The sequence below is a fragment of the Bradyrhizobium sp. 76 genome, from assembly GCF_023073025.1.
GTDB lineage: Bacteria > Pseudomonadota > Alphaproteobacteria > Rhizobiales > Xanthobacteraceae > Bradyrhizobium.
This window is the reverse complement of sequence record NZ_JADPIS010000131.1, coordinates 221,637-263,657: the sequence shown is the minus strand read 5'-3', so window position 1 is coordinate 263,657 and position 42,021 is coordinate 221,637. Positions and strand designations below refer to the sequence as shown.

General features: G+C 65.0%; 40 protein-coding genes and 1 other RNA gene (1 of these 41 cut by a window edge). 17 read left to right on the top strand and 24 right to left on the bottom strand.

Annotation, left to right across the window (positions count from 1 at the left end):
* Positions 1–655: phosphoenolpyruvate carboxykinase (ATP) (locus IVB48_RS34555; RefSeq protein WP_247407289.1), on the top strand; the 655-nt coding region annotated here is incomplete at its 5' end.
* Between the two features lie 165 nt (positions 656–820).
* Here IVB48_RS34555 and IVB48_RS34550 read toward each other — a convergent pair.
* Both IVB48_RS34550 and IVB48_RS34545 read right to left on the bottom strand, forming a co-directional pair.
* Positions 821–1,636, bottom strand: a complete 816-nt coding sequence (locus IVB48_RS34550) for a thioesterase family protein (protein ID WP_247407286.1) — start codon at positions 1,634–1,636, stop codon at positions 821–823.
* Positions 1,637–1,730: 94 nt separating this feature from the next.
* A complete protein-coding gene (locus IVB48_RS34545) occupies positions 1,731–4,247 on the bottom strand; it encodes a glycogen/starch/alpha-glucan phosphorylase (RefSeq protein WP_247407320.1) in 2,517 nt (838 codons plus the stop codon).
* 230 nt (positions 4,248–4,477) lie between these two features.
* Here IVB48_RS34545 and IVB48_RS34540 point away from each other — a divergent pair, with 230 nt between their 5' ends.
* The 3 genes from IVB48_RS34540 to IVB48_RS34530 all read left to right on the top strand — a co-directional run bounded on the left by IVB48_RS34540 (position 4,478) and on the right by IVB48_RS34530 (position 5,534).
* Positions 4,478–4,708 (top strand): hypothetical protein, encoded by a 231-nt coding sequence (locus IVB48_RS34540; RefSeq protein ID WP_245287726.1) that lies wholly within the window; start codon positions 4,478–4,480, stop codon positions 4,706–4,708.
* Between the two features lie 7 nt (positions 4,709–4,715).
* Positions 4,716–5,024 carry a hypothetical protein gene (locus IVB48_RS34535; RefSeq protein WP_247407282.1) on the top strand — a complete coding sequence of 103 codons (309 nt, stop codon included), beginning with the start codon at positions 4,716–4,718 and terminating at the stop codon, positions 5,022–5,024.
* 78 nt (positions 5,025–5,102) lie between these two features.
* Entirely contained in the window at positions 5,103–5,534 is a 432-nt protein-coding gene (locus IVB48_RS34530) for a hypothetical protein (protein ID WP_027514353.1), read from the top strand.
* Positions 5,535–5,689: 155 nt separating this feature from the next.
* On the opposite strand, the gene IVB48_RS34525 is transcribed toward IVB48_RS34530, so the two are convergent.
* Positions 5,690–6,496: a DUF2865 domain-containing protein gene (locus IVB48_RS34525; RefSeq protein ID WP_247407318.1), complete on the bottom strand. Its 807-nt coding sequence runs from the start codon at positions 6,494–6,496 to the stop codon at positions 5,690–5,692.
* Positions 6,497–6,735: 239 nt separating this feature from the next.
* The gene (pyrE, locus tag IVB48_RS34520; protein WP_018460046.1) at positions 6,736–7,299 is read right to left on the bottom strand and encodes an orotate phosphoribosyltransferase; all 564 of its coding nucleotides are present in this window, start codon (positions 7,297–7,299) and stop codon (positions 6,736–6,738) included.
* Positions 7,300–7,498: 199 nt separating this feature from the next.
* Here pyrE and IVB48_RS34515 point away from each other — a divergent pair, with 199 nt between their 5' ends.
* Positions 7,499–8,125: a glutathione S-transferase family protein gene (locus IVB48_RS34515; RefSeq protein WP_247407278.1), complete on the top strand. Its 627-nt coding sequence runs from the start codon at positions 7,499–7,501 to the stop codon at positions 8,123–8,125.
* 46 nt (positions 8,126–8,171) lie between these two features.
* On the opposite strand, the gene IVB48_RS34510 is transcribed toward IVB48_RS34515, so the two are convergent.
* From IVB48_RS34510 to IVB48_RS34500, 3 genes are all read right to left on the bottom strand, one after another.
* Positions 8,172–8,807: a LysE family translocator gene (locus IVB48_RS34510; RefSeq protein ID WP_027565817.1), complete on the bottom strand. Its 636-nt coding sequence runs from the start codon at positions 8,805–8,807 to the stop codon at positions 8,172–8,174.
* A gap of 184 nt (positions 8,808–8,991) precedes the next feature.
* On the bottom strand, positions 8,992–12,072 hold the full coding sequence (polA, locus tag IVB48_RS34505) for a DNA polymerase I (RefSeq protein WP_247407274.1): 3,081 nt from the start codon (positions 12,070–12,072) through the stop codon (positions 8,992–8,994).
* 209 nt (positions 12,073–12,281) lie between these two features.
* Positions 12,282–13,349 (bottom strand): acyltransferase family protein, encoded by a 1,068-nt coding sequence (locus IVB48_RS34500; RefSeq protein WP_247407262.1) that lies wholly within the window; start codon positions 13,347–13,349, stop codon positions 12,282–12,284.
* Positions 13,350–13,542: 193 nt separating this feature from the next.
* Here IVB48_RS34500 and IVB48_RS34495 point away from each other — a divergent pair, with 193 nt between their 5' ends.
* From IVB48_RS34495 to IVB48_RS34480, 4 genes are all read left to right on the top strand, one after another.
* Positions 13,543–14,859 (top strand): UDP-glucose/GDP-mannose dehydrogenase family protein, encoded by a 1,317-nt coding sequence (locus IVB48_RS34495; protein WP_247407261.1) that lies wholly within the window; start codon positions 13,543–13,545, stop codon positions 14,857–14,859.
* A 123-nt stretch (positions 14,860–14,982) separates the two neighbouring features.
* Complete coding sequence (hrpB, locus tag IVB48_RS34490) at positions 14,983–17,460, top strand: ATP-dependent helicase HrpB (protein ID WP_247407259.1); 2,478 nt, start codon at positions 14,983–14,985, stop codon at positions 17,458–17,460.
* A 125-nt stretch (positions 17,461–17,585) separates the two neighbouring features.
* Positions 17,586–18,095, top strand: coding sequence for a TIGR02281 family clan AA aspartic protease (locus IVB48_RS34485; RefSeq protein ID WP_247357668.1), 510 nt, complete (start codon positions 17,586–17,588; stop codon positions 18,093–18,095).
* 190 nt (positions 18,096–18,285) lie between these two features.
* Positions 18,286–19,785, top strand: a complete 1,500-nt coding sequence (locus IVB48_RS34480; RefSeq protein WP_247407256.1) for a phosphomannomutase/phosphoglucomutase — start codon at positions 18,286–18,288, stop codon at positions 19,783–19,785.
* Between the two features lie 144 nt (positions 19,786–19,929).
* On the opposite strand, the gene IVB48_RS34475 is transcribed toward IVB48_RS34480, so the two are convergent.
* The 9 genes from IVB48_RS34475 to IVB48_RS34435 form a co-directional block, all read right to left on the bottom strand.
* Positions 19,930–20,439, bottom strand: coding sequence for an Lrp/AsnC family transcriptional regulator (locus tag IVB48_RS34475; RefSeq protein ID WP_007604670.1), 510 nt, complete (start codon positions 20,437–20,439; stop codon positions 19,930–19,932).
* Between the two features lie 67 nt (positions 20,440–20,506).
* On the bottom strand, positions 20,507–21,460 hold the full coding sequence (locus tag IVB48_RS34470) for a sugar kinase (protein ID WP_247407254.1): 954 nt from the start codon (positions 21,458–21,460) through the stop codon (positions 20,507–20,509).
* A gap of 6 nt (positions 21,461–21,466) precedes the next feature.
* On the bottom strand, positions 21,467–22,405 hold the full coding sequence (gene nudC / locus IVB48_RS34465) for an NAD(+) diphosphatase (protein WP_247357670.1): 939 nt from the start codon (positions 22,403–22,405) through the stop codon (positions 21,467–21,469).
* 11 nt (positions 22,406–22,416) lie between these two features.
* Positions 22,417–22,836 carry an HIT family protein gene (locus tag IVB48_RS34460; RefSeq protein WP_247285423.1) on the bottom strand — a complete coding sequence of 140 codons (420 nt, stop codon included), beginning with the start codon at positions 22,834–22,836 and terminating at the stop codon, positions 22,417–22,419.
* A gap of 275 nt (positions 22,837–23,111) precedes the next feature.
* Positions 23,112–24,239, bottom strand: coding sequence for a muconate cycloisomerase family protein (locus tag IVB48_RS34455; RefSeq protein ID WP_247407252.1), 1,128 nt, complete (start codon positions 24,237–24,239; stop codon positions 23,112–23,114).
* The gene (locus tag IVB48_RS34450; RefSeq protein WP_247407248.1) at positions 24,236–24,991 is read right to left on the bottom strand and encodes an SDR family oxidoreductase; all 756 of its coding nucleotides are present in this window, start codon (positions 24,989–24,991) and stop codon (positions 24,236–24,238) included. Before IVB48_RS34450 ends, IVB48_RS34455 begins: the two co-directional genes overlap by 4 nt.
* On the bottom strand, positions 24,991–25,809 hold the full coding sequence (locus tag IVB48_RS34445) for an amino acid ABC transporter ATP-binding protein (protein WP_247407238.1): 819 nt from the start codon (positions 25,807–25,809) through the stop codon (positions 24,991–24,993). The genes IVB48_RS34450 and IVB48_RS34445 overlap by 1 nt, the downstream gene beginning before the upstream one ends.
* Positions 25,806–26,468 (bottom strand): amino acid ABC transporter permease, encoded by a 663-nt coding sequence (locus IVB48_RS34440; protein WP_247285426.1) that lies wholly within the window; start codon positions 26,466–26,468, stop codon positions 25,806–25,808. The genes IVB48_RS34445 and IVB48_RS34440 overlap by 4 nt, the downstream gene beginning before the upstream one ends.
* A 140-nt stretch (positions 26,469–26,608) precedes the next feature.
* Positions 26,609–27,454 (bottom strand): transporter substrate-binding domain-containing protein, encoded by an 846-nt coding sequence (locus IVB48_RS34435; protein ID WP_247407236.1) that lies wholly within the window; start codon positions 27,452–27,454, stop codon positions 26,609–26,611.
* Between the two features lie 193 nt (positions 27,455–27,647).
* On the opposite strand from IVB48_RS34435, the gene ffs reads away from it, so the two are divergent.
* From ffs to IVB48_RS34410, 5 genes are all read left to right on the top strand, one after another.
* An RNA gene (gene ffs, locus IVB48_RS34430) (signal recognition particle sRNA small type) lies at positions 27,648–27,744 on the top strand.
* A 94-nt stretch (positions 27,745–27,838) separates the two neighbouring features.
* A complete protein-coding gene (locus IVB48_RS34425; RefSeq protein ID WP_247407233.1) occupies positions 27,839–29,656 on the top strand; it encodes a DNA polymerase III subunit gamma/tau in 1,818 nt (605 codons plus the stop codon).
* A gap of 25 nt (positions 29,657–29,681) precedes the next feature.
* Positions 29,682–30,011 (top strand): YbaB/EbfC family nucleoid-associated protein, encoded by a 330-nt coding sequence (locus tag IVB48_RS34420; protein ID WP_007597704.1) that lies wholly within the window; start codon positions 29,682–29,684, stop codon positions 30,009–30,011.
* A gap of 1 nt (position 30,012) precedes the next feature.
* A complete protein-coding gene (gene recR, locus IVB48_RS34415) occupies positions 30,013–30,615 on the top strand; it encodes a recombination mediator RecR (RefSeq protein ID WP_007604678.1) in 603 nt (200 codons plus the stop codon).
* 26 nt (positions 30,616–30,641) lie between these two features.
* Positions 30,642–31,079, top strand: coding sequence for a hypothetical protein (locus IVB48_RS34410; RefSeq protein ID WP_247407230.1), 438 nt, complete (start codon positions 30,642–30,644; stop codon positions 31,077–31,079).
* A gap of 127 nt (positions 31,080–31,206) precedes the next feature.
* On the opposite strand, the gene IVB48_RS34405 is transcribed toward IVB48_RS34410, so the two are convergent.
* Positions 31,207–32,571: an MFS transporter gene (locus IVB48_RS34405; RefSeq protein ID WP_247407228.1), complete on the bottom strand. Its 1,365-nt coding sequence runs from the start codon at positions 32,569–32,571 to the stop codon at positions 31,207–31,209.
* A 141-nt stretch (positions 32,572–32,712) separates the two neighbouring features.
* Positions 32,713–33,912 carry a DNA recombination protein RmuC gene (gene rmuC, locus IVB48_RS34400; RefSeq protein WP_247407225.1) on the bottom strand — a complete coding sequence of 400 codons (1,200 nt, stop codon included), beginning with the start codon at positions 33,910–33,912 and terminating at the stop codon, positions 32,713–32,715.
* 171 nt (positions 33,913–34,083) lie between these two features.
* Between rmuC and def the strand changes: the two genes are divergently transcribed.
* The 3 genes from def (at position 34,084) to truA (ending at position 36,403) form a co-directional block, all read left to right on the top strand.
* The gene (gene def / locus IVB48_RS34395) at positions 34,084–34,608 is read left to right on the top strand and encodes a peptide deformylase (RefSeq protein WP_027565796.1); all 525 of its coding nucleotides are present in this window, start codon (positions 34,084–34,086) and stop codon (positions 34,606–34,608) included.
* Positions 34,609–34,742: 134 nt separating this feature from the next.
* The gene (gene fmt / locus IVB48_RS34390; protein ID WP_247407222.1) at positions 34,743–35,666 is read left to right on the top strand and encodes a methionyl-tRNA formyltransferase; all 924 of its coding nucleotides are present in this window, start codon (positions 34,743–34,745) and stop codon (positions 35,664–35,666) included.
* A complete protein-coding gene (gene truA / locus IVB48_RS34385) occupies positions 35,666–36,403 on the top strand; it encodes a tRNA pseudouridine(38-40) synthase TruA (protein ID WP_247407219.1) in 738 nt (245 codons plus the stop codon). Before fmt ends, truA begins: the two co-directional genes overlap by 1 nt.
* 165 nt (positions 36,404–36,568) lie before the next feature.
* Here truA and dapE read toward each other — a convergent pair whose 3' ends face one another.
* The 6 genes from dapE to argB all read right to left on the bottom strand — a co-directional run.
* The gene (dapE, locus tag IVB48_RS34380; RefSeq protein WP_247407216.1) at positions 36,569–37,747 is read right to left on the bottom strand and encodes a succinyl-diaminopimelate desuccinylase; all 1,179 of its coding nucleotides are present in this window, start codon (positions 37,745–37,747) and stop codon (positions 36,569–36,571) included.
* The gene (locus tag IVB48_RS34375; protein WP_247407205.1) at positions 37,744–38,397 is read right to left on the bottom strand and encodes a DUF805 domain-containing protein; all 654 of its coding nucleotides are present in this window, start codon (positions 38,395–38,397) and stop codon (positions 37,744–37,746) included. The genes dapE and IVB48_RS34375 overlap by 4 nt, the downstream gene beginning before the upstream one ends.
* A 233-nt stretch (positions 38,398–38,630) precedes the next feature.
* Complete coding sequence (gene dapD / locus IVB48_RS34370) at positions 38,631–39,476, bottom strand: 2,3,4,5-tetrahydropyridine-2,6-dicarboxylate N-succinyltransferase (RefSeq protein WP_247407202.1); 846 nt, start codon at positions 39,474–39,476, stop codon at positions 38,631–38,633.
* Positions 39,477–39,658: 182 nt separating this feature from the next.
* The gene (locus IVB48_RS34365; protein ID WP_247407200.1) at positions 39,659–40,384 is read right to left on the bottom strand and encodes a pyrimidine 5'-nucleotidase; all 726 of its coding nucleotides are present in this window, start codon (positions 40,382–40,384) and stop codon (positions 39,659–39,661) included.
* A gap of 192 nt (positions 40,385–40,576) precedes the next feature.
* Positions 40,577–41,563 carry a DUF1036 domain-containing protein gene (locus tag IVB48_RS34360; RefSeq protein WP_247407305.1) on the bottom strand — a complete coding sequence of 329 codons (987 nt, stop codon included), beginning with the start codon at positions 41,561–41,563 and terminating at the stop codon, positions 40,577–40,579.
* A gap of 185 nt (positions 41,564–41,748) precedes the next feature.
* Positions 41,749–42,021 carry the 3' end of an acetylglutamate kinase gene (gene argB / locus IVB48_RS34355; RefSeq protein WP_007597683.1) on the bottom strand. 615 nt of this gene lie beyond the right edge of the window, so the window shows 273 of its 888 coding nt (coding positions 616–888); the start codon falls outside the window, past its right edge — the gene reads right to left on this strand; the stop codon is at positions 41,749–41,751.

Sequence of the window (42,021 nt, the reverse complement as noted above, 5' to 3'; positions counted from 1 at the left end):
CACGCGCTCGGCGTATCCGCTCGAATTCATCCCGAACGCCTCCCGCACCGGCCGCGCCCCGCAGCCGAAGAACGTGGTGATGCTCGCCGCCGACGCCTTTGGCGTGCTGCCGCCGATCGCCAAGCTCTCGCCGGCGCAGGCGATGTATCACTTCCTGTCGGGCTACACCGCCAAGGTCGCGGGCACCGAGCGTGGTCTCGGCAATGAGCCGCAGCCGGAATTCTCGACCTGCTTCGGTTCGCCCTTCCTGCCGCTCGATCCCTCGGTCTACGGCAACATGCTGCGCGACCTGATCGCCCAGCACAATGTCGACTGCTGGTTGGTCAACACCGGCTGGACCGGCGGCAAGTACGGCACCGGCTCGCGCATGCCGATCAAGGTGACGCGCGCGCTGCTGACCGCTGCGCTCGACGGCTCGCTTCGCAACGTCGAATTCCGCACCGACAAATATTTCGGCTTCGCGGTCCCGACCGCGCTGCCGGGCGTGCCGAGCGAGATCCTCAACCCGGTCAACACCTGGAAGGACAAGGACGAGTTCGACAAGACCGCCCGCGCGCTCGTCGGCATGTTCCAGAAGAACTTTGCCAAGTTCGAAGCCCAGGTCGACGCCGAGGTCCGCGCCGCTGCACCGGACGTGAAGCTCGCGGCGGAGTAAGCTTGCGTCGTTTGAAATTCGAAAGGGCGGCCGCGAGGCCGCCCTATTGCTTTTCGAGATGTCTCTCCACCGTCATTGCGAGCGCAGCGAAGCAATCCAGAATCCCTCCGCGGAAACAGTCTGGATTGCTTCGCTGCGCTCGCAATGACGAACTTGCGGAAGCAGCTACACCTTGAAATAGGCGATCTGCGTGCTCGTCGCGAGCAGTCTTCCGTTCGGCGACCACAGCTCGGCGTTCTGGTCGGCGTAGCTCTTGTGCATGATCTTCGAATCGGCGGTCGCCAGCACGCGCGTGATGTCGTCGGCGGCGAGCTCTTCGCTGTCAGTGTGGAAATACGTCGTCAGCGACACCGTGCCGAACGGCACAAGTTCGCGCCGCGCGTGGAAGATGCGGCCGAAGAAGGCGTCCGACATCGACATCAGCGAAGGCATGTCGAGCTTGCGCGGCTCGCGATCGCTGATCCAGAGCTTTGAGTAAGTGCTGGCAAGCTCGGGCTTGGGCGGCCCGATCCGCATCTCGCCCTCGACGAAGCGGAATTCGTACTGGTTAGCCCAGGACGCCGCGATCTTCGGGAACGGCATCGTCTCTTCGAACGGCTTAGCATCGGGATATTGCGCCACTCTGTGCTCCCAGGACGACCGGCGTTCGGCGAATACGGCGGTGGCGAGCGTTGCGACCTCGCCGCCGCCTTGGGACAGTTCGACGCTCCAGTGCTGGCTGGAGCGATTGGCCTTCACCAGCCGCACGTCCAGATCGAACGGTCCCTTCGCGATCGGCGCACAGTAATTGACGGTGAGCGCCAGCGGGTCGCCGGCACGTTCCGGATGCTCGATCAGCGCACGCAGGATAGTCGCGGCCGTAACGCCGCCGAACGGGCCGACAAAGGCCCAATAGTCGTCGCTGGTGTGCCCCTGCCAGCTGGAGTCACCGGCGGTGACGCGGGTGGCGTCGTCGAAAGGGTGCGGGAGCTTGGCGTGCATTGTTCGATCCGGCGTTCAATGACGGACGTCATATCACGTCCGCCGCCGGCTTGTGCAATTACCTCGTGAGTAACCGATTTCACGTCGCGGAAATTCAGCCCGCAACGTCGCGCAAGGTCGGCAGCAACGGCGTGGTCGGATTCACCGGCACGTTCCAGATCTCCTCGGCATATTCGCGAATGGTGCGGTCGGAGGAGAACCACGCCATGCGCGCGACGTTGAGGATCGAGGCGCGGGTCCAGGCCGGCGCCACCTGCCAGCGCGCATCGACGCTGCGCTGCGCCTCGTAATAGGAATCGAAATCGGCGCTGACCATGTAGTGGTCGAGATAGCGCAGCGCGTGCGCGATCGATTCGAAGCGGCCGGGATCGCCGGGCGAGAATTCGCCGGCGCCGATCGCATTGATGGCGCGCTGGAGCTTGGGCGAATTGCGGATCACGTCGGAGGCGTCCAACCCCTGCTTGCGCCGGATCATCACATCGCCGGCTTCCATGCCGAAGATCGCGATGTTCTCCGCGCCGACATGGTCGCGGATCTCGATGTTGGCGCCGTCGAGCGTGCCGATCGTGAGGGCGCCGTTCAGCGACAGTTTCATGTTGCCGGTGCCGGAGGCTTCCATGCCGGCCGTCGAGATCTGCTCGGACAGGTCGGCGGCGGGAATGATCACCTCGGCGAGGCTGACATTGTAGTCGGGCAGGAAGACGACCTTGAGCTTGCCGCCGATCGCGGGATCGTTGTTGACGACTTCCGCGACGTCGTTGATCAGCTTGATGATCAACTTGGCGTAGCGGTAGCTCGCCGCCGCCTTGCCCGCGAAGATCTTCACCCGCGGCACCCAGTTGCCGTTGGGGTCGTCCTTGATCGCCTGGTACAGCGCCACGGTCTCGATGACGTTGAGAAGCTGGCGCTTGTATTCGTGGATGCGCTTGATCTGCACGTCGAACAGCGCGCTCGGATCGACCTTGATGCCGAGCCGCTCGCCGATCAGGCGCGCCAGCGCCGTCTTGTTGTGAAGCTTGACTGCGCGGAACCTCTTCTGGAATTCGACGTCGCTGGCGCGGGCCTCGATCAGGCTGAGCTGCGTCGGATCATCGAGCACGGCATCGCCGCAGGTCTCGTGCAACAGATCTGTCAGTTTGGGGTTCGCCAGCATCAGCCAGCGGCGGAAGGTGATGCCGTTGGTCTTGTTGGTGATGCGGCCGGGGTAGAGATGGTTGAGGTCATGGAACACGGTCTCGCGCATCAGGTCCGAATGCATCGCCGAGACGCCGTTGATGCGGTGCGAGCCGACGAAGGCGAGCTGGCCCATGCGCACGCGCCGGCCACTCCGCTCGTCGATCAGCGAGACCGAGGCGCGGAAGTCAATGTCGCCGGGGGCGCGCGCCTCTGCGAGCGCGAGGTGCTGCACGTTGATGCGGTAGATGATCTCGAGATGCCGCGGCAACAACCGTTCGAACAGCTCGACCGGCCAGGTCTCCAACGCCTCGGGCAGCAGCGTGTGATTGGTGTAGGACAGCGTGGCGACCGTGATCTTCCAGGCCTCATCCCAGCGGAAATTGTGATCGTCGATCAGGATCCGCATCAGCTCGGTGACGGCCAGGCTCGGATGGGTGTCGTTGAGCTGCACCGCGACCTTGCTCGACAGGCTGCGGAGCTGGCCGTCGGACGCAAGGTGCCGCTTGATCAGGTCCTGCAGCGAAGCCGAGACGAAGAAATATTCCTGGCGCAGGCGCAACTCGCGGCCCGCCGGGCTCTCGTCGTTCGGGTAGAGGAATTTACAAATGGCTTCTGCGCGCGACTGCTCGGCGCTGGCGCTGACATAGTCGCCGGTGTTGAAGGCATCGAGCTTCAACGGATCGGGCGAGCGTGCCGACCACAGCCGCAGCGCGTTGACGTGCTGGCCGCGCCAGCCGACGATCGGCGTGTCATAGGCCATTGCCTGCACGGTCTCGGCCGGATGCCAGATCGCGCGATCGCGACCCTTGTCTTCGACATGCTCGACACCGCCGCCGAAGCGAATGTCGTAGATCACTTCGGGCCGCTGCAATTCCCAGGGGTTGCCGAAGCCGAGCCATTCGTCCGGATATTCCTGCTGCCAGCCCTGATTGATGATCTGACGGAACAGGCCATAATCATAACGGATGCCGTAGCCGATCGCGGGGATCGACAGCGTCGCCATGCTTTCCATGAAGCAGGCGGCAAGACGGCCCAGGCCACCATTGCCGAGCGCCGCGTCCGGCTCGCATTTGCGCAGCTCCGGCAAGGAGACGCCGAGATCGCCGAGCGCGACTTCGAAGATCTTCAATAGCCCCATATTGTTCAGCGCGTCGCTGAAGAGGCGGCCGATCAGGAATTCGAGCGAGAGATAATAGACGCGCTTGCGCCCCGCATCGTAGCTGTGTTTCTCGGCCGTGAGCCAGCGATGCACGATGCGGTCGCGCAGCGCCAGCGCGGCGGCCTGGTACCAGTCGTGCTTGGTCGCCATGCCCGCATCCTTGCCGATGGCAAGGCGCAGCTTCGCCAGTATCGCACCCTTGATCTCAGCCAGCGCGAGTTCGTCGATGGGCTGGTTGGGGGCGGGGAAATTGGGCTGGAACGATGAATCTTGCAAAGTCGTCACTTCCTGGTCGCGAGAACACTACTGACCCTACGCATCTTGCCTCTGTACCGGAACCATTGCTGGTGCGACCGTGCACTGCGTTGGCGTAAAATTATGCAAGGAACGGGCCGATTTGGGAACCCGGACGCATACGGGGAAACGTGGATTTGGTGCTAGAATGGCGGCCAATTCAGCCATCAGTGTGGAGGAGGCGCCCCATGAACTCTCCGATGAAAGCTCTGATGAGACGGCTGATCGAAATCGCCGCCGCCACCTTCCTCGTCGTCTGCATCACCGCGTCCAGCGCCGCCTTCGCCGCCGGCAAGACGGGCCGCAGCGCCGACGGCCTGAGCTGCGCGGTCTCGCTCCCGCAAAACGCCACACCCGCCGCCCGCTGCGCCGCCATCAAGCGCCAATGCGGCGGCAAGTTTTATGCGAGCGCGTGCGGGGATAGGTTGATGTCGGCGATGTGAGGCTGGGTTGGCATCGCCGTTCCACGAAATCTGGGAAGTAATCCACGAAAGCGGTCAGGTGCTGCCCTCGCTTGTACTTGCCGGTCCTGACGGCGACGATATTCGGAAGCATCTGTACGATAAAGCGGCGAAGGTCGATCAAGCAGCTCCGCGATGCGTCCTTCGCTTCGAAGCACAAAGCCACGATGAGGCGATGCAGCTCTATTACCGCCACTATGGCTGGGGACAGTACACTTCTGAATTTGTCGGTGATCGGAAGCCCTATCCTGATGAATGGGCACAACGGCAGCGCCAGAACAAATTAAGAACACTTTAGCAAGTCTTTGATATATCATTGTGATTCGTCGCGTTGCCGACACAATATCTAGCGTCTGACAGACTTCGCGAGGACTACATGTCCACCATTGCCTTCGATCAATTTGCCCTCACCAGGATCGCCGATTTCGCGCGCTCGCTGTCGCGGCTGCATCAGGCGGCGCGGCGCTACGCGGTCGACGACGACCAGTTCGACCGCGAGTTCAACGCGGTGTGCCAGTCGATCTGGGGCTACACCATCGACGATGTCAGCGACGATCTGTTCTCGGCCGAGGACCATCTGTTCTTGGACACGCTGGACGAAGCGCATGCGCGCATCTTCGCCGCCGAGCAGGGGTATGACCTCGTCGACGATCAGGGCATGCTCACTGATTGGTGGGGTTTTTGCTGGATGATCCTGGCCGAGAAGCGCGGCCTGCTCACGGCAGACAACCGCGCCGCCGCGCGCGCGGCGATCGAGGAGAAATATCTGGCGGCGCCGAATGTGATCGGCGTGATCATCGGACGGTAACTCACCATCCTCCGTCATTGCGAGGAGCTCTTGCGACGAAGCAATCCAGAGTGCCTCCACGGAGGCAGACTGGATTGCTTCGCTTCCGCCTTCGCTCTTCGAGCTTCGGCGGACAAGTCGCTCGCAATGACGGCTTGGCTACAGACCAGCCTGAGCTACTCCAGCCCCGCCCGCTTCGCCGGCTTCTGCGTTTTCGGCACCGTCACGTCGGGGAGCGTCTCGCGCACGATCTCCGCGGCCGGGCTATCCGCCGCCACGGTCTCGGCGCGCACCGGCGCCACCTTCATCTCGCCGAGCCGCGCGCGGACCTGCGCGGTGAGACCGGGATAGGAGGCGACCGGGGTGAAGTCCGCGGCCTGGTCGTTGCCGACGCGGATGCCGGTATAGGCGACGAGGCCGTCGCTGGTGGCGATCACGTCGCCGGGTTTCAGCGACGAGTCCAGCGCCAGATCGACCGGAGCGAGGCCGACCGGCTCGCGGCCGTTGCAGGTGCAGTCGGCGCGCAGCGCCTTGCGATAGGCGAACGCGTTCTCGCTATCGGCGTAGCGCTCGCCGGTCTGCGACGCGGCGCCGTCGATCGAGGAGCCGAAATAGATCTTGGTCGCGCTTGCAGGACAGAAGGCCTGACACATCTGCGCGGGCGAGGTGAGGCCGCGCATCAGGGGAAAATATTTGCCGTCGCAGCTGCGCACGCAGAACGCCGGTCCCGAGCCGCCGGCCGCGGCCGCACGTGTCGGCGGCACGTATTGCGGGCTTGCGGCATTCTGCTGGCCGGTGAAGGGGTCGGCGTAGGAGTTCGCCTGCTGCGGCACCTCACGCTGCGGCCGCTGCTGCTGCTGCATTCCGCCGAAGAAGAAGTCGAACAGGCCTTCGGCCGAAACCGGGGCCGGAGCCGCAAGCAGCGGTGCTGCCAATGTGGCGGCTGCGAGTATCGCGCGACGCCACCGGCGCGCATGGGACATGACTGTACGCAAACGCTTACTCCACCCAACGCTACCCAACCGGCCGGGACCCTCAGGTCTCAGCACATGATTCACCATAAGGCGGGATGGTAAATGAGCGGTTGAGGGGGAGCGGTGTCGCCGGACGAGGTGGACCTCGTCATGGGCGGGCTTGTCCCGGCCATCCACGATCTCTGGTGCGGCAAAGACGTGGATGCCCGAGTCAAGCCCGGGCACGACGGCGGAGAAAGTCTAGCCGCTTACGCTTTCAAGAACTCCGACGCCTTGTACAGCGAGCGGAATGGCAGGCCGGCCGCGCCAAAGGTGTCGTCGGCGCCTTCCTCGCGGTCGACCATCGTCAGCACCAGCACCACTTCAGCGCCGGTCTCGCGCACCGCCTCCACCGCCTTCATCGCCGATCCGCCGGTGGTGGTGACGTCCTCGACGATCACGACGCGCTTGCCCTCCAGCGTCTCGCCCCTGGGCAACCCCTCGATCGCGAGCTTCGCGCCATGCTCCTTCGGCTTCTTGCGCACGAAGAAGGCCGCGATGGGATGGCCCTTGATCCAGGAGATCTGCGCCAGCGCGCCGGCCAGCGGCACCGCGCCCATCTCGAGCCCGCCGATGAAATCGAGCTGGTCGTCCTTCAGCGCCTCATAGGTCAGCTCGGCGAGCAGCGTCGCACCCTCCGGGTCGAGCATGGTCGGCTTGAGGTTGAAGTAGAAGTCGCTCTTGCGGCCCGACGCGAGCGTCACCTCGCCGCGGCCGAAGGAGCGCCGGCGGATGATCTCGAACAGGCGGGCGCGGGAGGCTGATTTAGACACGGCGGGCCCTCGGGAGCATTTTTGGAGGTGGCGGAAGTTATCCGCGACGGCCCCGACATTCCAGAGGGGGCTTCCCCCGTCAACAGGGATCGGCCATCCCGGGCCGCCGGTTGTGGGGGTGCAACGTTCTGGGGTAGGTGGATGCCGGATATCTCGGGCAAGAAAACCCGCGAGAAGGCTGGGCAAGGACACGCGACAAATGACCATCGAGCTGCACACCTGGAACACGCCGAACGGCCGCAAGATCTCGGTTGCGCTGGAGGAAATGGGGCTGCCCTACAAGGTGATCCCGGTGAATATCAGCAAGGGCGAACAGATGGCGCCGGAGTTCCTGAAGCTCTCGCCCAACAACAAGATTCCCGCGATCCTCGACCCCGAGGGGCCGGACGGCAAGCCCGTCAGCATCTTCGAGTCGGGTGCGATCCTGCTGTATCTCGGCGAAAAGACCGGCAAATTCCTGCCGAAATCGCTTTCGGGCCGCATCCCCGTCTACGAATGGCTGATGTGGCAGATGGGCGGCTTCGGGCCGATGCCGGGCCAGGTGCACCATTTCATCGTGCTCGAGAACGAGCAGGAGCGCGCCTACGGCCTCAAGCGCTACATGGCGGAGACGCGACGGCTCTACGGCGTCCTCGACCGCCGGCTGGAGGCCCGCGATTTCGTCGCCGGCGAGCTATCAGTTGCCGATTTTGCCATCCTGGGCTGGGCCTGGCGTCACCCTCGCCACAAGGTTGACCTGGCCGACTTCCCCCACGTCAAGCGCTGGTACGAGGCCCTGATGGCCCGTCCGGCGGTGAAGCGGGGCATGGAGGCGAAGCTGGATTGAGGGTGGCTCTTCTCCCTCTCCCCGTTCTTACGGGGAGAGGTGAAAATCACACCTTCCGCGCCTCGACCGCCATCCGCACCGCAAGCCCGGCCAGCACCGTGCCCATCAGCCAGCGCTGGACCAGCATCCAGCTTGGCCGGCTTGCGAGAAACAGCGCGATCGATCCTGCCGCGAGCGCGATCATGGCATTCACGCTGACACTGATCGCGATCTGGATCGCGCCGAGCACCACCGACTGCGCCAGCACGCTGCCGGCGGCGGGGTCGATGAACTGCGGCAGCAGCGCGAGGTAAAGCATCGCGATCTTCGGGTTGAGCAGATTGGTGACGAACCCCATTGCGAACAGTTTGCGCGGGCTGTCGATCGCAAGCTGCTTGACCTGGAATGGCGAGCGACCGCCCGGCTTTACCGCCTGCCAGGCCAGCCACAGCAAATAACCGGCGCCGGCGAAGCGCAACGCGTCATAGGCAAAGGGAACGGCGAGCAGCAGCGCCGTGATGCCGAACGCCGCGCACAGCATGTAGAACACGAAGCCGAGCGCCACGCCGCCGAGCGAGACGATGCCCGCCGCCGGCCCTTGCGTGATCGAACGCGAGATCAGGTAGATCATGTTCGGCCCGGGCGTGAGCACGAGGCCGAGGCAGACGAGAGCGAAGCCGAGCAGGGCGGATGTGTGGGGCATGGCTGAACCGGTGCGGGAGACGGCACGATTCTAATGTGCGGGCGATCGCGCCGCCATCGCGCAATTGCTCGGAGGACAATTCAGCTTGTGCGTGTCCCTCCAGCGTCGTCCCGGCCTAGTGCGCAATTGCGCACTAGGCCGGGACGACACTGTAAGTTCGGAAGAGCGAAGCGAAGACGTAGCTTCAATGCGCCTCGTCCCAATTGTTGGCGGCGCGTGCATCGACATGCAGCGGCACCGAGAGCAGCACGGCCGGGAACGGCGCGTCCTGCATGACGTGCTGCACGACGGGCAGCGTCGCCTCGACCTCCGCGTCCGGCACCTCGAAGATCAGTTCGTCATGTACCTGGAGCAGCATCTGCGCCGAGAGCTTCTTCTCGGCCAGTGCAGCCTCCATCCGCGTCATGGCGCGGCGGATGATGTCGGCGGCGGTGCCCTGGAGCCGGGCGTTGATCGCGGCGCGCTCGTTGAAGGCGCGCACCGAGGCGTTCGAAGCCTTGATGTCGGGATAGTACATCTTCCGTCCGAACAGCGTCGTGACATAGCCGCGGCTCCGACAAAAGTCGCGCGTCTCGTCCATGTAGGCGCGGATGCCGGGGAAGCGCTCGAAGTATTTCTTGATGTAGGCGGAGGCCTCTTCGCGCGCGATGCCGAGCTGGTTGGCGAGGCCGAATGCCGAAATGCCGTAGATGATGCCGAAATTGATCGCCTTGGCACGGCGCCTGATTTCGCTCGGCATACCCTTGATCGGCACGCCGAACATTTCCGATGCCGTCATGGCGTGAATGTCGAGACTGTCGCGGAACGCCTGCTGCAGCACGGGAATGTCGGCGATCTCGGCGAGCAGCCGCAGCTCGATCTGCGAGTAGTCGGCGGAGACCAGCTTGTGCCCCGGCGTCGCGATGAAGGCGCGGCGGATTTTTCTGCCGTCCTCGGTGCGCACCGGAATGTTCTGCAGATTTGGCTCGTTCGACGACAGCCGGCCCGTCGTGGTCGCGGCGAGCGCGTAGGTCGTGTGGACGCGGTGAGTCTGGGGATTCACATAGGTCGGCAGCGCGTCGGTGTAGGTCGATTTCAGCTTGGAGACCTGGCGCCACTCCAGAATTTTCTTCGGGAGGTCGTGGCCCTGCTCGGCGAGCTCGTCGAGCACCTGAGCGGTGGTGGACCACGCGCCGGTCTTGGTCTTGGTGCCGCCGGACAGTCCCATCTTGCCGAACAGGATGTCGCCGATCTGCTTCGGGCTGCCGACATTGACGGGCTCGCCCGCGATCTGCTGGATCTCGGCCTCGACGCGCGCCGCGGTCTGGGCGAAGTCGCCGGAGAGACGCGACAGCACCTGGCGGTCGATCGAGATGCCGCGCCGCTCCATGCGCGCGAGCACCGAGACCAGAGGCCGTTCCAGCGTCTCGTAAACCGTGGTCATGTGCTCGGCGACGAGGCGCGGCTTCAGCACGCGCCAGACGCGCAAGGTGATGTCGGCGCCTTCCGCCGACAGCGCCGCGGCCTTGTCGATCGGCACCTGGTCGAACGTGATCTTGCCCTTGCCGCTGCCGAGCAGCTCGTTCTCCTTGAGCATGGCGTGACCGAACCAGCGCTCGGACAGCTGCTCCAGCGCATGCGAGCCGCGGCCGGCGTCGAGCACGTAGGAGATCAGCTGGGCATCATCGGTGTTGCGCAATGTGATGCCGTGCTGCGCCAGCATCACCGCGGTGAATTTGACGTCGAAGCCGATCTTGAGAATGCCTGGTGATTCCAGTACCGGCCGCAGCGCCTCGATCGCCTCGGCATGCTTGACCTGGTCGGGCGCGAGGCCCGCGTCGAACAGCCCGGCGCCGCCGCCGGACTGCTTGTGCGCCAGCGGCACGTAGCAGGCCTCGTTCGGCGCCAGCGCCATCGCGATACCGCAGAGATCGGCCTGCATCGGATCGATCGAGTTTGCCCGGATCTCGACCGCGACATGGCCGGCATCATGGATGCGCGCGATGAACGCGTTCAGTTCCGCGAGCGTCTTGACGGCCTGGTACTTGCTGCGGTCGACCGGGAGCTTCCGCAAAGCCTCTTCGCGCGCGGCGGCGAGAGAGATCGGCGCGCCCTTCGGGCTCGCGGCCTTGTCCTCCTTGGTCGCCGATGCATTGCGCTGGCCCACTGGCACTTGCGCCGGCGCGCCGGTTCCCGGGGCCGGCACGACGTCCGAAGGCGGCAGCGGCGAGAAGACGCTGGCGCCGCTGGAATAGCCCGGATCGGCATCGACGTTGGCCGGATCAATCTGCGAGAACTCGGCGACGCGGCGCGTCAGCGTGGAAAATTCCATCGCCTTCAGGAACGCGATCAGCTTGCGCGCATCGGGCTCGTGGACGGCGAGATCGTCCAACGGGACGTCGAGGTCGACCTTGTCGTCGAGCAATACGAGCTGCCGCGAGATGCGCGCCTTCTCGGCGTTCTCGATCAGCGCCTCGCGCCGCTTCGGCTGTTTGATTTCGGTGGCGCGGAATAGCAGTTGCTCGAGATCGCCATATTCGACGATCAGCTGCGCCGCAGTCTTGATGCCGATGCCGGGCACGCCAGGAACGTTGTCGGTGGAATCGCCGGCCAGGGCCTGCACTTCCACCACCTTCTCCGGCGGCACGCCAAACTTCTCGATCACCTCGGGGATGCCGATGCGGCGGTCCTTCATGGTGTCGTACATGGTGACGCAATCGGTGACGAGCTGCATCAGGTCCTTGTCGGAGGACACGATCGTCGCGCTCGCGCCGCGCTCGCAGGCTTGCCGCACATAGGTCGCAATCAGATCGTCGGCCTCGAAGCCGACTTGTTCCAGGCAAGGCAGGTCGAAGGCGCGTACCGCTTCGCGGATCAGCGCGAATTGCGGGATCAAATCGTCCGGGGCCGGCTGCCGGTGTGCCTTGTACTCAGGATAGATCTTGTTGCGGAAGGTGATTTCCGACTTGTCGAAGATGATCGCCAGATGCGTCGGCCGGTTGTCCTCCGGCATCTCCCGCAAAAGCTTCCACAGCATGTTGCAGAAGCCGAGCACGGCATTGACCTGCAAGCCGTCGGACTTGCGGTTCATCGGCGGCAGCGCATGGTAGGCGCGGAAGATGTAGCCGGAACCGTCGACCAGGAAGACATGGTCGCCCTTGCCGGCCGCCTTCGCGGCGACGGGCTTGGCAGCAGCTGTCGCGGCAGCGGGCTTGGTTTCGGCGGCCTTGGGCGCGGCAGCCTTGGTGTCAGCTTGGGCGGTGGTCTTCGGGGAGCTCTTGGGCATGGCCGCAATGTATGAATTTTTGCGGGATTTGACAGCCTCGGGAGGTGGATTTTTGGCTTGCTGGAGCCGCTATCCCCACTGTCATTTCCCGCATCCCCCGCTGTCATTCCCCGCGAAGGCGGGGAATCCAGTACGCTGCGACTTATCCGTATACGACTGCTGCCTCTGGAATACTGGATCCCCGCCTTTGCGGGGATGACAGCAGAGTATCACTCCGCCGCCTGCAATCGCGGCCCTGTTTTCTTCGGCGCGATCCAGAACGCATCAGGCCGCTCGAACAGGAAATTGCCACCTAGGCGCAGTGCGATCTGCCAGACCGCGAGCGAGCCGATCACGCCGGCGATGGTCACGATCAACGACACCGCACCGATGTCGGGAATGATGCCCGTGCGCAAGAGCAGCGTTCGTGTCGCCGCCATCGGCAGGAAGAAGGCGAGATAGATCACGATCGAATGCTCGCCGCAGAAGCGGAAGACGTTCAGCCATTGCACGCGCGCGAGCAGCGTGCCCATCGTGATGATGGCGCAGGCGCCGGCGAAGCCGAGCACGAGCGATACGAATTTCCACTCGCTGGCGCCGAGCATAACCAGACCGCCATTGACCAGCGTCCAGGTCGCGAGCGCTGCCAGCGCCCACGCAGGATGATTGCGCGCGCGGTCCGACAGCGCGAACACGTAGGGCGCGAACAGATAACCCGAATAGAAATAGACGAAACGCGCGCAGAACTCGTCGATCGCAGTCCAGCCGGTTGCGACACGAGCCGTCTCCAGTGCGGCCGCGATCAGCCAGATCGCGAGCGGCGGGATGCGCCGTGTCAATTTTGTGATGACGAAGAAGATCGGCAGGAGGTAGATGAACCACAGCGTGCCGAACGGCTCGACGAAGGATTCCAGATACAGCAAGCCGGCGTCGCGCCAGCTCGTTTCCGCTGCGAAGGCGGGGGCCTTGAAGCCGAACTGGATTGTCACCCAGACGACATAGAAATAGGCGAAATGCACCACCTTGCGGTCGAGATAGGTTCGCCAGTCTCGGTCGATCACCAGTGGCAGGAACAGGCCCGAAATCAGGAAGAAATCCGGCATCCGGAACGGCTTTGCGAAGGCCACCAAAACATGCATGAAGCCGGTCTCACCGGCGGCGAGCTCGACCCCCAGCACCGAATGCATCATCACGACCATGACGATGCAGATGCCCTTGGCGTAATCGATCCAATCGACACGCGCAGCAGCCGGGGCCTTGAGTCCCCCGCTCGCGGCGATTGTGCCTGATGGTGCCATGGTGTCTCTTTTCGAGGCGTGTTCCGCCAGGATCTGTGTGAACGCGGAGCAGTTTGGCGCCTTGCGGCTTACGATTTCTTAACCGGTACAATTGCCGTGCCGTTTTTTGCACGCGGGCTGTTCCCTCACCACGGGAAAATGCTAAACCGCCTTGGAATTGCGGTTTCGTTAACCAAGCCAAACAGGGTTTTTCATGCGCATTGCTATGATCGGCACGGGCTATGTGGGACTGGTGTCCGGGGCCTGCTTTGCGGATTTCGGTCACGACGTCATCTGCGTCGACAAGGACGAGAAGAAGATCGCGGCCCTTCATCGCGGCGAGATCCCGATCTACGAGCCCGGGCTTGAGGAACTGGTTGCGACCAACGTCAAGGCGAAGCGGCTGGAGTTCACCACCGATTTGTCCAAGCCGGTCGCGGATGCCGATGCCGTCTTCATCGCGGTCGGCACGCCGTCGCGCCGCGGCGACGGCCACGCCGATCTGTCCTATGTCTATGCCGCCGCGAAAGAGATCGCGCAATCGCTGTCCGGCTTCACCGTCGTCGTGACCAAATCGACCGTTCCGGTCGGCACCGGCGACGAGGTCGAGCGCATCATCCGCGAGACCAATCCCAAGGCCGACGTGGTCGTTGCCTCGAACCCCGAATTCCTGCGCGAGGGCGCGGCGATCCGCGACTTCAAATTCCCCGACCGCATCGTCGTCGGCACCTCCGACGAGCGCGGTCGCAAGGTGATGAGCGACATCTATCGGCCGCTGTCGCTGAACCAGGCGCCGCTGATGTTCACGGAGCGCCGCACCGCCGAGATGATCAAATACGCCGCCAACGCGTTTCTCGCGACCAAGATCACCTTCATCAACGAGATCGCGGACCTCTCCGAAAAGGTCGGCGCCAACGTGCAGGAGGTCGCGCGCGGCATTGGCCTGGACAACCGCATCGGCACCAAATTCCTGCATGCCGGCCCCGGCTTCGGCGGCTCGTGCTTTCCGAAGGACACCAAGGCGCTGATCAAGATCGCCCAGGACTACGACGTGAGCTTGCGCATTGTCGAATCCGTGCTCGCGGTCAACGAGAACCGCAAGCGGGCGATGGCGCGAAAAGTGAGCCAGGCGCTCGGCGGCTCGCTGCGCGGCAAGACCATCGCCGTGCTCGGCCTCACCTTCAAGCCCGACACCGACGACATGCGCGATGCGCCGTCGATCCCGCTGGTCACCGGCCTGATCGACATGGGCGCGAAGGTGAAGGCCTTCGATCCCGTCGGCATGGAGCAGGCGAAGGGCGAGCTGCCCAGCATCACCTATTGCGAGGATGCCTATTCCTGCGCGGAAGGCGCCGATGCGATCGTGATCGTCACCGAGTGGGTGCAGTTCCGGGCGCTCGATCTCGATCGGCTGAAGGCGACCATGGCGCAGCCCGTCATCGTCGACCTCCGCAACATCTACCGCCCCGAAGAAATGGCTGCGGCTGGCTTCGTGTATGAGAGCGTCGGACGGCCATCGGTGCAGGGCTGATAACGGCAAATGATTGTCATACCCCGCGAAGGCGGGGTATCCAGTAATCCGCAATCTTCGTAATAACCGGGATTCGAGTTTACTGGATCACCCGCATGCGCGGGTGATGACGGAAGCGAGCTTTTGCCCCGCAGTTTCGACACGCCCCTCCCGATCGATGCCGTGCTCGACGAGCTCTCGCGCACGCTGGAGGCGCATCATGCCGCCGTGCTGGTGGCGCCCCCGGGCGCCGGCAAGACCACGCGCGTGCCACTGGCGCTGCTCGATGCTCCCTGGGCCAAGGGCAAGAAGATCATCGTGCTGGAGCCGCGGCGCATCGCGGCGCGCGCCAGCGCCGACCGCATGGCCAAATCACTGGGCGAACGCGCCGGCGAGACCATCGGCTATCGCGTCCGTTTCGGCTCGAAGATCTCGCGCGCGACCCGCATCGAGGTGGTGACGGAGGGCATCTTCACCCGCCAGATCCTCGATGATCCCGAACTGTCGGGCATCGCCGCCGTCCTGTTCGACGAATTCCACGAGCGTTCGCTCGATGCCGACATGGGCCTCGCGCTCGCGCGCGATGCGCAAACCGGCCTGCGCGAGGATTTGCGCATCCTCGTGATGTCGGCAACGCTCGATGGCGCCCGCGTGGCAAAATTGCTCGGCGAAGCGCCCGTCGTCGAAAGCGAGGGCCGCGCCTTTCCGGTCGAGACGCGCTATCTCGGCCGCAAGGCGGACGCGCCGATCGAGCGGCAGATGGCGGATGCGATCGCCTCGGCGCTGCGGGCCGATGCCGGCTCGGTGCTGGCGTTCCTGCCGGGCGCCGCTGAAATCCGCCGCACCCAGAATCTCCTCGGCGAACGCATACAGGATTCCAGCATTGAAATCGTGCCGCTGTTCGGGGCGCTCGACGCCGCCGTGCAGGACCGTGCCATCTCGCCGGCGCCCAAAGGCACGCGCAAGGTGGTGCTTGCGACCTCGATCGCGGAGACCTCGCTGACCATCGAGGGCGTGCGCATCGTGGTCGATTCCGGTCTTGCCCGCGTGCCGCGCTACGAGCCCGACATCGGCCTGACCCGGCTCGAGACCGTGCGCGTCTCGCGCGCGGCAGCGGACCAGCGCCGCGGCCGCGCCGGCCGCACCGAGCCCGGTGTCTGCTACCGGCTCTGGGACGAACCTCAGACAGCCTCGCTCGCGCCCTACACCCAGCCCGAGATCCTCAGCGCCGATCTGTCCTCGCTGGTGCTCGATCTCGCGCAATGGGGTGTCGCCGACCCTGCCGCGCTGTCGTTTCTCGACCCGCCGCCGCAGCCGGCCTGGAAGGAAGCAAAAGGCCTGCTCGCCGAGCTCAATGCGCTTGATGGCGATGGCCGCATCACTGCGGAGGGCAAGAGCCTGCGCGCGTTGGCGCTGCCGCCGCGGCTCGCGCGCATGATCGTGGATTCGCATCGTGCCGGCGAAGGCGAAGCCGCCGCCGAGATCGCCGCCATCATCACCGAGCGCGGGCTCGGCGGCGACAGCGTCGATCTCGAGCACCGGCGGGATCAGTTCCGCCGCGACCGTTCCCCGCGGGCCGCAAGCGCGCGCGACCTCGCGCGGCGCTGGGCCTCGCAGGTGGCGGCGTCAGAGAAGGCGGCGACCGGAGAAGGTGACCTCTCGACCGGCCTGATGCTCGCCTACGCCTTCCCGGATCGCGTCGCGCGCAACCGCGGCAATGGCAGTTTTGTGCTCGCCAACGGTCGAGGCGCTGCGGTGGATCAGACCTCGTCGCTCGCCCGCGCGCCCTATATCGCGATCGGCGAGATGACCGGCACGGCGGCGAGCGGGCGCATTCTGCTCGCAGCACAAATCTCGCAGGACGAAATCGAGCAGCATTTCGCCGAGCACATCGAATCCGTCGAGGAGATATCGTTCGATCGCGGCGCGATGGCGTTGCGGGCGCGGCGCAAGCGCGCGCTGCACGCGATCACGCTCTCCGAGACGACACTTGCCGTATCGCCCTCGGAGGACACCGCGCGCATCTTCGCAGACGGGCTGATCGCCGCCGGCCTCGACCGGCTGCCCTGGTCGAAGGCCGCAAGACAATGGCGCGACCGCGTGATGTTCTTGCGCAAGGCCGAGGGCGACAGCTGGCCCGACCTGTCGGACGATGGGTTGATCGCGCGGCGCGACGATTGGCTGGTGCCGGCGCTCTACGACAAGATCGCGCTGAAGGATATCTCCGCCGGCGATCTCTCCGACGCGTTGATGGCGTTGTTGCCGTGGGAGATGCGCGCGCGGCTCGACCGCGAGGCGCCGACGCATTTCGAGGCGCCGACAGGCAGCGTGCTCGCGATCGACTATGAAGCCGAGCAGGGGCCGACCATCGCGGTGCGGCTCCAGGAATTGTTCGGTCTCAACACCCATCCCTCGATCGCCGCCGGCAAGGTGCCGCTGGTGCTGGAGCTGCTGTCACCGGCGCAGCGCCCGGTGCAGGTGACGCGCGATCTCCCCGGTTTCTGGCGCGGCAGCTACAGTGCAGTGCGCTCCGATTTGCGCGGCCGCTACCCGCGCCATCCCTGGCCGGAAGATCCGGCGAATGCGCTGCCGACCCGCCGGGTCAAGCCGCGCGGGACGTGAGCGTTACGAACACGCATTAACCGTCTGCTCATCCTTTTCGTCAAAATAGCACAGCTCTGGCCGCAGCGTCGCTCGCGGAGTGGCCTGCCGCGTGGTGAAATCGAGCTTCGGCTTCGAGTGGTGTGATGCGTAACATAATGATCTTCGCGGCGATCATGATCGGCCTCGGCACCTTCATGGCGCAGATGGCGGACAGGATGAGCTCCGCTTCGGCGACGTCGGTGCCGCGTACGGTAGCAGTCGCGTCCACCGCGCCGGCCGGCGGCCGCAGCCTCAACATCCCCCGCGACGGCCGCGGCCACTTCCAGACCGAGGGCCGGATCGAAGGCCAGCGCATCGGCTTCATGGTCGACACCGGCGCCTCCGTGGTTGCGCTGAACGAGACCTCGGCCGCCCGTTTCGGCCTGCGTCCCTCGCGCGGCGATTACAACGCCACCGTCTCCACCGCCAACGGCACCATCAAGGCCGCGCGCACCCGCATCGCCATGCTCGATGTCGGCGGCCTAATCGTGCGCGACGTCGATGCCATGGTGCTGCCCGACGAGGCGCTGTCCGAGAACCTGCTCGGCCTCTCCTTCCTCTCCCGCCTCAAGCGCTTCGAATACGCCAACGGTCAGATGGTGCTGGAGCAGTAAAGGTTCTCCCAAAGGCTCCAGCGAGCACATATTTCAAGAAGATCACTATTTCGGCCGCTCTCGCGGCCAGATTTCCCCGTTACCAAACTGCCGCAATTATCATCCATAAGCTGCCATTCCCGCCTTCCGCTGCGGCCCGGCATTCGCTAAGGCTGCATCAAATCTGGCTCTTTTTCACGAGACCGTCTCAATGTTCCCCAAGCCGAAATCCGTGTTGCTGCCCAACACCTATGCCTTCGAATCCGAGCCGATGGTGAAGGCCACGGGCTTTCGCGAATACGACGCGCGCTGGCTGTTCCAGAAGGAAATCAACCTGATGGGAATCCAGGCGCTCGGCATGGGGCTGGGCGCGCTGATCGCGGAGCTCGGCGTCAGCCAGGAGATCGTCACCGGTCATGATTTCCGCGGCTATTCGGCCTCGATCAAATATGCGCTGATCTCCGGCCTGATGGCAGCCGGCTGCAAGGTGCACGACATCGGGCTGGCGGTGACGCCGATGGCCTATTTCGCCCAGTTCGACCTCGACGTGCCCTGCTGCGCCATGGTTACGGCCTCGCACAACGACAATGGCTGGACCGGCGTGAAGATGGGCGCCAACCGCCCGCTGACCTTCGGCCCCGACGAGATGACGCGGTTGAAGGAGATCGTGCTGGGCGCCGAGTTCAAGAACAAGGCCGGCGGCTCCTATCAATTCCACGAGAATTATCCGGCGCGCTACATCGCTGATCTCACCAGCCGTCCGAAGCTCAAGCGCAAGCTCAAGGTCGTCGCGGCCTGCGGCAACGGCACCGCCGGCGCATTCGCGCCGCAGGTGCTGGAGGCGATCGGCTGCGAGGTAATCCCGCTCGACACCGAGCTCGACCACACCTTCCCGAAATACAACCCGAACCCCGAAGACATGGAGATGCTGCACGCGATCCGCGACGCGGTGCTGCAGCACAAGGCCGATGTGGGTCTCGGCTTCGACGGTGACGGCGATCGCTGCGGCGTGGTCGACAACACCGGCGAGGAGATCTTTGCCGACAAGGTCGGCGTGATGCTGGCGCGCGACATGTCCGCGATCCACAAGGATGCGCAGTTCATCGTCGACGTGAAGTCGACCGGCCTGTTCATCACCGATCCGGTACTGCAGAAGCAGGGTGCAAAAACCACCTACTGGAAGACCGGCCATTCCTACATGAAGCGCCGCACCCATGAGACGGGTGCGCTCGCCGGCTTCGAGAAGTCCGGCCACTTCTTCTTCAACAAGCCGTATGGACGCGGCTATGACGACGGTCTGGTCTCGGCGCTCGCGATCTGCGACATGCTCGATCGCGCTGCCGGCAAGTCGATGGCCGATCTCAAGAACGCGCTGCCGAAGACCTGGTCGTCGCCGACCATGTCGCCGCATTGCGCCGACGAGGTCAAATACGGCGTCATCGACAAGGTGGTGAAGCACTTCGAGGGCTTGCAGGCCAAGGGCGCCAAGATCGGCGGCCAGTCGATCCGCGATCTCGTCACAGTCAACGGCGTCCGCGTCACGGTCGGGGACGGCAGCTGGGGCCTGGTGCGCGCCTCCTCCAACAAGCCCGAGCTCGTCGTCGTGGTCGAAAGCCCGGTCTCCGAGCAGCGCATGCACGACATGTTCGAGATGGTGAACAGCGTGCTGCGCACCCATCCCGAAGTTGGCGAGTACAATCAGAAGATCTGAGGCGCGAGGCTAGCCTCACTTGCTGTCATGCCCCGGCTTGACCGGGGCATCCAGTACGCCGTGGCTTATCCGTATCCATCGTCGTCTCTGGAATACTGGATCGCCCGGTCAAGCCGGGCGATGACAGTTTGCGTGTGGTGAGCCCTACGCCGCCACCACCGCCGGGATCGGCAGCGCGGTGACCGACTTGATCTTCTCCATCGCGAAGCGCGAGGTGACGTTCTTCAGCGGCACGGCGCTGATCAGCTTTTTGTAGAACACGTCATAGGCCTGCATGTCCGCGACGACGACGCGCAGCATGTAGTCGACGTCGCCGGCCATGCGATAGAACTCCATCACCTCCGGCATGGCGCTGACGGCTTCGGCGAACTTCTTGAGCCAGGCGTCGGAATGGTCGGAGCTCTCGACCGACACGAACACGGAGATGCCGAGCCCGATCTTGTTCTGGTCGACCAGCGCCACCCGCTTGGTGATCACGCCGTCGGCTTCCAGGCGCTGGATGCGCTTCCAGCAGGGGGTCGAGGACAGGCCGACGCGGTCGCCGATCTCGGCGACGGAGAGGGAGGCATCATCCTGCAGCACCATCAGAATCTTGCGGTCGATGGCGTCGAGGCGGCGGCTGGTCTCGGGGAGCGGGACGGCGAGATCGGTCATTTGAAGAACTTTGTTCCATATCGAGGGTCGATTTCCCTGATATAGAGAAAATCCTTCTATAGCAAGTCTATAATCTCGGCATCCGTCCGAGCGTCGTCCCGCGCGGCATGTTCAAAAGCTCTTCAACTTCAACGCGTTGCGGAGCGGCGAGGCCGCCGCCGTGACGGGTGCATTTCAGCGCCGCGGCGGCTGCGGCGAATTGCAGCGCCTGCCGCACGCCGCCGCCTTCGGCGAGGCGAAGCGTGAAGGCGCCATGGAAGACGTCGCCGGCGCCGAGCGTATCGACGGCCTGAACCGGGAAGGCCGGCGTCTCCTCCAGTGCGCCGCTCTCGTTCAGCCAGATCGTGCCGCGCGGGCCGCGGGTGGCGGCGATGAAGGCGGGCGTGAGCGCGGCCAGGCGCTGCAACGCCTCGCCGTCGTCGGCGATGCCGGCGGTCTCCTGCACCTGTTCGCTGGCGAACAGCAGGTGCGAGGCGGCCGTGAGCAGGCCGTCCTGCAACGACATCGCGCGATCGACGCCGACGATGACGGCGATGCCGCGCCGGCGTGCCTCAGTGCAGAGATCCGTGCAGAACGATGCGCAGCGGCTCTCGACGAGGACCGCCTGACAATCGGCGAGCAGCTTGTCGGCGTCGGGCAGCTCGACTGTCCAAAGGGCCGGATCGCGATAGATCGTGAGCGTTCGCTCGCCCGTCGCGTCAATGATGATGGCAGAGACGGGCGTGGTCGCATCAGGTATGCGCACGATATGGCTTGTGTCGATATTTTCGGATCGCATGCGCTCGAGAATGAAGCCGCTCGACGTCTCCTGCGCATCGCCCATCGGACCTGCGAACGAGACGCGGCCGCCGAGCCGCGCGATGGCGATCGCGGCATTGAGCGCGTTGCCGCCGCAGATCTCCGCGAGATGGCTGGCATTCGCCTTGCTGCCGCGCGCGGGCACGGCCTCGACACGAAAGGTCAGGTCGCGCACGGGAATGCCGATGCAGAGGATGCGCGGCGCGATCACGGAGTGCGCCATCGGCGGTCAGCTCTTGTCGTGCACCCAGCGGCCGAGCAGGTGATGCGCAATCGCAAACGGGTGCGGGCCGGCCAGCCCGTCGGGATGCGTTCGCGTCAGCATCAGAGCGGCCTCCTCACGCGTGAACCAGCGCGCATCCTCCAGCTCGGAGTGATCGACGACGATGTCCTCGCTCACGGCCCGCGCGCTGCAGCCGATCATCAGCGACGACGGATAGGGCCAGGGCTGGGTCATATAATATTGTACGTCGGTGCAGCGAATCCCGGATTCTTCGAGGATCTCGCGGCGCACCGCGTCCTCGATGGTTTCGGCCGCCTCGACGAAGCCGGCGAGGCACGAATACATCCCCGGCGGAAACTGCTTCTGGCGGCCGAGCAGGCATTTGTCCCCGGCGGCGACGTGCATGATCACGACGGGGTCGGTGCGGGGGAAATGCTCGGCCTTGCAACTCGGGCACTCCCGCTTCCAGCCGCCTTCCTTCATCCCGGTACGCGTGCCGCAATTGGCGCAATAGCCGTGGCGCTGATGCCAGCTCACCATCGACTTCGCCATCGCGATCGCCGACAGCTCCTGCGGCGGCACCGCGCCCTGCATCGCCATGCCGCGCAGCTCACTGAGGGCGTAGTCTTCGCGCCCGATCAGCTTCTCGGACGCAGCCTGCGACAGGCCCATCCCGAACATCGCGGCGCCGTCGCGTAAGCCTAAGAAGATTGTGCCGGGATTGGCGCCGCATTTCAGCGCCTCGTCGATTCCGAGCAGCGCGCGCACTTTTTCGCCCTCGCGCTTCACCAGCAGCGAGTCGCGGTAGACCACATAGGCGCGCGAGGCCGGCTTCTGCTCCAGCGCGAACAGCTTTTCGTCATCGCGGCGCAGATGCGCGGCACGGTCGAGAATGTTGGTGACGAAGGCCGGCTGCCCCAGCGGAAACGAGTCGAATGCTGACATGTCTTGTTCTTTCAACCCAACCAGATCTTGCGGCGAAGCGCGCTGATGAAAGTCTGCACCTCTGTGGCGTCGTGCGCCAAGGGCTGCATTACGCCCCAGACCGGCCGCGGCCAGGCGGCGTCACTGGTGCGGCGCGCGATAATGTGGACGTGAAGCTGCGGCACGAGGTTGCCGAGTGCCGCGATGTTGAGCTTGTCGCATTGGGTGATCTCCTTCAGCGCCCGCGAGACGCGGGAGATCTCCGTCATCAACTGCGCCTGCTGCACTTCGTCGAGATCAATGATCTCGACCGCATCCGCGCGTCGCGGCACCAGCAGCAGCCAGGGATAATGCGCGTCCTTGATGACCAATACCTTGGACAGCGGCAAATCGCCGATGTCGATGGTGTCCTCTTTCAGGCGGGAGTGCAGCGACCAGGCGGGTTCGGACATGAAGGTTTCCGGATGGCCCATTGGGAATCGGGCATGGCGGGGCGGAACCCCTGAATATTTGCTCCGACCATACGATACGGAGTGTGATTGGGGAAGGATGAGCCTCCGCAGGGGCCGCATGCACCGTTGTCGTCCCGGCGAAGGCCGGGACCCATACCGCGAGGTCTATCGTTTGCGGTTGGTGCTGATCCCGAACGACCAATCTTCGCAAAACATCCCCCTGTGGCTATGGGTCCCGGCCTTCGCCGGGACGACAGCGAATGTGTGGCGACGTCTTACCCCTCCGCAAGCACGCGCGCATTGGCGCGGACCGAGGCTTCGCTGACGCGAATGCCGAGGCCGGGGCCGTCCGGCACCACGACGTGGCCGCCGCGATTGGCGACGCGCTCTTCCAGCACGTCCTCGGTCAGCACGTGGTGCGGCATGTAGAATTCGCAGCCGAGCGAGATTCCCGGCGTCGCCGCGATCAGCTGCGTCCCGGCGGCGAGCCCGATGCCGCCCTCCCACAGCGTGCCGCCATAGCCCGGCAGGCCGGCGATGTCGGCGATCGCCATGATCGCCTGCGCCTCGAACAGGCCGCCGGCCTTCATCAGCTTGACCGAGACGGCATCTGCAGCCTCGCGGCGCACCACCTCCATCATGTCGCGGCGGTCGAAACAGCTTTCGTCCGCGAGCACGGGCGTCTCAAGCGCCGCGGTGAGCTGCGCCATCACGTCGAGAAATTTGCGCGGCACCGGCTGCTCGATGAAAGTCGGCGCAAACTGCTCGACGTCGCGCAGGATCTTGATGGCGCCGAACGGCGCTAAGGCCTGGTTGTAATCGACCCGCAGATCGACCTTGTCGCCGAACTCGTTACGGATCGCCGCGAGGTGATCGAGATCCTCGCGGTGCGGCTTCACGCCGGTCTTGACCTTGTAGATGACGTTGCCGTCCGGAACCATCTTCCGCATGCGTTCGAGATCGGCGGCGAAATCGGGATCGGCGATCGAGAACGACAGCGGGATCGCGTCGCGCACGCGGCCGCCGAGCAGGTCGGCGACCGATAGTCCCGACGATTTGCCGACGATGTCGAGCAGCGCCATTTCGATTGCGACCTTGGCTTCGGCATGTCCGACCAGCGCGCGATCGAGCTCGGCCATCAGCGCGCGGATGCGGCGCACCGGTTTGCCGAGCACGATCGGGCGCAAATAGATGTCGAACGCGGAGAAGGCCGCTTCCGGCGTTCCCGTGAACACTTCCCACGGTGCCGCCTCGCCCCAGCCGATCACGTCGTCGCTCGACGTCAGTTCGAGCAGCACGCGCTTCACCGTGCCCTTGACGTTGCCGACGCCTTGCAGGCGCGCCATCTTGATCGGGCTTTCGATCAGGAACAGCCTGATGCGTTCGACGGTTGCTTCGGTCATGTCAGGCCTCCATTGACGTGCCAGACCTGGCCGGTGACGTAGGATGCTTTCGGGGAGGCCAGGAAAGCGATGATCTCGGCGACTTCCTCCGGCCGCCCGCGACGGCCCATCGGGATCAGCGCCTCGGTCGCGGCGATCTGCTCAGGTGACAGCCGGCTTTCGCTGGGCCTGTCCTTGACGATGAGGCCCGGCGCGACGGCGTTGACGGTGATGCCCTCCTTGGCGAGCTCGACTGCGGTGAGGCGCACCAGCGCTTCGAGCGCGGAGCGGCTCGCGGCCGTCGCTGCGAAGGGCGCGAACTCCGGCCGGATCGCGTGCGCAACGAACGACGACACTGCCACGATCCGCGAATCCTGCCCCGCACGGAGCAGCGGGAGCGCCGCGTCCACCAACCGTGTGAACGCCAGCGCCGATTCGTCCATCGCCTTGCGGAACTGATCCGCCGGCGTACCGATCGCGCTGCCGCGGCGGGCATGGCCGCCGACCAGGATCAATCCATCGAGTCGGCCGAAGGCGCTTTGTGTAGCGGCGACGGCGTCGGTGACCACGGCCTCCTCGGCGAGGTCGCCGAGGCATTTCGCGACGATCGCGCCTTGCGCTTCGGCTTCCGCCGCGGTGGCGTCGAGGCCGGCTGCGTTGGAGCGCGTGTGCAGCAGCAGCGCGGTGCCGGGCCCCGCGAGCAGTTTTGCAGTGGCGCGGCCGATGCCGCTGGCGGCGCCGGTGATGAGATAGACGCGATTGATTTCGGACATCACGATGCTGCGTTGGCCGGCGGCAATGCGCCGGTTCGGTGGAAATGGCTGAGGAAGGCGCGCGTCGCGGCTTCCTGCGGATGATCGATGACCTGCCGCGCCGGTCCTTCCTCGACCACGACGCCGTCGCGCATGAAGATCAGACGGTCGGCGACTTCGCGGGCAAAGGCGATCTCGTGGGTGACGATCACCATGGTCATGCCCTCCGACGCCAGCTGCTGAATCACCGCGAGCACCTCGCCGACAAGCTCAGGATCGAGCGCGGAGGTGGCCTCGTCGAACAGCATCACGTCCGGCTCCATCGCGAGCGCCCGCGCAATCGCGACGCGCTGCTTCTGTCCGCCGGAGAGCGTTGCCGGATATTGGTCGGCCTTCTCTGCAAGGCCCACTTTCGCGAGTTGGGCCCGCGCCAGCTTCTCCGCGTCAGCCCTCACCATGCGCCGCACGGTGACCGGTCCCTCCATCACGTTCTGGAGCGTCGTCATGTGCGGGAACAGATTGAAATGCTGAAACACCATGCCGGTGGTGGCGCGGAATTTTGCCAGCGTCTTCACATCGGGGAGCTTCGTACCCTCGCCGAACGAAAAGCTCGTGTCGCCAACCCGGACGCTGCCGCCGTCGGGCGTCACCAGGAGGTTGATGCAGCGGAGCAGCGTCGACTTGCCGGAGCCGGACGGGCCGATCAGCGCCACGACACCGCCCTTGGCGACGTCCAGGCTGATGCTCTTCAAAACCTCGTTGCTGCCAAAGCTTTTGCGCAAGCCACGGATCTCGATCTTGGAGGTGTTCTTGGAAGCGTCCTTTGAAGTCTCGCTCATTCGCCGACCGCCAGTCGCTTCTCGCCGCGCCGGACCATGATGGTCAGGGGAATCAGGATGGCCGCATACGCGACCGCGACGGCGGTGTAGGTTTCCAGCGGACGGTAGCTGTCATGGGCGGCGACCTGGCTCTGATAGACCAGATCAGGCACCGCCAGCACCGAGACCAGCGAGGTGTTCTTGAACTGGATGATCGACTGGTTCATCAGCGCCGGGATCATGCGCTTGATCGCCTGCGGCAGCACGATGCGCCGCATGCTCTGTCCGGGAGTCATGCCGAGCGCGGCGCCGGCTTCGGACTGGCCGCGGTCGATCGAAATGATGCCGCCGCGGATGATCTCCGAATAGAACGAGCCGCCATAGAGCGAGAGCGCGAGCGCCGAGGCGGTGATCGGCGTCATCTCGACACCGGCCAGGATCGGCAGCGCGTAGTAGAACCAGATCAGCTGCACCAGGATCGGCGTGCAGCGGAACGCCTCGATGAAGGTGAGCGCGATCAGGCGCACCGCGCGAAAGCGCGACAGGGTGCCGAACGCGCCGAACAGGCCGAAGACGAGCCCGAGCACCACGATGACCACGGTGAAACCGACGGTGACGCCGAGCCCGTTGAGAAAGAGCCAGCGATAGCTCCAGAGGATGCCGAAGTCCCACTGATACATGCGTGCTTAACTCATACCCGAAACTTGTCGTCATGCCCGGGCTTGTCCCGGGCATCCACGTTCTTGGTGGCGCGGGTCAGACGTGGATGGCCGGGACAAGCCCGGCCATGACGTGCGGAGCCTCAGGCGCTCATCACACCTTACAACGACACGCCCGGCGGGATGTCCGCCTCGGTCACGCCCACCAGCTCCATGTTGGTGATGATCGCGTTCCGGATGAAGCCGAGGCCCTTGTTGAAGTCGATCCAGGTGTTGACGTAATCGCGCCAGGTCTTGTCGGTCTCGCGGCGGAAGCCGGCGTTCGAGGTGGTGGCGAAGATTGGCGTCGGCAGCACGAACTGGCCGAGCGAGGGATTCTTCTTCAGCACGGTCAGCGACAGCATGGTGATCAGGCACTGCGCGTCGACGCGGCCGGTCTGCAGCGCGGCGGTGGCGTCGTCGGCGGTCTTCAGCCGCGAGATCTGCGCCTTCGGCGTCAGGCGGCTGACGACCTGGTCGTGCGAGGAGCCCTGGTCGACCGCGATCTTGACGTCGGGCGAGTTCAGCTCGGCCCAGCTCTTCGGCTTGAAGTCCTTCTTGCAGAGGATGCCGAAGGCGTTGTTGAAGACCGGCACCGAGAAGTCGACCACCAGCGCGCGCTTCGGGGTCGGGTTGAGGCCGAAGAAGATGTCGATCTTGTTGGACTGCAGGTCGAGCACCGAATTGCCCCAGGTGGTCTCGGTGATCTCGAGCTCGGCCTCCATGTCCTCGACAAGCGCCTTGGCGATGTCGACGTAAAATCCCTTCCACTGGCCGGTTGAAAGATCCTTCATGTAATAGGGCGCGCCGCCGCCGACCGCGCCGATCCGCATCTTCTTGGTGCGGCGGATGCGGGCGAAGGTCGATTCGTTGGTATCGGCGGTCTGCGCCACGGCCGGGGAGGCCAGCGTCGCCGCAGCCATCGCGCCAAGTCCGACAATCGAAGCAACATCACGACGTGTAACCATTGGGATCAATCGCTTTTCTGTTGGAAGGAGTTCCGGCAGCGTTCTTACCAAGGCGCCTCCGGCAGTGAAAGCACAGCCTATCGGCTGGGCAGGCCGGGAATTGCCCGGATGCTGGGCAAACCATCATGAAGCCCAGCCTGTTCAAGCGGATACCCGCTTGCTTTCCGGTCCTTTTGGCCCCAAATAGGGACCGGGAGATTGGCGGTGGACGAGCCACTCGCCAACCGGGTCAGGTCCGGAAGGAAGCAGCCCTAACGAGGTCCGGATCGGGTCGCTCGTCAGTCTCCTACCTGTTTTCCGAGCGAATTGCGCCGGCGGCTCGGGCCGCCAGCGCGCTCCTTTCCGCAAAAGCCGGCCGAAAGACACTTCATTGCGGATCGACCGATGACCGACGCTGGCGCCCCTCCCAACTCTGACAGCGCCGGCCAGGCCAGCACGCCCTACCGGGTGCTGGCGCGGAAATACCGTCCCTCCAGCTTCGACGATCTGATCGGCCAGGAGGCCGTGGTCCGCACCGTCTCCAATGCGTTCGAGACCGGCCGCATTCCGCAGGCCTGGATTCTCACCGGCGTCCGCGGGGTCGGCAAGACCACCACCGCGCGCATCCTTGCCCGTGCGCTCAACTACGAGATGCGGGATGGCTCGGTGAAGGGCCCGACGGTCCAGATGCCGACGCTCGGCGTGCATTGCCAGGCGATCATGGAAAGCCGGCACATGGACGTGCTGGAGATGGACGCGGCCTCGCATACCGGCGTCGACGACGTCCGCCAGATCAATGACAGCGTCCGCTACGCGCCGGCAAGCGCCCGCTACAAGGTCTACATCATCGACGAAGTCCACATGCTGTCGACGGCGGCGTTCAACGCCTTCCTGAAGACGCTGGAGGAACCGCCGGAGCACGCCAAGTTCGTGTTCGCCACGACGGAGATCCGCAAGGTTCCGGTGACCGTGCTGTCGCGCTGCCAGCGTTTTGACCTGCGCCGCGTCGAGGCCGACGTACTGATGAAGCATCTCGCCAACATCGCGGCCAGGGAAAACGTCGAGATCGAGCCTGAAGCGCTCGGCATCATCGCGCGCGCCGCGGAAGGCTCGGTGCGGGATTCGCTCTCGCTGCTCGATCAGGCCATCGCGCATGCCGCGGGCACCGTGAAGGCCGATGCCGTCAGGCAGATGCTGGGGCTCGCCGACCGCACCCGTGTCATCGATCTTTTCGATTCTCTGGCGCGTGGCGACATCGCGTCCGCGTTCAGGGAGTTCCGCGACCAGTACGACGTCGGCGCCGATCCGATCGTGGTGCTCTCGGATCTTGCCGAGTTCGTCAATTTCGTCACCCGCGTGAAGATCGTGCCGGCGACCGCCGACAACGTCGCCTATGGCGAGACCGAGCGCGTACGCGCACGGGATTTCGCCTCGAAGATCTCGATGCGCGTGCTGTCGCGGATGTGGCAGATGCTGCTCAAGGGCATCACCGAGGTGCAGGCCGCGACGCGGCCCGCGGCAGCCGCCGAGATGGTGCTGGTGCGCATCGCCTATGTTGCCGACCTGCCGACGCCGGACGAAGCGATCAAGACGCTGGAGCAGAACGGCGGCGGTTCGCCGGTCGTGAGCGGCGGCAGTGCCGCGCGCAACGCGCCGGCGGGGCCGGTGGCGTCCGCAGCGCCAGTTCGCATGCCGACATCGTCACCGTCCTCCTTCGGCGGCGGTGGTGCCCGTCCGCAGATGGCAACGCCCGCGCCGGATCCGCAAGCTGCCGCGCCGGTGTTGCGCGTCACGAGCTTCACCCAGCTCGTTGCGCTGGCCGGGCAGAAGCGCGACCTCCTCACCAAGGGCGCGCTCGAAGGCGACATGCGCCTCGTTCGTTTCGAGGAGGGCCGGCTGGAAGTTGCGCTCGAGCCCAACGCCTCCAAGACCATGATTTCCGATCTCGCGCGCAAATTCGAGCTCTGGACCGGGCGCCGTTGGACCGTGATCGTCTCCAACGAGCCGGGCCAGCCGACGCTGCGCTCGGTGAGCCAGGCGGCCAAGCAGGAACATGCGCGCACCGCCGAGGCCGATCCGCGCGTGCGCGAGGTGCTGTCGCGTTTTCCGGGCGCGAAGGTCGTCGAGGTCCGCAGGCTTGCCCCCGAGGCGCCGGAATCCGATATTAACGCCGACTACGGCAGTGACGATCCGCCCGACGGTTCCGACGGCGACGATCTCTAGAGCCAATTTTCCAAGGACAGCACCGATGGTCGATATTTTCGGCATGATGAAGCAGGCGCAGCAGCTGCAATCCAAGATGCAGGAGATGCAGGACCAGCTCGCCAACGTCGAGGTCGAGGGCATCTCCGGCGGCGGTCTCGTCGCTGTGCGCATGACCGCGAAGATGGACGTCAAGGGCGTCAAGATCGATCCTTCGCTGATGAAGGCGGAAGAGCGCGAGGTGCTCGAGGATCTGCTTGTCACCGCGTTCGGCGAGGCCCGCCGCAAGGCGGAAGCCGCCATGCAGGAGAAGATGCAGTCGCTCACCGGCGGGCTCGGCTTGCCGCCGGGGCTGTCGGGGCTGTTCGGCCAGTAATATGGGCGCTGTTGCGGGTCCTGAGATCGAGCGGCTGGTCCAGCTTCTCGCGCGGCTGCCGGGCCTCGGCCCGCGCTCGGCGCGGCGCGCGGCGCTGCATCTGATTAAGAAGCGCGAAGCGCTGATGATGCCGCTGTCCTCGGCCATGCAGGTCGCGCTCGAGAAGGTCCAGGTCTGCAAGACCTGCGGCAACATCGACACGCAAAGTCCCTGCACGGTCTGCACCGATCCGAGGCGCGATCCCTCGATCATCGTCGTCGTCGCCGACGTTGCCGATCTCTGGGCGCTGGAGCGGGCCAATGCCACTCAAGGGCGCTATCACGTGCTGGGCGCGACATTGTCGCCGCTCGACGGCGTCGGCCCGCAGGACCTCACCATCGAGGCGCTGGTCGCGCGCGCGCATGAGGCGCAGGTGCATGAGGTCATCCTGGCGCTGAATGCCACCGTCGACGGCCAGACCACGGCACACTACATCACCGACCTGCTTCAGGACGCCAACGTAAAAGTAACCCGGCTCGCCCATGGTGTGCCCGTCGGCGGCGAGCTTGATTATCTCGATGAAGGTACGCTATCGGCCGCGATGCGGCAGCGTACCCTGTTCTAGACATCCAGACTTACGGAACGGACGATATGACGAAACTTTTCGCCACACGATGGGCTTTGGTTGCGACGATGGCGATGCTGGCGACGCCGGCTATCTCCGCACAGCAGGACGACGGGGCTCCGCCGCCGTCGAAGCCCGGCAAGCCGATCAATGCCGGCGAGGTGCTCTCGGGCGAGCTGAACACGATGAAAGTGCGCGACGTCAAGAACGTCGGCAAGCGGGTTGCGACATACCAGATCACCTCCGAGCCGCGCCGGCTGCCGCCGCCGAGCGGGCTGTGCAATCTCGAGACCGGCCCCGAAACCTTCCAGCTCGTTCCCAGCGGCGACGCGCAGGCCGCACAGCTGAAGACGTTTGCCGGCAAGGAGATCTCGGTCAAGGTCGACGAGATCGCCTGCGCCAGCGATCCCGGCCAGATGAGCGAGGCCGTGATCACGAAGTGGAGCCTGATCAAGAAGCAGTAGGGGGCGCGCGCCACTCTCTCTGTCGTCATTGCGAGGAGCTCTTGCGACGAAGCAATCCAGACTGTCTCCGCGGCGGCAGTCTGGATTGCTTCGCTTCGCTCGCAATGACGAAGGTGAGAGAGCCGGTCTAAACCCTCACCGGCCCCAGCGCATCAAAATGCCCGCGCTTCTGCAGCCAGGCCAGCAGCACCAGGCTTGGGATCGCCACCAGCATGCAGATCACGAAGAACAGCGGCCAGCCAGTCGTATCAGCCACGAAGCCGGCGCCTGACGAGAGATAGGTCCGCCCTACCGCGGCAAGAGCGGTGAGCAGCGCATATTGCGTCGCCGTGTGCAGCGGGTTCTGGCAGAGCGCCGAAAGATAGGCGACGAAGATCACCGTGCCGATGGCGCTGGTGAAGTTCTCACAAGTGATGGCGAAGGCGAGCGCCCATTGGCTGGTGCCGACGAAGGCCAGCCAGGAGAAGGAGAGATTTGCGAGCGCCTGCACCACGCCGCCGATCCAGAGGCTGGTTGCGAGCGAATAGCGCCGCGCGACGAAGCCGCCGGCAAAGCCGCCGATCAGCGTCGCCGCGAGGCCCACGCCCTTCACGATCGCCGCATAGTCGTTGCGGGAGAAGCCGAGGTCGATCACGAACGGCGCGGTCATCGTGCCGGAGAAGGCGTCGGTGAACTTGAACAGCACGACGAAGGCGAGTGCCGCAAGCGCGTCCTTGCGCGTCAGGAATTCCGAGAAGGCTCCGACCGCCGCGTGCAGCACGCGCGCGAACGCGGTTTGCGTCTGCGTCGCGGCTTCCGCCCGCACCGACTGCTCGGGCTCGGTCGCGACCAGCGCCGTGATCGTCCCGATCAGCACCATCGCCGCCATCACCACATAGCCCCACATCCAGGCGGACGTGCGGGTGATGCCGGTGCTCTCGAAGCCCGAGACGATGAACAGCGCGCCGGCGGTCGAGACCAGCATGCCGATGCGATAGGCTGCGACATAGGACGCCATGCCGGCGGCCTGCTCGCTCTCCGGCAGGCTCTCGACACGGAAGGCGTCGACCACGATGTCCTGCGTCGACGAGGCCGTCGCCACCAGCAACGCGCCGAGCGCGACGTAGAACGGCGAGCGCGCGGGATCGGTCAGCGCCAGCAGCAGGATCGCGACGATCAGCAGCAATTGCGAGAACAGCAGCCAGCCGCGCCGCCGCCCGAACGCGCGCGTGAACAGCGGCACATGCATCGCATCCACCAGCGGCGCCCACAGGAATTTCAGCGTGTAGGGCGTGCCGACCAACGCAAACAGCCCGATGGTCTTGAGATCGACGCCGGATTCCCGCATCCACACCAGCAGCGTCGAGCCCGACAGCGCCAACGGCAGCCCGGACGAGAAGCCGAGGAACAGCACGATCAGCACCCGCGGCTGCAGGTAAACGGCAAGGCTGTCACGCCAGGAGGTGGGGGCCGTGCCGGGGCCGGCAGGGGAGGTCGCGTCGGGTGCGGTCATGGGGTGGTGTTAGCAGATTCTGGCGGCGCTGCCTCGGCCTCAAAACTCGTCATGCCCGGGCTTGTCCCGGGCATCCACGTCTCGCTGTCGCTGAAAAAAGTCGTGGATGGCCGGGACAAGCCCGGCCGTGACGACACAATTTCACTCCCCCGCCTGGAGCTTCCGCGGGAACAGTTCGGCAGCGCCGGTCGCTACGAGATGCGGCGCTTCCGGCGCATCGCTCTTGCTGAAATCGAGCTCCTCGATGCGCCCGGCGCGTTTCTCGATCTTGTCGGCGGAGATCAGCACCTGCCGCACGTCCTCGTTGGCGTCGGCAAAATGCTTCTGGAGCTTCAGCACGCGATCGCGCAGGCGGCCGAGGTCGTCGCCGAGCTTGATCACCTCGGTGCGGATCTGGTCGGCGGCGTCGCGCATGCGCGCGTCCTTCATGATCTGCTGCATCACCTGGATCGCCAGCATCAAAAGCGACGGCGACACCAGCACGACACGGGCGCGATACGCCTTCTGGATGACGTCGTCGAAACCGTCGTGGATCTCGGCGTAGACCGATTCCGACGGCACGAACATCAGCGCCATGTCCTGGGTCTCGCCGGCGACGAGATATTTCTCGGCGATGTCGCTGACATGCTTCATGACATCGCCGCGCAGCCGCTGCGTGGCGATGCGCTTCTCCTCGTCGGTGCGCGCGTCATGCAGCGCGGTCATCGCTTCCAGCGGAAACTTCGCGTCGATGCAGAGTGGCCGCTGGTCGGGCAGGAACACGACGCAGTCCGGACGCTTGCCGGTCGAGAGCGTGAACTGGAACTCGTAGGCGCCCTTCGGCAGACCATCCTGGACGATCGCTTCCATCCGCGCCTGACCGAAGGCGCCGCGCGACTGCTTGTTGGCGAGCACATCGCGCAGGGTCGTCACCTGCGTGGTGAGGTCGGTGAGGTTCTTGTGCGCGCTGTCGATGATGCCGAGCCGCTCGTGCAGCGCGCGCAGGCTCTCCATGGTGTTGCGGGTGGTGTGCTCCATGGACTGGCCGACGCGGTGGGTCACCGAATCCAGCCGCTCGTTGACCGCGCGTGCCATGTCGGCCTGGCGGCCGGCCAGCGTCTGGGTCATGGCGTCGACCCGCCCCGAAGCCTCGCTCTGGGCATGCAGCATCTGGCTGATGCGCTCCTCGAGTTCGTCGGCGCGGATGGCATTGGCCATCGCGAGTTCCGCCCCGTGCCGCCCGGAGCGCGCGATCACGACGGCGATCACCACCATCAGGATGAGGACCAGGGCACCGAAGCCGATCAGCGCGTCCACGGTGCGCACCGGCCAGTCGCCGAGCATGAAAATGATCTCGTTCATGCCCCTGCTTCTAGCCGATTCGCTCGGCGGCACGAACGAATAGCGAACATTTAATGTAAATGCCCCGTTAATTTTTATGGTTAACGAAACCCGAAGTTTTATGGTTAGCGGAGGGTTAACGGGGTTCCCGGCCGGATTGACCGCATCGAACGCGCGGCTTAAATCGCGGCCATGGCCCTCAGAGAAATCATCATCCTGCCCGACAAGCAGCTGCGTCTGGTCTCCAAGCCGATCGAGAAGGTCACGCCGGAGATACGAAAGCTTGCCGACGACATGTTCGAGACCATGTACGACGCGCCCGGCATCGGGCTCGCGGCGATCCAGATCGCGCGGCCGCTGCGGCTGATCACCATGGACCTCGCCAAGCCCGACCAGGACGGCGAGACCAAGCCCGAGCCGCGCGTCTTCATCAATCCGGAAATCATCGCCTCCTCCGAGGACCTGTCGGTCTACGAGGAAGGCTGCCTCTCGATCCCCGAATATTACGAGGAGGTCGAGCGCCCCGCGAAGGTGCGGGTGCGCTACACCGATCTCGACGGCAAGGTGCACGAGGAGGACGCCGAAGGCCTCTACGCCACCTGCATCCAGCACGAGATCGACCATCTCAACGGCGTGCTGTTTGTCGACTATCTGTCAAAGCTCAAGCGCGACCGCGTGCTGAAGAAGTTCGAGAAAGCCGCCAAGCGCGCGGAGTGAGCCGGGTTCTCTCTCGTCCTCATGGCCGGGCTTGACCCGGCCATCCACGCCTTGCTTGCTTTGTCGCCAAGACCGTAGATGCCCGGGACAAGCCCGGGCATGACGGAGAAACAAGCCTTACCGAGCGCCGCCACATGCCCCTCCGCCTGATCTTCATGGGCACGCCCGATTTCTCCGTGCCGACGCTGCTCGAGCTCGTCGCGCACGGCCACGAGATCGTGGCCATGTATACGCGCGCGCCCAAGCCCGGCGGCCGGCGCGGCCTGCAATTGCAGCCGACCCCGGTGGAAGAGGCCGCGCGAAAGCTTGGCGTGCCCGTGCTGACGCCGAAGACGTTGAAAACGCCGGAGGCGCTGGAGGAATTCCGCGCCTTCGACGCCGATGCCGCCGTCGTCGTCGCCTATGGCATGATCCTGCCGCAGGCGATCCTCGATGCGCCAAAGCTCGGCTGCTACAATCTGCACGCCTCGCTGCTGCCACGCTGGCGCGGTGCAGCTCCCATCAACCGCGCGATCATGGCCGGCGATGCCGAGAGCGGCGTGATGGTGATGAAGATGGATGTTGGCCTGGACACCGGTGACGTCGCCATGGCCGAGCGTCTCGCGATCACGGACAATATGACGGCGCTCGATCTGCACGATCGTCTGTCCCGGCTCGGTGCCGATCTGATGGTGCGCGCCATGGCCGCGCTCGATCGCGGCGGGCTCCAACTCAAGAAGCAGAGCGAGGACGGCGTCACCTATGCCGCCAAGATCGACAAAGCCGAAGCGCGGATCGACTGGACCAGGCCCGCGCGGGAGGTGCTGCGTCATATCCACGGACTGTCGCCGTTTCCCGGCGCCTGGGCCGAGCTTGAGAATGCGCGGGTCAAGATCCTGCGTTGCGAGCTGGCGAAAGGCGCGGGCGCACCCGGCGAGGTGCTCGACGATCACCTCACCATCGCCTGCGGCGAGGGTGCAATCCGTCTGATCGAGCTCCAGCGCGAAGGCAAGGCACGCATGCAGGCCGCGGATTTCCTGCGCGGCGTGCCGTTGAAGCCGCCGATGCGGCTGGCCTGATGCCCCGCTACAAGCTCATCATAGAATATGACGGCGCGCCGTTCTTCGGCTGGCAGGTGCAGGAGACGCTGCCCTCGGTGCAAGGCGCGCTGGAAGCGGCGGTGAAGGCGATGACCGGCGCGGATGCGCGCGTGCACGGCGCCGGGCGCACCGATGCCGGCGTGCATGCGCGTGGCCAGGTCGCGCATGTCGATATCGACAAGCAGTTTCCGCCGGGCCGTTTTCGCGACGGCTTGAATGCGCACTTGCGCCCGCATCCGATCGCCGTGCTCGAGGCGGACATCGTGCCTGATAGTTTCGAAGCGCGCTTCTCGGCCGTGAAGCGCCACTACCGCTACCGCATCGTCAACACCCGCGCCAATCTCGCGCTCGATGCCGGCCACGCCTGGCGCGTGCCGCGTCGGCTCGATGCCGACGCGATGCATGCGGCGGCACAGCGCCTGCTCGGCAAGCACGATTTCACCACCTTTCGCGACACCGAGTGCCAGGCCAGGTCACCGGACAAGACGCTCGATCAGCTCGACGTGCTGCGCGACGGGCGCGAGATCATTATTCTCACCTCGGCGCGCTCGTTCCTGCACAGTCAGGTGCGCTCCATGGTGGGGTCGCTGATGTGGGTCGGTGAGGGCCGCTGGACCGCCGACGATCTCTCCGCAGCGCTCGCCGCGCGCAACCGCGCCGCCTGCGGCATCGTCGCCCCGCCGGACGGGCTGTATCTGATGCAGGTGGATTATTAGAATGCGAGGCTGGAAACTCTCGCGACGCCCACCGCTGTCATTCCCCGCGAAGGCGGGGAATCCAGTACGCCGCGGCCTCTCGGATCAATGACTGCTGTCTCGGATTACTGGATCGCCCCGGTCAAGCCGGGCGATGACAGCGGAGGGTTTGGCGGCAATCGCGCCCTACGCAAAATACCTCGCCAAAATCCCGCGATACACCTTGGTTAGCTGCTCCAGATCCTGAACCGGCACACGTTCGTCGACCTGGTGCATGGTCTGGCCGACCAAGCCGAATTCGATTACCGGGCAATAGCTCGAGATGAAGCGCGCATCCGAGGTGCCGCCTGAGGTCGACAGCTCCGGCTTGCGGCCCGTCACCTCCTCGATCGCGGACACCGCGAGTTCGGTGAACGGTCCGGGCTTGGTCACGAACACGTTCGAGTTCGAAGGCTCCCAGACGATGCGGGCGCGGATGCGGTTGCCGCAGGCTTTTGTCAGCCGCGTCTCGACCAGCTCGCGCAGGCTCGCCTGGGTGTGGTTGTCGTTGTAGCGAATGTTGAATCTTGCGCGGGCTTGTCCCGGGATGACGTTGTTGGCGGTGTTGCCGACGTCGACCGAGGTGAATTCGAGATTGGAGGCCTGGAACTGCGCGCTGCCATGGTCGAGCGGCTCGTCCGAGATCGCCACGATCAGCCGCGAGATATCAGGCACCGGATTGGCGGCGCGGTGCGGATAGGCGACGTGGCCCTGCACGCCGTCGACATACAGCGTGCCGGATTGCGAGCCGCGGCGGCCGACCTTGATGGTGTCGCCGAGCGTCTCGACATTGGAGGGCTCGCCCAGCACGCAATGATCGAACTTCTCGCCGCGCTCCGCCGCCCATTTCAACAGCTTGATGGTGCCGTTGATGGAGACGTCTTCCTCGTCACCGGTGATCAGGAACGAGATCGAACCCGAGCCCGATTTATGGCCGTCGCTGCGCGGCTTGCCGTCGTTCGCGGCGAGATGCTCCAGCACCGCGGCGACCGAGCAGGCGATGCCGCCCTTCATGTCGACCGCGCCGCGGCCATGCAGAAAGCCGTCTTTCACCTCGCCGGAGAACGCGCCGACGCTCCAGGCGCTCTCGTCGCCCGGCGGCACCACGTCGGTGTGGCCGGCAAAGGTGATGTGCGGCCCGTCAGTGCCGATCCGCGCATAGAGATTGTCGACGTCGGCGGTGCCGGGCTCGCTGAAGGTCACGCGCTGGCATGTGAAGCCTGCCGCATTGAGGGCTTTTTCAAGCACACCCAGCGCACCGGCATCGGCCGGGGTCACCGAGGGGCAGCGGATGAGATCGCGGGCAATCGAGAGAGCATCGGTCATGCGCCCCGCTTAACATGCATGCCGCCGGGTGGGCTAGCACTGGGCGGGACAAATTCGATCTCGCTCTGCTGGTCCCAGCTTTTCGCCGCAGGCGGGGCGGGCGCGGAGCCATCCTCAACGTCGGCCAATGGATCGGGGCCGAACCGGTTGTCGCCGGAGGTGCCGGGCACAATGAACATTTCCACGAGGCCCCAAAACCACGGAATGTGCATGGCCCAGGCGAGGGCAACAACCCAGTTGGATTCGGTGGGCAGCAGGTCCGAGAACTGGTCGAACAACGCGGGTACGACGAAGAACGGAACCAGCCACCAGCCGCTCCGGTCGCGATCGTGCAGCCGCTTGGTCGCGGTCGCGAGATAGATCCACAGGAATAGCGAGCTTCCGAGCACCTTGAGGATGAGGGTCGCGCGATCGGTCGTTGCCAGCAGACGATAGGCCCTGGGATCGACCACGTTGAAGATGTCGTCGACACCGAAATCGAAGTCGACCTTGAAGTTGAAGGCGAAAGTCGCGGCCCCGTTCAGCACCTTGATGGCCTGGTCGATCATCCCGAGCATGCAGGCCAGCACCATGACGATCAGCAGCGCTTGCCATAGCAAGGCGCGATTGATGCGGCCGTCGAAGCGGAAGAGATACCAGGTCCAGTCCATGCCAAAGGCTCCGGGCGGGAGAGGTCGCCCGGATGTTGGTCGCGGTGGGGGGAGGGTGGGTTCGACGGAGCTGCCAGACCCGTCATCCTGAGGTGCGAGGCCTGCGGTGCAGAGCACCGCAGGGGGAGCCTCGAAGGATGAGCGGCCACGATTCAGCCGGCAGCCGGGCCGTCGCCCTTCGAGGCTCGCCGAAGAGGCGAGCACCTCAGGGTGACGGTGAGAGAGTTAGACTTTCAATCCCGCAGCAGCTCGTTGATGCTGGTCTTGGAGCGCGTGCGCTCGTCGACGCGCTTGACGATGACGGCGCAGGCGGTGCTCGGGCCGATCTGGCCGTTCTTCATGGGCTTGCCGGGCAGCGCGCCGGGAACGACGACCGAATACTCGGGCACTTCGCCGATAAAGATCTCGCCGGTGTCGCGGTCGACGATCTTGGTCGAAGCACCCAGGAACACGCCCATCGACAGCACCGCGCCCTTGCGCACGATCACGCCTTCGGCGACCTCGGAGCGCGCGCCGATGAAGCAATCGTCCTCGATGATGACAGGCTCGGCCTGCAGCGGCTCGAGCACACCGCCGATGCCGACGCCGCCGGAGATGTGCACGCGCTTGCCGATCTGCGCACAGGAGCCGACGGTGGACCAGGTGTCGATCATGGTGGATTCATCGACATAGGCGCCGAGATTGACGAAGGACGGCATCAGCACGACGTTGCGGGCGATGAAGGCCGAGCGGCGCACGATGGAGCCGGGGACGGCGCGGAAACCGGCGTCGCGAAAGCGGTTCTCACCCCAGCCGTCGAACTTCGAGGGCACCTTGTCCCACCAGGCCGCCTTGCCGGGGCCGCCGGGAATGGCGCCCATGTCGTTGAGGCGGAACGAGAGCAGCACCGCCTTCTTCAGCCACTGATTGACCTTCCACTTGCCGTCGGCCCCGCGCTCGGCAACGCGGGCCTCGCCCTTGTCCAGAATCTCCAGCGCGTGATCCACGGCGTCGCGGACCTCGCCCCTGGTCGAGGTCGAGACGCCGTCGCGCGCGTCGAAGGCGCCGTTGATGGTGGATTCGAGAGCGGACAGGGACATCGGGATTTCCTCAGAGGCGGGCGGGAATTTGCGGTGATTTGGAGCGCTTTTTCGGGATTTGGGGGGACGGAGTCAAGGCATACTCAGTGTCGCCCCCGGCGAAGACCGGGACCCATACCCACAGGGAGCAGTTTGGCGAAGATCCGAAGTTGCCAGGCTCGCGCCACAACGACGTCCTGTGGTTATGGGTCCCGGCCTTCGCCGGGACGACGTGGAGAGAGTGTGCTGAGCCTGCCCAAAAACCCCGCCAGATCGTCGGTGACGTGGTCGACATGGGCGGCGCTCCGGCCTTCCAGCTCCCAGTCCTCGCGCACGACCTCTTTCGTCCCGTCCGGTATCACCAGCACCGTGGTCATGCCGAGCTCGTGCGGGACCGTGAGGTTGCGGGCGAGGTCTTCGAACATCGCGGCGCGGGTCGGATCGACCGAATGGTCGGCGAGAAATTTGCGGTAGGTCTGCGGCGCCGGCTTCGGCTCGAAGTCGGCGGCGATGATGTCGAACACGCCGTCGAAATGCGTGGCAAAGCCGAGCCGCGCCAGCACCGCATCGACATGATCGACCGAACCGTTGGTCAGGATCAGCTTTCGTCCCGGCAGTCTTGCGATGGCCTCGCCCAGCGCCGGGTTCGGCTCCAGCGGCGAGTGGTCGATCTTGTGGACGTAGGCGAGATAGTCGTCGGCGCGGACGCCATGCAGGGTCATCATGCCGCGCATGGTGGTGCCGAAGCGCTGGTAATAATCCTTCTGGATCTTGCGCGCTTCCACCGGTGTCTGGTTCAGCCAGTTGCAAACGAACTCGGTAATCCGCGCATCGACCTGCTGCCACAGATTGACGTGGTGCGGATAGAGCGTGTTGTCGAGGTCGAACACCCAGGTGTCGACATGGCCGAAGGCGCGGGGTGAGGTCATTGCGGCTCTCTATTCGTTATCGGAGAGGGGCCCCAGCTTTCCGTCGTCGTCCCGGCGAAGGCCGGGACCCATACCGCGTGATCTATCAATGGGGCACCCTGATCGTCGTTCTTCGTAAAACCAATCCTGGGGTTATGGGTCCCGGCCTTCGCCGGGACGACGATGGTGTTTGTTGCGTCATCACAAAAGCAATCACGGCATCGCAAACCGCAGTGTTTTGCCGCCGCTCGAGATGTCCACCGCGCCAAATCCCGTGGCCGCAAAACCGCGCGCGCCGCAGTCGGTCTGCTCGTTGGTCTCGAACTTGGTCTCGCGCGTGCAAAGCTGCTTGTCGCCGCCCCAGTTCAGCGGCTTGTCCTTCAGCTTGACGATTCGGTTGTCGGCGTCGATGGCTTCCGCGAAGCTGAAGATCTGCTTCGGCTGGCCGCTCACATCAGGGCGCAGGCAGGTCTTGGGGTCGATGCGATACCAGCCGCGGCTCGTCACCGACTTGCCGTCGTCGGTGGCGACCGCCGCCATCACCTTGTGCGCGGTGTCGTTGCACCAGGTGAGGCCGGTCGCAGACGGCGTCTGCACGGCATCGGCCATGGTCTTGAAGAAGTTCGGCGACGACAGGATGTCGGACGACAATCCGCGGCTCTTCAGGAAAGCGGCCAGCGCGCCTTGCGTCTTCGGTCCGTCGACGCCGTCGATCGGCGCGGCGTCATAACCTGCGATCACCAAAAGCCGCTGGATGCCGGCAAGGCGGGCCTGCTCGTCGTCATATTCGGAGTCCTCGGCGAGATAGGCGACGAAATTGCCGTCCCCGCCTTGCGTCGGCGTGATCTGGGTGAAGGCGGCCTGGGTCTGGCCGCTGCGGCACTGTCGCGCGGCCGCGATGACGAAATTGTCCTGCGCGACGCACAGGGTGTCGCTGCCGTTCTGCGGGATCGGGGATGCGCCGTAGACGCCGAGCGCGCGGGCGTTGAGCAGGATGCGGTCGGCGGAGAGCGTGCCCTGCACCACCACGCGGCAGGTGGCGGGGTCGATCCTGAACCAGCCGCGCGTGGCGGTCGCCGCCTTGTCGTCGATGCCGATCGCGGCCTCGACGACATAGGACATGCGATTGCAGATCTTGAGGTCGGCGAAGGCGGGCGCGGAGGAGAAGACGAACGAGACGGCTGCGGCGGGGAGCGTCATCAGGAAGCGGGTGAGAGTGGAGCGTCGATGCCGCCTCGCGCTCCGCTCGTCATGCCCGGGCTTGTCCCGGGCATCCACGTTCTTGGCGCGGGACGAAAGATCGTGGATGGCCGGGACATCTTCGCGAAGACGCGCTTCGCGCTGTTGCCCGGCCATGACGGCTTTCATGCGTGGCGCCTCTCGCATCACTTGTGGATCAGCGTTCCCGTGCCGGTGTTGGTGAAGAGCTCGAGCAGCACCGCGTGCTGCATCTTGCCGTCGATGATGACGACACCCTCGACGCCCTGTTCGAGCGCGTAGATGCAGGTCTCGACCTTCGGGATCATGCCGCCGGAAATGGTGCCGTCGGCGATCAGCTTTCGCGCGTCCTTCACCGAGAGCTGCGGGATCAGCTTCTTGGACTTGTCGAGCACGCCCGGCACGTCGGTGAGCAGCAGCAGCCGCTTTGCCTTCAGCGC

What these genes read in the sequence shown, in the direction of transcription:
- IVB48_RS34420 (WP_007597704.1), top strand. Translation starts at nt 29,682, where the DNA reads ATGGTCGATATTTTCGGCATGATGAAGCAGGCGCAGCAGCTGCAATCC.
- IVB48_RS34375 (WP_247407205.1), bottom strand. Translation starts at nt 38,397, where the DNA reads ATGGACTGGACCTGGTATCTCTTCCGCTTCGACGGCCGCATCAATCGC.
- IVB48_RS34435 (WP_247407236.1), bottom strand. Translation starts at nt 27,454, where the DNA reads ATGGTTACACGTCGTGATGTTGCTTCGATTGTCGGACTTGGCGCGATG.
- IVB48_RS34445 (WP_247407238.1), bottom strand. Translation starts at nt 25,809, where the DNA reads ATGAGCGAGACTTCAAAGGACGCTTCCAAGAACACCTCCAAGATCGAG.
- IVB48_RS34515 (WP_247407278.1), top strand. Translation starts at nt 7,499, where the DNA reads ATGACCATCGAGCTGCACACCTGGAACACGCCGAACGGCCGCAAGATC.
- IVB48_RS34450 (WP_247407248.1), bottom strand. Translation starts at nt 24,991, where the DNA reads ATGTCCGAAATCAATCGCGTCTATCTCATCACCGGCGCCGCCAGCGGC.
- IVB48_RS34440 (WP_247285426.1), bottom strand. Translation starts at nt 26,468, where the DNA reads ATGTATCAGTGGGACTTCGGCATCCTCTGGAGCTATCGCTGGCTCTTT.
- IVB48_RS34475 (WP_007604670.1), bottom strand. Translation starts at nt 20,439, where the DNA reads ATGACCGATCTCGCCGTCCCGCTCCCCGAGACCAGCCGCCGCCTCGAC.
- IVB48_RS34525 (WP_247407318.1), bottom strand. Translation starts at nt 6,496, where the DNA reads ATGTCCCATGCGCGCCGGTGGCGTCGCGCGATACTCGCAGCCGCCACA.
- IVB48_RS34495 (WP_247407261.1), top strand. Translation starts at nt 13,543, where the DNA reads ATGCGCATTGCTATGATCGGCACGGGCTATGTGGGACTGGTGTCCGGG.
- IVB48_RS34365 (WP_247407200.1), bottom strand. Translation starts at nt 40,384, where the DNA reads ATGACCTCACCCCGCGCCTTCGGCCATGTCGACACCTGGGTGTTCGAC.
- IVB48_RS34480 (WP_247407256.1), top strand. Translation starts at nt 18,286, where the DNA reads ATGTTCCCCAAGCCGAAATCCGTGTTGCTGCCCAACACCTATGCCTTC.
- IVB48_RS34360 (WP_247407305.1), bottom strand. Translation starts at nt 41,563, where the DNA reads ATGACGCTCCCCGCCGCAGCCGTCTCGTTCGTCTTCTCCTCCGCGCCC.
- IVB48_RS34530 (WP_027514353.1), top strand. Translation starts at nt 5,103, where the DNA reads ATGTCCACCATTGCCTTCGATCAATTTGCCCTCACCAGGATCGCCGAT.
- dapE (WP_247407216.1), bottom strand. Translation starts at nt 37,747, where the DNA reads ATGACCGATGCTCTCTCGATTGCCCGCGATCTCATCCGCTGCCCCTCG.
- def (WP_027565796.1), top strand. Translation starts at nt 34,084, where the DNA reads ATGGCCCTCAGAGAAATCATCATCCTGCCCGACAAGCAGCTGCGTCTG.
- IVB48_RS34405 (WP_247407228.1), bottom strand. Translation starts at nt 32,571, where the DNA reads ATGACCGCACCCGACGCGACCTCCCCTGCCGGCCCCGGCACGGCCCCC.
- IVB48_RS34500 (WP_247407262.1), bottom strand. Translation starts at nt 13,349, where the DNA reads ATGGCACCATCAGGCACAATCGCCGCGAGCGGGGGACTCAAGGCCCCG.
- truA (WP_247407219.1), top strand. Translation starts at nt 35,666, where the DNA reads ATGCCCCGCTACAAGCTCATCATAGAATATGACGGCGCGCCGTTCTTC.
- dapD (WP_247407202.1), bottom strand. Translation starts at nt 39,476, where the DNA reads ATGTCCCTGTCCGCTCTCGAATCCACCATCAACGGCGCCTTCGACGCG.
- fmt (WP_247407222.1), top strand. Translation starts at nt 34,743, where the DNA reads ATGCCCCTCCGCCTGATCTTCATGGGCACGCCCGATTTCTCCGTGCCG.
- nudC (WP_247357670.1), bottom strand. Translation starts at nt 22,405, where the DNA reads ATGTCAGCATTCGACTCGTTTCCGCTGGGGCAGCCGGCCTTCGTCACC.
- recR (WP_007604678.1), top strand. Translation starts at nt 30,013, where the DNA reads ATGGGCGCTGTTGCGGGTCCTGAGATCGAGCGGCTGGTCCAGCTTCTC.
- IVB48_RS34425 (WP_247407233.1), top strand. Translation starts at nt 27,839, where the DNA reads ATGACCGACGCTGGCGCCCCTCCCAACTCTGACAGCGCCGGCCAGGCC.
- IVB48_RS34485 (WP_247357668.1), top strand. Translation starts at nt 17,586, where the DNA reads ATGCGTAACATAATGATCTTCGCGGCGATCATGATCGGCCTCGGCACC.
- polA (WP_247407274.1), bottom strand. Translation starts at nt 12,072, where the DNA reads ATGCCCAAGAGCTCCCCGAAGACCACCGCCCAAGCTGACACCAAGGCT.
- rmuC (WP_247407225.1), bottom strand. Translation starts at nt 33,912, where the DNA reads ATGAACGAGATCATTTTCATGCTCGGCGACTGGCCGGTGCGCACCGTG.
- IVB48_RS34540 (WP_245287726.1), top strand. Translation starts at nt 4,478, where the DNA reads ATGAGACGGCTGATCGAAATCGCCGCCGCCACCTTCCTCGTCGTCTGC.
- IVB48_RS34510 (WP_027565817.1), bottom strand. Translation starts at nt 8,807, where the DNA reads ATGCCCCACACATCCGCCCTGCTCGGCTTCGCTCTCGTCTGCCTCGGC.
- IVB48_RS34550 (WP_247407286.1), bottom strand. Translation starts at nt 1,636, where the DNA reads ATGCACGCCAAGCTCCCGCACCCTTTCGACGACGCCACCCGCGTCACC.
- IVB48_RS34410 (WP_247407230.1), top strand. Translation starts at nt 30,642, where the DNA reads ATGACGAAACTTTTCGCCACACGATGGGCTTTGGTTGCGACGATGGCG.
- IVB48_RS34470 (WP_247407254.1), bottom strand. Translation starts at nt 21,460, where the DNA reads ATGGCGCACTCCGTGATCGCGCCGCGCATCCTCTGCATCGGCATTCCC.
- IVB48_RS34460 (WP_247285423.1), bottom strand. Translation starts at nt 22,836, where the DNA reads ATGTCCGAACCCGCCTGGTCGCTGCACTCCCGCCTGAAAGAGGACACC.
- IVB48_RS34455 (WP_247407252.1), bottom strand. Translation starts at nt 24,239, where the DNA reads ATGACCGAAGCAACCGTCGAACGCATCAGGCTGTTCCTGATCGAAAGC.